Source organism: Paenibacillus sp. FSL K6-1122, from assembly GCF_037977015.1.
GTDB lineage: Bacteria > Bacillota > Bacilli > Paenibacillales > Paenibacillaceae > Paenibacillus > Paenibacillus amylolyticus.
Window position 1 is genome coordinate 4778093 of the sequence record NZ_CP150272.1, and the last position, 57671, is coordinate 4835763.

Consider the following 57671-nt stretch of genomic DNA (forward strand, 5'->3'; position numbering starts at 1 on the left):
CCGGGTTCGACTAGTTCAAGCTTGATCATCGAATCGTAATCGTCGCCTGTGGGTTCTTTTCCTACATTAAAGAAGACTGCTTCTTCACCATGGTCCATTAAGGCCAGAATAAGGGTAAATACTTTGGAGATACTTTGCATCGTAAATGGGACACCGCAATCCCCTGCCGACACATGGTTCCCTTCGGCGTCCATGATATGTATACCGAGCTCATCCTGAGAGGCTTTGACAAGCTCCGGGATATAAGAAGCCACCTTACCTTGCCCGGTGTGCAAACGACTGGTCTCCAGCCACTCCGGCAACAATGCATTCAGACGTTCCATGGTTGAATTGCTCATATCTCATCTCCTCCACATCTCTATATAAGCAAGCATCTTGCATGAAATGTACATGGGTGAACCCATGTACCATAATGATAATGAGCTCCATCTGTATCCATGCAAGATGCCCTATATTATCTGATTACCCTCAGAACAGTTCCTTTACCGCTTCGTTTGAAGATTTAACTCCAAAATCTCACCAGGAAGGCCATCGTAATCACCTGTCCAGGTGGATACAAAGTTCTGTCTGGTCAAGATCCGGCGGGAAGCAGCGTTACCCGGATCGATAACTGCATAGAGTGATCCAATCCCTGCGGCTTGTGCCTGAATAATCAACCGTGACGCTATGGATGTGCCTTGACCTTTGCCCCAATGTTCAGGCAGGATCATGTAACCTATCTCAGCCTTGGTCGGGTCCTCCTGATCCGGAATCAATTTGGCATACGCCACACCGGCACCATCTTCACTATATACTCGGTAATGTCCGCAAGTGGAACGCTCATTAAACTCCAGCATGGACTCAAATTGCGTTCTCGCCTCTTGCTCCGGTATTGCACGTTCTGTAATCTGTTTCATTACTTCCATATTGGAAACCAACGCATAATAATCATCAAAATCAGGTTGTGTGTATTTAATGAACTTCATGATATGCCTCCTCTGGGTACATAACTTATCTTGGTCTTGTTGAATTCACCTAGAGTATAACAGATGCGAATGATGGAATGCACACAAGGCACCACGCTTACAGGCAGCCAGATGATCCGATAGGCCAACAAGTCAGCAATCTGACAACTGTAGATACCAAAAAGCGGCCTCAACTGGAGACCGCTTTGTTTACTTTGTTTTTAATTTGCTTTTTAAGATGGATAAATATCCTCAGTTCCGTACTTCCAGTACATGTTGTTAGCTTGCCCGTGATGAAGGGTTAAGGTTCATCTGTTTTTCACGTTGACGTGCACGACGACCTTCACCTGGAGGGGTAATGATCAGTGCGAGCAACAGCGAGACAGCGCAGAGTACAGCAATCACGATGAAGGTTAGATGGAATCCGCCCAGCAGGGCGCTGATGAATGATCCAGCCAAAGCACCAAATCCAAATCCCTGATAGATGACGCCATAGTTTTTGCTCTGATTTTTCAATCCGAAGTAATCGGCCACAATCGCTGGGAATACCGTAATGTTACCGCCAAAGCAGAATGCAACGGCCGCCACACAGGCGAAGAAGATCCCGAAGGTCAGTGGAACCAGACTAAGTGTCATGACAGCTACGGCTGTAACCAGCAGCGCACCAGCGATGACTTTCATTCGTCCTACTTTATCCGACAGCGCACCGAGAATAATACGTCCTGCCGTGTTAAAGATTGCAACCATGGCCACTGCGTTCGCAGCGGTAGCTACATCAAGACCTGCAAGCTGTACACCGATATCTTTGACAATACCGATCAGGTACAGACCGCTCATACACGCCGTGAAGAAAATAACAAACAGCATGTACGCTTCTTTTGTACGCAGCATCTCTTTCACCGTGTAATCATGACGTGCTACGACTTGTTTGGATCCTTCCTTGCTTGCCGGAGCCTGTTCACGAACAACCGCTTCACGGATCAGGAATGATCCCGCAACGACCAGAACCAGAACGATAATACCCCAGTACATAAATGCCTGAGCAGGACCAACAGCACCAATCAATGCCGAATTCACATATTTGAACAATAAACTACCGGTACCAAAGGCGCCGACCGAGATCCCCGAGATCAGACCTTTACGCTCCGGGAACCATTTGATCAGATTAGACAGCGACGTAATGTACGCCGTACCGTCTGCAAAACCAACGACAAATCCAGCCAAAATGTACAGCAGTGTTAACGAGGTGACTTGGGAACTCAGAATAAGACCCAGCCCAAGCACAACCCCGGCTACACGGATCAGGCGCTGAAGACCCCAACGTTCCTGCAATCTTCCTGCAAACAATGTGGCAAAAGCCAAAGCAAAACTGGTAATTGAAAAAGTTATCGCGACCGAGCTGACGTCCCATCCGAAACGATCAGACAGCGGTTGATTAAATAAACTCCAAGTATAGATGGTTCCAAGACCCATTTGTACAATGATGGTCCCCAACACAATAAGCCAGCGGTTCATTTTTGTAGGTGCAGATGTTGATTCAGGTGTTGATGAAACGGATGAAATTGTTGCTTTCATCGTGATCTCCCCTTTGCCGATGTCATATACATGAATGCGTTCACAAGCTAATCATACATGAAAGGGGATTCATTACACCGTTTTGAGCATGAGTTGCATCAGATGCGGAATGAAATGCTTCTAGATGCGCATGAGTTGCCTGAATTCTTTGACCTTGCCACGACTCACGGGCACTTCAGCTTCCAAATCGCGCAGACGGAGCAGATACGTATTGTTGAACCAAGGTACAATTTCACGGATTTGTGACAGATTTACAACGTACGAACGGTGGCAACGAAAGAACGTATCCTGTGGCAGACGGCTGTGAAAATCCGATATGCTCACTGGCATGGTGAACTCCCCATTTTTGGTATATACCTTCGTCACTTTCTCTTGTGCTTCCGCATAGTAGATGTCTGCCGTATCCGTAACAATAATATTGTCATTCCGCAGCAGATTAATTCTTCTGTCCGTATGGGAATTCGTATCTCGTTCTCGTACCAGTTCACCATGCGCAGCAGATCCGTCCGCCGTAGGGGCTGGTCCATCCTCAACATGTTGCTCCATCGGCGCATGATCACGTTTGAATGCGAGCTCCAGCTTATGGAGCATCGCAGCAATTCGTTTCTCGTCATACGGCTTCAGAATATAATCAAACGCCTCCAACTCAAAGGCTTCAGCTGCATGTTCCTTATACGCCGTAGTAAATACAATGTAGGGTTTCGTTGCAAACTTCCCAATATGATGTGCAAGCATCATACCGTCCAGCGAGGGAATATTGATATCGAGAAAAATAACATCTACTTCTTGTTCCTGCAAAAATTTCAGTACATCCAGCCCGTCTTCAAGGCGGTCAACCACCTCAATCTGACTATGTTCCTGGATTAAATAATTCAATTCCTCACTTGCCAGAATCTCGTCTTCCACAATAAGAGCTCTCATTGATCCATCATCACCTTGTTACGACATCTCCTTTGGGCACATCAAATAAAATATCGGTTCCTTGTTCCAGCCTTGTAATGGTTACACCTTGTCCGTAGATAAGCTTGACCCGGCGATGCACATTATATAGGCCGATCTGGTTACCAGGCATACGGTCGTGGTAGACCCGTTCAATAATATCTGCACTGATGCCTGCACCTGTATCACTGACACTGATTCGCACAAACTCCGGATAATCCTGTACCCGAATTCGAACAGTCCCGGGTCCTTTGACCTTGAGAATGCCATGAATAATTGCATTTTCGACGAGCGGTTGGATAACAAGACTCGGAATATGCACCGCGACCTCATCAATGTCATAGATCACGTTAAGTCGGCTGCCAAAGCGAGCTTTCTCAATCTCTACATAATTACGGACCTGCTCCAGTTCCTTATGAATATCGATTAACTCATCCGACAGCTCCAGGTTGTAACGCATGTACCCGGATAGATTCACAATCAGCTCCCGAGCACGATCCGGTTTGGTTCGGATGGACGATGCAATCGCATTTAGCGCATTAAACAAAAAATGAGGATGAATGGTTGTCTGTAATGCACGCAGCTCTGCTTTGTTGGCAGCAGCCTTGATCTCTTCTACCCGCGATACCTCCATCTGGGTCGAGATGATCTGCGACAGACCTACAGCCATCGTTTGTAATGGATACGTAATTTTGTACGCTTTGCGATAATAGATTTTGAGCGCACCTGTAATGTCTCCTCGTTCTTTGAGCGGAATGATTAACAGCGAGTGGATATCGGGTGTTTTTTCATCAATCACATCATTACTGATCGTAATCTCCCCGCTAGATATCGTCTTCTTGGTCATCTCACTAATAATTTCATTACCGATATGATATCGTTCTTCACCAAATCCTACATAAGCCAGTACATTCCGGGTATCCGTAATTGCAACCGCATCAGCCTGAATATCCTCCTGAATAATCCGGCATATCTTGCGCAGAGAATCCTCATCAATCGAACGGAAATACGGCAAGGTTTTGTTTGCAATCTCCAGTGCCAGCTTCGCCTGACGAGCTGCAATCATTTCCTTTTCCCCTTCAACACTCTGCACCAAGAGCACAATTAGCCCAATGTTGACTTCTCCCAGAATCATAGGCAACGCAATCTTCGAAACAATATCGGCACCCAGTGGATCGGGATAGGAAAATAGCAGGATTAATAACATCGTCAGCGCTTCACAGATCATTCCGGCACCAATACCGATAATCCATCGCTTGGGCTTGGGCGTGTACTTATGTATATATCCGGAGACCAGACCCGCCAGGATACTTGTGATCAGACACGGTATAGCTGTGACTCCATCCATATCAATCAAATACCGATGTACCCCTGAAACAATCCCCGTAATAATACCCACAGGCGCTCCGAACAAAATACCACCCGATAACACGGCGATGATCCGTACATTCACCAGTGAACCTTCAACATTAATGCCCGTATATGTCCCGAAAATGGCAAAAGCACAGAATAACAAGGTAACCGCAATAGACTCCTGCCACCTTAATTTCCCCTTTTGCAGAATCTGCCTAAACCTCGGCACCCTCGACAGAAAGAATAAAAATATAATCAACAGCGCCGCCCGTTCAAATAAACCCAGCAGCATCGTAAACATTTCCAATCGTACTTCCTCCACATCTGTTTGAAAATAAAATGAATACCAACACAGCCACGCCTTTTTTGACGTAAAATCCAGGACATTAATCCATAAGGCTCGTATGCAACAGTTTACCGCTCCCCCCGGAGGAAAGCAAAGTCCATCCTGTGAAAAAACATCAACTATATTGCACCAAGCACACCATAATTCGTCCCTTAACTTCTATGGAAATGTCCGACTCCAGAAAAACCTATGTTATAATTAGTTGTCATGTTATTCCAATTATTCAGTGAAAATTAATACAGAAAGGTGTTCATTCATGCTTGCCATTCTACTCCTGAGTTCACTTCTGCTTTTTAGTTTTTTATGGTACACCCTATACTTTATCTCCAAACGAAGCCAACATCCCGATCGCTCATCGGCGATTGTCCTGCGAATAATCTTAAGCATCTCAACTCTGGCACTCATCGTTCAAGTCTACAACCTTAAAGGAAACCCATATAACTTTATTTTAATATTCGTATTTATCGCTTCATTAATAGCCACTCGTTCTTTTAACGGTACGAACAAAAACAGATAAATAAAAACAATAGGCATGGCTGGCTCTAAGTTTAATCCTGAAACTAATCCAAAAAGGCCAACCAGACGTACCTGGTTGACCTCAAGTCCAAAATTCATGAAAAATTTCGCCTGATAAAATAACTTGGTGTGCAGCTCCAAGCATGGCAATAACTGTTGACCAAATTGCTACCATAAGGAGAATACGTTTTGTCGTCCGGGTCGTAGAGCTCCCAGAAGGTGTCCGCCCCATCTTTTAGCATGCCGCCCCAATACCTTCGGATCTGCTCCAGTGCCTTCTCCTCTTCCCCGCACATAAGCAATGCATCAACATAATGATGAACCATGTACGGCGTGGTCATGCCAATAGCTTCTTCGTTACTCATTAACCGATCAAGTAATTGCCGGGAAGCTGGAGCATCCATGATCTCAGCCAGTACCATCCATACTTGCGATGCCCAGGATACCTGTTTTTTTTCACCACTGACGAAAAAGCCCTGCTCACCATCCCACAGATATGTGTGGGCTGCTTGCTCAGCGTCTTTGATGTGTGCCTTAATCCATTGCTCATACTCCGGCAACTCTAGTTCTTTGGCAATCGACCTTCCCCTTTTCATACTATAGATGAGAACTGCCTGAGCACCGGCCTGTTTATTTAGTTCTTCATGCCAGTCCAGAAAACAATACCATGTATCGTCATCCCTTACGATGCCCCGCTCATCAAGTCGTTTAAGCCCAATCTCAATCTGTTCTCTAGCCACCGGCCAAAGTTCTTCCAACGTTTCCCTGTCCTTGGTAGCTTCAAAATAGTCCCATAATGTCGCAATAAAGAACAACGCATAGTCATATAGGTAAATGTCGTCCACGTACGGTTCTGGTTTTTCGTACAAACAGGCTCCTACCTGGCCGCCTTCCAATCTCGTTCCGGCAAATAGATAGAGACAGCGCTTGACGAGATCATTACATCCGAATGTTTCATAATTGACGAGGGCCTGAAGGCGAAGATCTCCGATCCATAAACGTCGATCGCGCTTCGGTCCATCTTCGAATACCGTCTGCATGCAATCCCGGAGTGTCTTCACGGACACGCGATCTATTTCCAGCAGCTCCGTGTCGATACCTTCAGGCAATTGAGGTACTGCCCCTATGTCTGCTGAAGTCACCGTCAAGCAATATATATCGTTAATTCGAATATCGTAACGGATCGACGTTTCTACCACCTCGATTTTCAGATACCGAAAGGCATATCGACGGTTCAGTGTTAGCGTGCCAGGTAACACATCCATATTCACGATCTCGTCCTGAAGCCATGAACGGCTAAGCCAACCCGAATATTCTGCAAAATTCTCACCGACCTCACAGGGCATTTCTCCAAATGTGAGCTTCAACCTGAGAGTTGCATCTGCATTGCTGCGTTCGTTAAGAAGCGACAAGGTCAGATAACCGACGAGATGCTCCCCGAAATCCAGCGTAACACTGTCTCCCTTGCACAACACTTGATCAGATAGTTGTTCTGCTAAGCCGAGTGGTTCGATACGCCATCCCTGAAAAGCCGACGCATCCGGAACTGCGCTCACGATATGTTCCGGATAGACCTTTTGCTGGTGAAGCTCCGGCATTAGACGCTGTGCTTTTTCCAGCCAGGCGTTGTTTATCACTTTTTCATTCATTGCAGTGTCCTCCTTAACCTTTGACCGCCCCAACGGTCATACCACCGATAAAATATTTTTGCAGGAACAAGAACGCCAGCAGCAACGGTAGTGCGCACAGAAAGCACGCTGCAAACAGGACATTCCACTGCGTGGGATTTTGCTGATCGCCCAAAAATCCGAGCATGGCCAGTGGTAACGGTGAATCTCCTGCGCTGGAAATAAAGATCATATTGAAGAAATAATCGTTCCAGATCCAGACACCTTGTGTAATAATGACAGAAACCGTTACCGGAATGAGTAAGGGGAACACGACGGTCCAGAACCGTTGGAATAATCCCGCCCCGTCGATGTGCGCCGCTTCTTCTACCTCCTCAGGCACACCGCTTCGAATGAAGCCCGTGTACAGGAAAGTTGAAAACGGCAGACTGCACGTAATGAACATGAAAATAGGCGTATATTGATTCGTTGGGATATGAAGCGCATTAATCATTTGCACGATCGGTATCAATACCATTTGCGCAGGTACCACAAGTCCGGACAAAAAAAACAAATACATGAACTTACTTAGCTTTGTCTTCAAACGGGCCATCGGGTAGGACGCCATTGCCGCAAACAGGACAACAAACACGACCGATACGCCGGTTAACACCACGCTGTTCCATAGCGCTTCCGGAAAGTGCATGCGATCGAAGGCAGTCTTGTAACTTGCAAAAGACATCTCCCGGAACAGGACCAGCGGATTTGTGTTGTTGCTTGGATCGCGGAGTGATGTCGAAAAGGCAATAATTAACGGAATCAGGTTTAACGCCATCACCAACAACACAACAACCTGAACGGACCCTTTCCCCAAAACTTTACGAAGCATCATGCCGACACCTCCCGTTTGTTCATTTTCAGGACAAAAACAGCGGTAATGACGATAATCACGGCAAAGGAAATAACGCCAAGAGCCGAAGCTTTACCAAAGAGTTGTTCGGTAAATGCCATCTTGTAGATGGTATAAATCAGCGTGTTGGTAGCCGTGCCGGGACCGCCATTTGTCATGATAAACGGGAAGTCGAACGCTTTGAGTCCATTGATCAAACTTAACGTCACGTTGATTGTAATCGCTGTTGCCAGTAATGGAATCTTCACATGTCGCAGCAATCTCCATGAGCCGCAGCCATCAATCCGTCCGGCTTCCAAAAGGTCGCTCGGAACAGTCTGTAGTCCTGCAAGGAAGATAATCATTGTCGTTCCGATCGTCTTCCAGATTTCCACGAAGATAATAGAATACAGTGCGGTCGAGTAATCACCCAGGAAATTCAGTTCATTTGCGATACCCAGTTTATCGAGAAAGGAAGAAATCAGCCCGTAATCCGGCATATAGACGTAACTCCACAAAAAGCCGACGACAATCGCACTGAACAAAGTGGGAATATACGCCAGGGAACGGTAAATCCCGGTTCCTCTTATTTTCATGTTTAACAGTAATGCCATTGCCAAACCGATGATATTGCCAGCTATGACGGTGACAAACGTATAGATCAGTGTATTTTTTAAAGAAATGCCTAGGATGTCGCTCCGGAACAATTCCTTATAGTTGTCGAAACCGATATAGTTATAGGCTTGGGCGTACCCGTTATAGTCCGTTATACTGTACTGGAACAACCGCAGGATCGGGAAGATCCAGAAGGTCAGGTAGAAGATCAATGCCGGCAAAGCAAACCAGTACATGGACTTTTTCATTACAGTAGAGCTCATCCTGCTCCATCCTTTCCAAGGGGCCTGCGGCAAGGGAAGAAGGACAATCATTCTCCCCTTTACAGCAGACAGCATCGTTTGGTTCTAGTTTTTCCATAGCTCTCTAAACTTGGTTTCCATGGCGTTTGCCACATCTTCTGGTGTTGTTTTCTGTCCAGCAATAATTTCGGCAAACTTAGCCTGCATGACGTCCGATACTCCGGCTGGCCACATCTGGTTGCTAAAGTAGATGGAATTTCCAGTTTGTTGATAGTTGTCATTCACTTCCTTAAACAATTCATTTTCAAGTTCTACGTCCTTATAGACGCTGATGGAACTGTTGGCTTCCACAAATGCTTTGAACAGATCGGATTCACCATCAAACAGGTAGTTCAGTACTTCCTTGGCTGCATCCAGGTTTGCCGATTTGGCGTTCAAAGCGTATCCGGCAGATGTTGCAGCAGATACAAACACCGGCTGTTCCGGCTCGTTACCTGGTAATGAAGCGAATCCGCGAGTAAATTCGGCAGCGCCTTTGGACGTCATGGAGGCATAATCCCATGTTCCCGTAAAGGTCATTGCTGCTTTCCCGTCGATAAACAACTGCGCAGATTGGGCACTACCAATGCCTAGTGAGTTTTTGACGACGTAGTTGTTATCATAGAGCTCTTTGTATTTGGATATGGTTTGAATCCACTTTGGATCAGTCAGCGATTTTTCACCGTTCTGCAATTTGACATCAAAATCCAGCTCATTCGGATACACGACATTCGCTGCAATCGGATACATTCCGAATTGGATCATCCAAGGGTCCTTGTCTCCCATCGCAATTGGCGTTACGCCCGCTGCCTGCAACTTTTGACACAAATCCAGAAACGAAGGCCAATCCTTCGGAAACTCGGAATATCCCGCTTGTTGTAACAACTCCTTATTGTAGTAAACGCCCAAGAAGTCCAACCCTTCGGCCACGCCGTAAGGTTTACCCTCATAGGACATATCTTCCTTCGCTCCTTGGCTGATGTTGTCCCAGAACTTCAGATCTGACAGATCCGCAGCGAAGCCTGCCTTTGCAAAATCAATGACACCGCCAGCCGCATTTTTCGGGAAAATCCAGAAAATGTCCGGTCCCTGTCCAGCCGCAAGCTTGGTTCGAACAGATGTATTGTATTGATCATCAGGCAACTTTTGTACTTCCAAGTTAATGTTCGGGAACTTCTCTTTGACTAGGCGCGGCAAGGTCTCCAGCTCGAAATCCTCTCCCTCGGATGCCTTGTTTCCCGAAAGCATCATCGTCAACGTAATTGGCTTTCCTGACTCATCTGTACTCCCGTTATTGGTATCCGTACCGCCCCCCTCCTCGCTACTGGAGCTGCATGCGCTCAGAAACATCAAGAGCAGTACCAAAGTTAGGGACCACAGTCGTTTTCTTTTTTTCATCTTGTCATTCCCCCAATTCATGTTTATTCTTGCTTTGTGCACATTCTCATAATACGGTGGGCAAAAGTGCATTTGCTTTGGCTCGTATGGTGCACTATTTTTAGAATTGACAAATGGCGGGAGGAGCACGTATGATTCTGTTCAACATCAAAACTAAACTTTTTCTGGTCCTCGTCCTCGTATCAATCGTGCCAATTATCGTTGTGTCTGTCAGTTCCTATCGCAGTTACACGAAGCTGGTGAGTGAGCAGACCTCTCTCGTGACGTCGACAACCATAGGCAATTCGGTCAAGAGCATGGAGGAAATTTTGCAGAACATCGACCGGATCTCCGTCACACTCCTTCAGCAGTCTTCCAATGCAACCGCTTACAGCACTGTGAGTGATGAACTAATCAAGTTGAACGGTACCAACGATCAATATGACATTTTCATGATCCGCAGCAAATTGAAATTGATCTTTGAAAACATTCTGCTTGGTTACAATTACATCAATGGTTTGTACCTTTTCACACCTGATGGCAAATGGATAAGCTATGGCAGCAGCGGTACAGACCTACGCCTCGATTATGTAGCACTTCGGGATGAGTGGTATCTGGATACGATCCAGCGAAAAGGCGATTTGTATATTGGTGAAGTAGGCGTCAAACCTTACATCATTAACGCCAAGGAATCCATTGGCTTCTCCAGAGCCCTCTACGATCCCAACAACAACGAGTTCCTAGGCGTGTTTATGCTGGATTGCAGTATGAACATTTTTGACGGTCTAAAACGTAATCCGGCACCAAGCTTGTCCAATCTATATCTGGCGAACGACGCTGGCGAGATCCTGTACTCCAGCGACGGAAGTAGAGTTGGCACTCCTCTCTCCGATACTCTGGCTGCGGCAACGCATCAAGTCGGAAACAGTTCACAGTACAAATCAATCCAAGATAACATGATGACGGTAATCCAGAAAGTTCCCGGCCGCAATTGGAACGTGATTGCCAACATCTCTATGGATCGGCTGTATGAGGAGTACAACATCTCACAAAAGTTGCTGTTATACGTGGCCGTAAGCTGTGCCGTCATTTTCCTTCTACTTTCCTTTTTCTTGTCCAACCTGATCACCAAACCCATCATCGAATTGACCAAACTGATGCGCAAAACCAAATCTCATCGTTTTGTGACCATCAAGCCTCAAGTAACGAGGCAAGTCGATGAAATAGGAATCCTTTACCATGAGTTCAACAAAATGATGAAAGATATCGATACACATATCCGAGAGAGTTACCAGAATAAAATCCTCATGCTGGACTCCCAGATGAAGGCATTGGAAGCACAGATCAACTCCCATTTCCTCTACAATACGCTGGAGTCGATTAATAGCATTGCCGAGATCGAAGAAGTTGAGAGTATTGTGGTGATGACCAAGTCACTCGGGGACATGTTCCGCTACAGCATCAAAACGGACAGCGAGCTGGTCGCGGTCAGCGAAGAACTTCAACATGTAGAAAACTACATGGCCATCCAGCAGATTCGGTATGGTGACAAGTTCGCGTTCAACCTGAATGTAGACCCGGAAATTCGGAGTCGTCGCATGCTGAAACTTCTGTTGCAACCACTCGTGGAAAATGCCATCTATCACGGGTTGGAGAACAAACGTGGGAAGGGTTCCGTTACCATTACCGGTTTGTTTCAGGGGGACAGCATCGTGTTCGAGATCTGGGATGATGGCGTGGGCATGTCCTCAACACAAGCGGAGGAACTTCGACAATTGCTCCAGCAGCCACCTGAATTCGTCACCGTTGGTCAAAGGCATAAACAAAGCATCGGCATCAAAAACGTGCATTCACGAATTGCTTTGTATTACGGAGAGGGTTACGGCCTTTCGTTTCATACCGATTTGAATACAGGAACTCGAATTACACTCGAAATTCCGGCCAATTGGGAAAAGAGGTGACCAAGAGATGTACACGTATATCGTTGTGGACGATGAACCCTTGATCCGCAAAGGTTTGTTGAAAAAAATCGGGACTTTTGAGCACTCGCTTGAACTCTTAGGCGAAGCAGATAACGGGGCAGATGCCTTGGCTTTGATTGAATCGTTCAAGCCGGACATTATCTTTACGGACATGCGCATGCCTGAGGTCGACGGCAAGCTGTTGATCAGGACAGTATGCCAGCAATATCCGCGTATCAAGTTAATTGTCATTAGCGGACATACCGATTTTGATTATATGCAGGAGGCCATCTCTGCGAAAGTTGTAAATTACCTGCTGAAGCCTTTTAGCCGGGATGAGATCCACGGTACGCTTCACCAAGCCATCCAAGCCATCGAACAGGAGCGCTCTCTTCAGCGGGAAGTCGTTCTAAGAGAAGTAGAAACGGAGCAGATGAAAAGGGATGCAGACATGCAAGCCTTCCTGAATTATGTGCTGGCTCCCCATTCATCCATCAAAACACCTGTGTTCCGCTCTGCGGAATTTGCCGCCATCATGGCATCTGACCAGTTCATTTTATTGACGATTTATGGTCCTCAACCGCTTACAGCACAGCAACTACCTACCTTTTCGAATGGCCTGTACATTCCTCATCCACAAACGGATCAAGTACTGTTTTTCCTGATGCATGATCTGGATTGCTCAGGCCAGCTTGATTTGCAGAAAATGGCGGAACAAACTGCGAGTATCATTTTGACCAAATCCGAAACTACGGATTGTTGTGTGGGAATCAGCTTGCCTCATACAGGCATTGGTGGGGTCCGAGAAGCTCATCATCAAACGATCCTTGCGTTGGACGAACGAGCCATTACCGATTTTGGCAAATGTTACGTATTTTCACGGGAGCAATTTCCTTTACATCAACTGAAGTGGGCTCGAACTTATGAACTGTTATTTTTTATAGAGAGCGGGAATGTGCCGAAGGTGGAAGAGCTCATCACCGATTTCTTTGCTTTCTACATACGCCAGCCTGACGCTTTGCTTGCCCACCTGAAAGAGCAGTGCAGAGACATTATCACGGAAACCAAACGGCTGCTGAGTAACTATATCCAGAACGGAGGTAACAGTAGCGCCTCTTCCAGCTTGGAGGCTGTCCTGAACGTCTCGTTCGATATGGAGTGCATTAGGCATTACATGGTAAAGGTGCTGACGGGAACAGCTCTTCTGCTTAAGGAAGACAACCCCTACGCATCAGATCAAGTGATCGACAACGTCAGGACATATATCGATAATCACTATACCAAGGATTTAACGCTGGAATGGGTATCGTCCCTGTTCTACCTGAACCCGAGTTACCTCAGTCATTTATTTAAAGAAAAGACATCCGAGAACTTCACTGATTACGTAAACAGACTACGGATTAGGCAAGCCAAGCAGCTCTTAACGAGCACAGACGATAAAATCTATCGGGTTGCCAAACAGCTGGGTTACGACAATCCAAAATATTTTTTTCGGGTGTTTAAAAAATTGACCGGTTGGACTCCAGAGGAATACCGAAAGCAACACAAATCCTTCACCGCAAAAAACAAGGAACCAGGCCATGCATGATGGCCCAGTTCCTTGTTTTCGTTGTTGTGGTTCTTAGCGATCATTCGGCAGGTACTGGCCTTCTTCCATCAGCCCATATTCCTTGAAGCTCGCAAGTACTAAGATGGTCGATTTAACCAACATAACATACTCAATGAAAATTTTGTTTTTGCGGTAACACAAGCAAGGTCATGGGTCATTTCGATAACTACAACCAATATTCAACCGAGTAATTACCACAAGGCTTGTCCCTGGTTATTCAATCAAAAGGGCGTTCCAAAAGTCATCTTCCTGACTTATGGAACGCCCCACCCACTAAAATTACTTCATAAACATTCGATGTAATTGGGTTTTGTAAAATATATCAATTTACACAACAACGGAGAGGACAGAAATAACCTAAAGAAGCGAAGCGTGCGCCTTTATCACCGGATTTTACCCTTGGAAAGGGTCAATCAGAAAATCCGGGGATAACAGCGCTCGGAAGGTTATTCTGTCATCGCAGTGCCCCCGTGTAAACAACGCTCTTTACCCCACCCAACATTACATCGAATCCCTACCTAAACATCCCCCACAGCTTAATCAAATGAAACGTATTGTTCGGATCAATCTTCTGTGCAAGCACAAAAGCAACAAACTGCTCCTCCTGCGCCGGAGAGAAATTCTCATTCATAATGACAGCGGAAGACTTGACCAACCTTCTGACCTTGGCCTTATCTTGCAGATCAGACTTGGTCACGCCATCAATCAACTTTTTGATACGCTCTTTGACAGCGGGATTTTTCATCTTTAATTTGATCCGCTCCACCAGCTGCGGACTAATTCCATATTGTTGATAACCCAAAACGCATAGCACCTCCCAAAAGAATGAACTCACTTCTTATTCATATGTCGGGAGGGCTTGTACACTTGTCTTTTTTTACAAAGGTAATACGAAAAACCCGCTATCAAGGCAAGCTTTAGTCAATCAGATCACCCTTGAATACTTGCTGTTGCTGTAGGAAATCACGCAGAGGTGCATAGTCCATGGAGGTCCAGAAAGTCGCATCCTCAATTAAGTGGGTCACGTCATCTCTGGCCTGTTCCAGCACAGCAAAATCGGCAACCATATCGGCAAGACGGAACTCGGGTAGTCCGCTCTGTTTGGTACCAAAGAAATCACCCGGACCCCGGAGATCCAGGTCACGCCGGGATACCTCGAATCCATCCTCCGTTTCTGTCATGACCTTCATCCGTTCCTGTCCAACCTCCGTCTTGGGATCAGCAATGAGTACACAATAGGAAGCATGCGCACCACGACCGACCCGACCACGAAGCTGATGCAGCTGGGAGAGACCGAAGCGGTCCGCGTCCATAATGACCATCAACGTGGCATTTGGCACATCGACCCCAACCTCGACAACGGTGGTGGAGACAAGCAACTGAATATCATTGCTATAGAAGTCCCGCATCATCTCTTCTTTCTCCGCAGCCGTCATCCGTCCATGCAACAGACCTACACGATATTTAGGAAAGTTCTGCTGCATCTGCACATGCAGATCAATCGCGTTCTGGACATCCAGCTTCTCCGACTCTTCAATAAGTGGACAGATCAGATAGGCCTGACGGCCCTGATCCACTTCTCTGGAGATAAACCCGAGCACCCGCTCCATCATATCGTGCTTAACCCAATACGTGGAGATTGGAATCCGTCCTTTCGGACGTTCCGAGATCGTGGATACTTCAATATCCCCAAAAGCAGTAATCGCAAGTGTCCGTGGAATTGGCGTTGCCGTCATCGTTAACACATCCGGGTTATATCCTTTGCGTCGTAAAACGCTTCGCTGATTCACCCCGAAGCGATGCTGCTCGTCCGTCACCACAAGACCCAGATCACGGAAGAAAACATCTTCCTGAATCAGGGCGTGTGTACCCACCACGATATCAATCATGCCCATTTGCAATGAGGCGATCAGATCTTTGCGTTTGCGTCCATTTACACTGCCCGTTAACAGCCCTACGGTTACCCCAAACGGTTCAAACAGCTTTTGCAGTGAGCGCATATGCTGCTCCGCCAGAATCTCTGTAGGCACCATCAGAGCCCCTTGGAACCCAGATCGAACAGTCGTGTATAGTGCAATTGCCGCAATAACCGTTTTACCCGACCCTACATCACCCTGCAATAACCGATTCATTGCATAGGGCGAACGCATATCATGCAGAATTTCAAGCTCCACCTTTTTCTGAGCATCTGTCAGTTCAAAAGGTAAACTGCGTACAAACTCACGAATCGTCGTATTGTCCGTGGTATGCACTACACCATCCATGCGATTTCGGTTGAGCGCGCGATACGCCTGCATTTTCAACTGGAACAGAAACAGCTCTTCATACACCATCCGCTGTCTGGCCTGCTGACCTTCTCGGTTGTCCTGTGGACGATGAATTCCAGCAATCGCTTGTTTACGAGGCATCAAACTGTATTTCTTCATCAACGATTGGGGCAGAATCTCAGGAATCATATCTCCGAATTGAATTAATCCCTGATTGATCGTTTTCCGCATCCATTGTTGTGTCAGTTTGCCGGTTACCGAATATACAGGTTGCAATGTACCTGAACGCCCATCGCCTTTATCAGGGAACTCCGAGTCAGTCACGGTCATCTGCATGCGTTTTTGTTCCCATTTTCCCGTAATCACAATCTCCCGATTGGGGGTTAGTTGTTCTTTGAGGAAATGGCGATTGAACCAGGTGGCTGTAATCATCCACTCTTCCGTCATGATCTTACAGGTAAGACGGGACTTTTTACCGTATCGTTGTAATACAGGAATACCCATCACCTGTCCCTGGACCGTAATCTTGTCCCCATCCTTCACTTCACTAAGTGAACGCAGACGATAATCCTCGTAACGGAAAGGATAATATTCAAGCAGGTCTTTAACAGTAGAGATGCCAAAGGCGTGAAGCTCTCCCTCTTTGAGAGCACTCACGCCGTTAATTTGCTTAACTGATATTTCTTCCAATTTCATGTCTAATCCCTCATTCCGGAACAGGCCACATAAAGATCGCAATGACACCAGGTCCAACATGACTGCCTATTACGGCTCCAATATTGGTATAGATCACTTCATTCAGTGTAAAATGACCCCGCAGCTGCTCTGCACAAGCGATCGCTGATCCCGGGTCAGCGGTATGACCTACCGCCAGGTTAACCCGTTTGCCTGCAAGATCCTTCTGGAACAGCTCTATAATGCGTGCCATTGCTTTTTTATGACCTCTGACTTTCTCAACTGCGTAGATAACGCCTTCTTCATCAATAGACAGGATCGGCTTAATGTTAAGCAACGTTCCCAAGATGGCTGAAGCTTTGCCAATCCGACCGCCCTTTTGCAGATACTCCAGAGTATCTACAAGAAAGAACAATTTGCGAGATTTTTGCATCCCTTCAATAGCAGCAGCGATTTCGACTGCTGACTTGCCCTGTTCGGCAAGTTCAGCAGCCTGTACCACCATTAGACCATATCCATAAGATGCTGACTTCGAATCCAGCACGGTGATGTCACCCTCACGCTCCAGCAAAGACTTGCCAAGCATGGCCGATTGATAGGTACCACTCATGCCGGATGACAGGTGGATCGATACAATCGGGCGTTCCGGGTTTTCATCAAGAAGTGATTGGTAGACATTCATGAAATCGGTTGGAGATGGCTGTGAAGTTGTAGGCAACACAGATACCTTCTTCAACTTTTCGTAGAACTGTTCCGAAGTCAGATCAACGCCATCTGCATAGGTCTCTTCACCGAACAGAACACGTAGCGGAACAATATGAATCCCGTATTTGCGAATGAGTTCTTCGGGAATATCTGCCGTACTGTCTGTTACTATCGTAACCTTGTGGCTCATGACTCTCCTCCTCTTCGCTAGAGTGCTATTAGGACTCTACGGAGAACAGATAATAATACACCGGCTGTCCTCCAAGATGTACCTCTACCTCAGCATCAGGATACTGTACTTCAAGCCATGTAGCGAGGGCAGCAGTAACCTCAGGGTCAGCTTCTTCCCCTTCAAGGATCGTCACCACTTCATCTCCACTCTCCATCATCTGTTTGAGCAGACCTTCACATGCTTGAAGCATGGTTTCATCCGTCGCTACAATTTTGGAGTTATGAATACCGATATAGTGCCCCGCCTTAATATCCAATTCATCATATTGCGTATCACGAACCGCATGAGTCACTTGACCGGACTGTACCCGGCTGATGGCCTCCAACATTTGGTCACGGTTTGTTTCCGCAGACTCATCTTCCTGGAAAGCAAAAGCAGCAGCCATTCCCTGTGGAATGGTCTTGCTTGGAATAACCGTAATCCGGCGCTCATCTTCAAGCAATTCACGAGCCTGCTCCGCAGCCAGTACAATATTCGAGTTATTCGGGAGTATAAATATCTGCTCCGCAGCAATGGAACGAACGGCTTTTACAAAATCCTCAGTACTCGGATTCATCGTCTGTCCACCGGACAGAACAACATCAACGCCAAGACTTTGGAAAATCTCAGCAATACCGTCACCGGAGGATACCGCAATAAAACCATACGGTGCCATCTCATCTGCAGGAAGCACAGCCTCTTCCATACTGCGCGCTGCCTCAGGTGGAATCTCTGCAAACAATTCAGGTGATGGAGCAATGTCCATGCCTGCTGTCAGGAGATCCCGATGCTGTTCACGCATATTGAGAATATGAATCTGTGTAATCTCACCATAATGCAGCGCCAGGTTTAATACATCGCCTGGTGTCTTGGAATGGACATGAACTTTGATGACTTCATCATCAGCAATAATAATGATCGAATCTCCATTAACTGACAACGCTTTCCGGAATGCTTCGTCATCAAATGCCACTCCTGCGTTCTCTCCAAGCTCACGATTAATGAAGAATTCCATATCATACAGAAATTCAATATCTTCCGTTTCCAGTCTCGCCTGAGCAGACAATGGCATCTCCGGTGCAATCACCTGCTGTGCAGGCTTCTTGATATCCACTTCTGTCGGTGCAGCCGGTTTCAAAGCAGATGCTGCCACGGATGGGGTTACTTCTTTGTTCAGTGAAGTACGACTCCCTCCATCACTTTGCAGCAATACTTCCATAAAGCCCTCGTAGATATATACAAGCCCCTGACCACCTGAATCCACAACACCAACCTGTTTCAGTACAGGCAGTAATTCCGGAGTCATTGCCAGTGCTTCTTTTGCTTTTAACAAAACTTCATTCATTAATTCAGTAATATCATTCGTCCGTCTTGCGTAGTAGTTGGCATGTTTCGCCGCTTCCTTGGCTACGGTAAGAATGGTCCCTTCAACGGGCTTTACGACTGCTTTGTAAGCTGCGTCAACACCGTTCTGCAGGGCTGCTGCAAATTGGAGCGTATTCAGTTCCTCATAGGGAGCAGCTGAACGACTAAAACCACGGAACAATTGCGACAGAATAACTCCTGAATTCCCCCGTGCGCCCATAAGCAGGCCTTTCGATAGAATACCGGCAGCTTCGCCGATGGAGGCAGAACTTTTTCTTTTAATCTCTGCGACTCCTGCACTCATTGTCAAATTCATGTTCGTTCCCGTGTCACCATCCGGCACAGGGAAAACATTCAGGGAATTGACGTGCTCTGCATGCTGTCCAAGTTGTTCCGCTCCGGCAAGTACCATTGCGGTGAAATCTGTTCCATTTAAAGAACGTATACTCAAGTGAGAATTCCCCTTCCTAGCTTGATACACGAACACCTTGCACCAAGATGTGTCTGGTCTGTTCATGCGCTAACGCGGACTGCGTTATTCTTCGTCCATACCTTGTCCGGCACAGGCATACAATACAACATGTCAGCCGGATTAACGGTCTGGGCGGCCGGGCTACCAATATCCTGCACTCTCTGCACCCCTAACTTCGGGGCATACGGATATGCACCGGTATCAAGAGCCGGCATGAATGCCGCATGGAGACTGGTGCCAATGATGGAATGCCGCAGCTCACAGCGTTGCCAAAAAAGCAGACCACCGACCTCTAAGTACGGTTTATTCTCCGACTTCCTCGCGGCAACAGCCTGTTCACCACTGTATTATGGACTACTCAACATTGTACTATATTAGACAGGAGAAATAAATAAAGTTTTTGGATCAGTTGACGAAGCTTTTTTAATTATGATATTATATTCAAGTATTGTTTTATGCAGGTTAAGTAATGGAAATGATCCGGTTCATGCCGGCTTAAACAACGCCATTAGCTACTGAAACCTGATCTTTATGATCAGGAAGAACAATTTAGTCCTTATGGAATGACTTTTCGTTTCTGAAGGCAACTGGTTATTTTAGGATAGGAGGTGTAATCTATGTCTCGCAAATGTTATGTGACAGGTAAGAAACCGGGCACCGGTAACCACGTATCCCACGCTAACAACCGTAACCGTCGTACTTGGGGCGTAAACGTTCAGAAGGTCCGCATTCTCGTTGACGGCAAACCAAAACGTGTATACGTAAGCACCCGTGCACTGAAAGCCGGTAAAGTGACTCGCGTATAATCACGCAAAGCTACTATAAATCGGGTAAGCAAAAAGCACCTTGTTCCTTGCAGGTGCTTTTTTGGTATTCAAAAAAGGGATTCTTGAATACGCTCATTAACATGTGAATGGCCGCCGCATGGCGCTTCGCAGGTACGAATTCCAGATAAGCCTGAGCCAAAGCGGCGGTATTCCCTGTTACCTTATCAATCGGATCAGTGCTTTTGAAACGTATTAAGAATCGCCTTTACAAACCCTCCCAAAAACTTCGGCAGTTTGAATGTGTAAAATTTCATAATTCACCCTCCCCATCATGCTCATGCGTCCGCCGTATCCTATGCTTCAGGCCTTCTTTACCTCAAACACGACAAAAAAGGCTACATGAGAAACCTGCTCATGTAACCATATTTATGCGGAACCTTCGATCCCTATTCCACAATGACAAGCCCGAAGATCAGGTCATTTACGTTTGGGCAGGAATATATTGATAGGCAGCGATCATGAAAACACTCAGTAAATAATACAGTATGCCGAAAATGACAAAAGTAACCCGATGTCCCGTACGATCAAATTTGCGGAAATACATAATAACAACGCCTACCCCAATTAATGACGTAATAGCATTAAACGGGGATTGAATAACCGCAAACAAAGCAAGCACAAGTCCCGTCACGAGACTCGCAGCCATCGTCCACAGTGTCTCCTTGAGGGTCATAGATCAGCCTCCGTAGCTACGGCGAATTTCAGTAATCGCGGCAGCACGATCCTCACGTCCAAATACGGCACTCCCGGCAACGAGCACATCTGCTCCAGCTTCCACCACAAGTGGAGCTGTATCGGCAGCAATTCCGCCATCTACTTCGATATGTACATCATGGCGTCCCTTTTCGTTCAACCAGGTACGAATCTGCTTGATTTTGTTCATGGTACCCGAGATAAATGCCTGTCCGCCAAAGCCAGGATTGACCGTCATGACAAGAACCATGTCCACATCATCCAGAACTTCGAGAATGGCAGACGCTGGCGTTCCCGGATTAAGGGCAACTCCTGCCTTCACTCCTTGCTCCTTAATTAAATGAATAACGCGGTGCAAATGCACACAAGCCTCAGCATGAACGGTAATTACCGCTGCACCCGCTTTGGCAAATTCCTCAACATAACGCTCCGGATTCTCAATCATCAAATGCACATCGAGCGGCAAGCTTGTATGTGGAGCGATTGCTTTCACAATCGCAGGTCCAAGCGTAATATTAGGGACGAAATGACCGTCCATAACGTCAACATGAATCCAGTCTCCTCCTGCAGCTTGGGCTTCTGCAACTTCCGCACCAAGGCGGGCAAAATCAGCTGATAATATCGATGGGGCAATTTTAATCATGTTAATACCTCCGCTTCTTATCTTTCATTTCGTTCAGGAACAGCACATAGTGCTGATATCGGCTTTCGGAGATCAGACCTTCCTCCTTGGCCGCAAGCACACGACAGCCTGGTTCATGTGTATGGGTACAACCTCGGAATTTGCACTGATCTGCAAACTGGGCGAATTCGCGGAAACAAGTGGAGAGTTCCTCCACACCGATCTCCAGAAAGTCCAGTTGGCTGAATCCTGGCGTATCTGCAACAAACCCACCATTATCCAACGGAATAAGCTCCACGTGCCTGGTGGTGTGTTTCCCTCGTCCTAGACGCATGCTGATCGCATTTGTCTCCAGCGTCAGGCCCGGCATCAATGCATTTAACATCGAAGACTTGCCTACACCCGATTGTCCGGAGAATACGCTGATCTTACCAGCCAGACGATCTCTGAGCAATTCACTGCCTTCACCGGTACGTGAACTTGTGGAGATCACTTCATAACCAACCTGTTCATACAATGCTTTCACTTCAGCAATAGTGTCTTTGGCTGGATCTGCCAAATCCAGTTTGGTCAACACAATGAGTGCATCCAGCCCCGCCTGCTCGATGTGAACAAGGAACTTGTCCAACAGGTTCAGGTTCATATCCGGTTCCTTCACAGAGAACACGAGAACAGCCAAACTTACATTGGCTACAGGAGGACGGATAAGTTCCGTCTCACGCTTCCGAATTTCATCAACCGTTCCTTCTCCGTTCTCAGTCAACATGTAGCTGACGCGATCACCTACAAGCGGTGATGTTCCCCGCTTTCTGAAGATACCTCTGGCTCGACATTGAACGGCGGAACCTTCAACCGAAGGAACCCCGTTGTCTTCCACTGGCATGACATAATAGTAACCGCTTAGCGCTTTAACGATGATACCTTCTGGCATAGCTCCGACGCCCTCCTTTAGATGGTGGTACATTTACTCCAGACGCCAGCATAAGCCGCCCTTATGGACGGCTTGATGCGTTAATGACTTCCTTTTTCTTCTCTTTTTCCTTGCCGTGCCCCTTACCATTATTCATGGCAGAAGTGTCCTCATCTACGCTTTCACCCTCACCGTCTGCCGGTGTGGACTCAGGTTCACCTTCCTGATTGGAATCAACACTTCCCTCATCAACGCTACCTTCACCTGGATCAGGCTCATTTTCTGGCGGCGTCTCAGTGCTTTGTTCCGGGTCAATGGAAGGTACGTTTACTGTTCCGTTTTTGGCTTCACTGTAGGAGACAAGATACGTATCCAGGAACTGTCCATCACGATAGACGGACACAGCCCCATTTTCATTTGGAGCGAGTACAAGTGGAATGGTCAAGATCTGGGTTGAGTTCACGGTGCGAGTTCCCCATTCCTGATTCTTGCCACGTGCATCTTCATATGTGATACGGATTTTACTGTTTTTGCCCTCTTCTTTGGGTGATACATTGATATCAAAAGGATATTGCAGCGCTTCAGGTGGATACCCTGTGCTGATAAAGATTGTAATCTTATCGCCAGGACTCACATCTGCGCCCGCTTCCACAGGCCATTGCTGCGTCACTTTGCCCTTTTCTACCGTATAACTTTGTTCTTCCTGTACCTGAGCAAGCTCAAGTCCAGCAGATTTAAGTTTTTCTTCGGCTTCACTGCGGGTAAGATTTTTCAGATCAGGCATTTTGACCGTTTCAGTGCCTTTACTTACGGTTAACTCAATCTGAACTGTCTCTGGATCAAATTCCTCATTGACACCCGGTGTCTGGGAAATAACAGAACCTGAAGCCACATCATTGGAGAACTCGTCTTTCCGCTGAATCTGATCTTCCTTAATGCCAAGCGCAGTCAACTTCTTGACAGCCTCATCATAAGTTACTTGTTTGACATCAATCATCTTTAAAAGTTCTTTTTCTGCACCAACACTGATCTGGACCTCGGAACCTTCTTTGACAACATCGCCTTCTTTTCTGCTCTGTTCATAGACGATACCGGGTTCGACACCTTCCTGATACAAACGGATGACCTCATCACTGACGACGAGTCCTTTCTCCTCAAGCATTTCCCGAGCTTTTTCTTCCGTCTGGGTGATCACGTTAGGCACGGTTACTTCAGGTACAACCAGCATACCCTTGACATACCATACAACGCCCACCATGGCGATTAGAATAAGAACGGTTAATGAGATGAGTAGAGCTGGCTTCTTCCAACTCTTCGATTTCGCTTTACCCTTGCCAGTTTCTTCGTTAGACTCCATCACTGGCACCGCACCCGTCGATGTAACTCCGCGCGGTTCAGGCTTGATGGCTGGCATAACGCGAGTCTGATCTATATCATCCTCATCCGGAAAATCAATCTTCGTTTCATTACGTCTCTCCGGCATCAGGCAAGTTTCCAGATCGGTCTGCATTTCTTTGGCCGACTGATAACGTTCCTGCGGATTTTTACGCATGGATTTTAAGATGACATTTTCTACACTTTGCGGAATCAATGGATTGAATTTGCGTGGTTCATCGAACTCTTCCTGCAAATGCTTCAATGCCACACTGATTGGACTTTCACCCAGAAACGGAAGTTGCCCGGTAAGCATCTGGTAAAGTACGATCCCAAGAGAATATAAGTCCGATTTTTCACCAGTAACGATGCCTTTGGCATGCTCCGGTGAGAAATAATGTACAGAACCAACTACAGAACCCGTCTGCGTAATCGTTGTAGATGTAACGGCACGGGCAATCCCGAAATCCGTTACTTTCACGCGGCCATTCCGGCCAATTAATATATTGTGGGGTTTGATATCCCGATGAATGATTTGATTATGATGTGCATGATCAAGAGCATCTGCAATCTGGGAAGCGATTCGCACCGATTCGTCCACCTGCAGAGGGGCGCGTTCTTTAATAATTTCATTCAAGTTTTTGCCTTCCACGTACTCCATGACAATATAATGAACGTCATCTTCCTGCCCCACGTCATAAATGCTAACTACATTCGGATGAGACAGCGATGCTGCCGACTGTGCTTCCCTGCGGAAACGGCGAATAAACTCTTCGTCATGCACAAACTGTTGTCTAAGGACTTTGATCGCTACATTCCGGTTCAACAGAAGATCCTGGGCTTTGTACACAAGAGCCATGCCGCCACCGCCGACACGCTCAATCACTTCATAGCGTCCGCCTAGTTGGTGCCCAATCATGACTCACACCCCGTTTCCGTATCCACGGAACCTTCCCTCTGCAACTCGAACAAAGCAAGCGTGATGTTGTCGTCTCCCCCAGCAAGTAAAGCCAACTGAAGCAGTCGGTCTGCACGATCTTCCAATGCCAGTTCCAGATTGCCGGCAACCTGAATAATCTGCTCATTGCTGACCAGGTTACTGAGACCATCACTGCACAGTAGAAGAACTTCGCCTTCCTCCAGCTTGACGGTATCCAGATCTACCTTCACCTCGGCATCTGTTCCAAGCGCACGAGTTAGTACGTTGCGACGTGGATGATGGGACACATCCTCTTTGCTAATCTGACCATTTTTGAACAATTCATTCACCAGTGTATGGTCCTCGGTTAGCTGGATCACAGCTTTGTTCGCAATTTTGTAGGCTCTGCTATCACCGATGTGTCCAATAACACCTTCCGTATCGTTCAATAAAGCCGCAACCACCGTTGTTCCCATGTTGTGATACTTGTCATCTGTTGATGCCGTGCGGAAGATAACTTCGTTGGCATGCAAAATAGCATCGCTGAGAGCCGCAGACAGAGACGCATGTGACAGACCTGGTTCCAGTGTTCCCAGATCTTTCACCAACGTCTCTACTGCCAAGCGGCTTGCCGTATCCCCTGCAAGATGTCCACCCATGCCATCGGCAACAATACCCAGAATATATCCTGTATCGAGATTACGAATCCAGGCTGAATCTTCATTCACCGAACGCACTCGTCCGATATGGCTCACATGAACTGTTTTGATCAAAACGTTCTCACCTCAACTCCATATGCTTTGCACGAAGCTGACCGCAAGCGGCAGCAATATCATGTCCCTGTTCACGACGAATGGTTACATTAACACCCTGTTCCGAGAGAATCTTCTGAAAATTGAAAATGTCGCTTCTCGATGTTCTTACATATTTGCGTTCAGGTACATGGTTAACCGGAATCAGATTCACGTGGCACAACATGTTCTTAAGCACACTTGCCAGTTCTGCTGCATGCTCTGGCTGATCGTTTACCCCACCAATAAGTGCATACTCGAACGTAATTCTCCGACCTGTTTTGGCCAGATAATAACGAAGGGACTCCATCACGTCTTCAAAAGGAAAACGACGGTTAACCGGCATCAATTTCGAACGCAGTGCATCATTTGGTGCATGGATCGAAATGGCAAGGTTAATCTGTGTATCTTCATCTGCAAACTTGTAGATGTTCGGAACGATTCCGCTCGTGGATACCGTGATGTGACGCTGACCGATGTTCAGCCCTTTTTCATGAATCATAATGCGCAGGAAAGTCATCGTAGCTTCATAGTTTTCGAAAGGTTCACCCGAACCCATGATTACGATGCTGCTGACACGCTCGTTGCGTTCATCCAGAATTTTCTGAGCCTGCACAACCTGGGCAACAATCTCCCCAGCCGTAAGGTTACGCTTGAGACCACCCAATGTGGATGCACAGAACGTACAACCAATACGACAACCAACCTGTGTGGTTACACAGATGCTGTTCCCGTAGTTATGCTTCATGATTACTGTCTCAATGGCATGATCATCATGAAGACCAAAGAGGAATTTAACCGTTCCATCCTTGGATTCAAACTTGGTAATTTCCTTAAGCGTTACAAATTCAAATTGCTCTGTCAGTTTTTCACGCAATGGCTTGGACAGATTGGTCATTTCACTGAAATCATTCACGCGTTTTACATAAATCCAGTCAAAGATTTGGCCACCGCGAAACGCCGGCTCCCCATTCTCCACAGCCCATTGCTGCAGTTGTTCCAGAGAATAATCATATATAAAAGGTTTCATTTTGTTGTCAACACCTATTCCTTCTTTTCTTTTCGTTGGCTTCCTTCTTTTCGTTCCATTCGTCCTATTCTATCACAAAGACCACGTTACATCCATGTATACCCTTGATATCTGTACTTCATGCATTATAACATCTCAATGCCGCCATCGCACCCTGTCACCACATTCTCTGACAATTATATCGAAGTCCCATCACAAAGAAATCCGCCGAAGTTCCCCTCGGCGGTCATACTTCCGTGCTCTATTAAACTGTTATTCCGCTGTTTTTGTCAACCGTGCGATGAAAAATCCGTCGCTGTGAGCGTATTGTGGCAAAATCTGAATACCACCGTTCACAACCTTCAAGTTCGCTGTCTCCGATTCAGACCAGACGGATGCTTCTGCTGGGCTGTATTCCGGATGTCGATTCAAGAAGTCTGCAACCATATCCTCATTCTCAGCAGGCTCAATCGTACACGTGCTATACACCAGAATACCACCTGGTTTTAACAACGGCGCAACCTGATCAAGCAATTCACGTTGCAAGCCTGCGATATCTTCGATATCTTTTACGGTTTTGGTCCATTTCACATCAGGCTTGCGGCGAATAACACCCAGACCTGAACATGGTGCATCCAGCAAAATGCGGTCAAACGACGCTTCCGGGTACCGTTCATTCAGGTCTAGCGCATCTCCAGTTACAGCATCGATACAAGTCAGACCGAGACGCTCCGCCTGATCCAAGATCAGCTGGCGCTTGTGAGCATGTACATCATTCGCGACAATACGACCGCGATCCTGCATTTTCTCAGCCATGTGAGCTGTTTTACCACCTGGAGCTGCGCAGCAATCCAATACAAGTTGGTCTACTTCTGGCGCAACTGCTTCAGCGACAAGCATGGAACTTTCGTCCTGTACAGAGAACAACCCGTCCCGATACCAGGTCGTTAGAGCCATGTTTCCGCCACTACGTACAAGAATTCCATCGGAACTCAGCTGAGAAGCTTCAACGACTGCACCTGTACTGGTCATCTCATGCATCAGTTTCTCCCGTGTGGTCATTGTTGTGTTGACCCGGACACTCACCGCTGGCGGCTCATTATTCGCACGACAGATCGCTTCCGCTGTCTCTTCGCCGTACTGGGCAATCCAGCGTTCAACCATCCATAACGGGTGGGAATGCTCCAGTGAAATACGTTCTGCAGCGGGCAGATGTTCTGGAATACGAAGTTCATCCCGATTGCGGATCATATTGCGGAGCACTCCATTCACCATACCCGAGATTCCCTGATGGCCCAGTTTCTTCGCCAGATTAACCGCTTCGCTCACCACGGCATGCTCCGGAATACGATCCAGGTATATCATCTGATAGACGCTGATTCGCAGCAGGCTACGAACCCATGGTTGCAGTTTGGATACTCCTTTGGCGACGTAACGTTCCAGAAAATAATCAAGTGTATTCAATCTGGCGATTGTTCCATACACCAATTCGGTAGCTAGTCCAGCATCTGCGGGGCTTAAATCCGCCTCTTTCAGACGGCGGTTCAACTCCAGATTACTGTATGCTCCATCTTGCTCAACAGCACTCAGAACCTTGACTGCCAATGTACGAGCAGATGTTTTGGGTTGCTGGGAGCGCGATGCACCACCCGATTTACCCGAATTCGGACGACGGTTTCCTTCACGTCCGGATGAATTCCCATTAGCTTGCTGGCCTTTTCCTGACGAACGACCTGGTATATTACCGCTCATCGCAGCACCGTTCCAGGTTTCAGTGTACCACCACGAGCAAAGTCAGCGGCCTGCATCACCTTTTTACCTGCTGGCTGCACTTCAGTCAACCAGAGAGACCCATTACCTGTGCGGACTTCAATCCCTGCCTTATTCAATTGCAGCACCGTTCCCGGCTCTGCTTGTCCAGCATCCGAAGAAGTTTCCAGGTCCACGTGATTGGGGTTAGACGCAGCCCAAATTTTAAAGACTTGATCATCCCACATCGTAAATGCACCGGAGAACGGCACAAGACCACGAATCTGATTGAACAGTTCACGTGAAGTACGACTCCAGTCCATTTTCTCGTCATCCCGAGTCAGATTGCGAGCATATGAAGCCTCGGCATCATCCTGAGGGACCGCTGTTGTCTCGCCTGCAATCAATCGTGGCATTTCTGCCTGAAGCAGTTTGGAACCAGCCTCACTTAATTTATCAAACATCGATCCTGATGTATCTTCATCCGTAATTGGCAGTTCCACACGCGAGATCATATCTCCGGTGTCCAAGCCTTCAGCCATATACATCAATGTGACTCCTGTCACGGATTCCCCGTTAATAATGGAACGTTGAATCGGTGCTCCTCCCCGATATTTCGGTAAAAGAGAGCCATGCACGTTCACACAACCACGAACAGGCATATCCAGCACGGCTTTGGGCAGAATCTGTCCAAAGGCCGCGGTTACAATCAGATCCGGCTTCCATTCAGCCAAGCGGGCTACCGCTTCCGGATCACGCAATTTAACAGGTTGAAACACCGGCAGACCGTGGCGTTCTGCCGCGGCCTTAACCGGTGTTGGCGTAAGTACTTTTTTGCGTCCCTGTGGTTTATCAGGTTGAGTCACCACACCCACCACATTGTACCCCTCTGCCATCAGCATATCGAGAGAAGGAACTGCAAATTCAGGTGTTCCCATAAAAACAATATTCAAATCGATCACTCCTTAATTACGACGCGGTCCCGTTTGATCGGCTGCAATTTCGTACACTTTCTCGGCGACATCCGTAAAGAGTACACCATCCAGATGATCAATCTCATGCTGGAATGCACGGGACAGCAAGCCACTACCCGTAATAATCAGCTCTTTACCTTCACGATCCAGACCTTTAACTGTAACGGTCTCGAAACGGCGAACATCACCATTAATTCCAGGGATACTCAGACAACCTTCAGGTCCAAATTGTTCTCCCTCACTTGCAATGATCTCCGGGTTAATCATCTTGATCAGCCCTTGCTCATCACCTGCGTCGATAACAATCAGACGTTTCAAAATACCGACCTGTGGCGCAGCAAGACCCACACCTTCCGCATCGTACATGGTATCAGCCATATCATCCAGCAATTTTTGTACATTTGGTGTAATTTTGGTTACTTCTTTGGCTCTCTTGTGGAGCACCTCATCTGGTTCTTGCACGATAATGCGAATCGACATGTTGTAAGCACCTTCCTAATCCTCATCATAATTTCAGGACGATATCTGTATTTTTGGGGTATTCATTTTAATCTATGTTTATACCGCTTGTTTACATCCGCATTGCTGCAAAATGCTTACATTAACATTTGCGGGTCTACATCCAGACTAATAAGCAATTTTTGCGCCTGAACATCATCGTCCATGCGCCGGGCCGTAGCCAGAGCGAGTCCTATGGCGTCTACATCCCCCCGCCATTTTATCATACATTGGAATCTGTATCTATTCTTGATCCGAGGAATCGGAGACGCTACCGGCCCCAGTACATCAAAGGCATCATTGCTGAATCGATCCAGACTGCCGAGCCATCCAGCCGCATTAGCCTTCTCTTTCAGTATTCGCGTATAGTTCTCGGCAAGACGAATCAATACTGGAAGTTGCTCATGCGAAAAGGTCACCAGAATCAGGCGACAGTATGGCGGATATTGCAAATTGCGACGGTGCAGCAATTCCTCACGTACAAACGACACATAGTCATGCTGACTCGCATGACCAATGGAGTAGTGTTCCGGCGTATAGGACTGAACAAACACCTCACCAGGCAATTGGTGCCGACCCGCTCGGCCAGCTACCTGTGTTAGCAACTGAAACGTTTTTTCCGCAGCACGGAAATCAGGTAAATTCAACGCTGAGTCCGCTGTTATCACGCCAACTAGGGTTACATCCGGGAAATCAAGACCCTTCGCAACCATCTGGGTGCCCAGCAATACATCCGCCTTTTTCTCACGAAACTGTTTCAGTAGCTTCTCGTGAGCCCCTTTTTCCGTTGTTGTATCCACATCCATCCGAATGACCCGAATACCCGGGAAGAGCTTGGCAAGCTCTTCCTCGACTCGCTGTGTACCTGTACCAAAGTATCGAATATGCTCACTTCCACAGTCCGGACACACTTCCGGAGCCGCTTCCGCATACCCGCAGTAATGACAACGGAGATTATTCGAGCGCTGATGATACGTCAATGAAATATCACATTCAGGACAACCTGCCACATATCCACAACTTCGGCACATAACAAAGGTCGAATATCCACGGCGATTCAGCAGAAGCACCGTCTGTTCACCACGTTCCAAGCGTTCCTCCAGCCCTTTGTGCAAAGCCCTGCTGAACATGGAGCGGTTGCCATCCTTCAACTCTTCACGCATATCAACGATCCGCACTTCAGGCAGCTTGTTACCCAGTGCCCGCGTTGGCATCTCCAGTAAGAGTGGTGCAAAATCATCATTACTCTGCGAGCGTGCAGCGTAATAACTTTCCAGCGAAGGTGTCGCTGAACCCAGAACAACCACCGCCTGATGCTGCTGTGCTCTTTTTACCGCTACATCACGAGCATGATATTTCGGAGTTTCCTCCTGTTTGTAGGAAGTCTCGTGTTCTTCATCCATAATGATCAACCCAAGCCGACTGAATGGAGCAAATACAGCTGAACGCGCCCCAATTGCAACCTTCACCTGACCCTCACGAATCTTGCGCCATTCATCATAACGTTCACCGCCAGACAGACGACTGTGCATAACAGCAACTTGGTCTCCAAATCGCCCTTTAAAACGTTCTACCATCTGTGGTGTGAGCGCAATCTCGGGCACCAGTACGATAGCCTGCCGATCCTGTTCGATGCATTGTTGAATGGTTTGAAGATAGACTTCCGTCTTGCCACTTCCCGTAACACCATGTAACAAAAACACCCCATGGCGTTGTTCCTGCAATCGGCCATTGATATTGTCGTAGACAAGTTTTTGCTCATCGGTCAGAACCAGCGGTTCAGTCGCTTTGAACGTCCTGCCCTGATACGGGTCACGGAAGACCTCAACGTCCTCGGTGACGATCAGTCCCTTTTCCTCAAGCCCTTTAATCGTCGCGGCCGATACCTGTAGTGTAGATAACACTTCTTTCATCGGCATGGGCAGCAGTTCTTTCATTTCCAGCAAAAAAGCCAGAATCTCCTTCTGCCGCTGTGCTTTCGCCGGGAATGAAGCAAGTGCTTCCTGAGCAGCAGCAATATCTACAGCCAGATCAACGGACTTCATCGTTTTTTTATTTAACTTGTCCTTGATGGCCTGACTTTCCAGCAGTACACCACCAAGCAATAATTTCTTAATTAGTGCAGCATGATTGGGATATTTCCGACTCAGTTGTTGCAGCGGTACCTGACCCCGACTTTTGACAAAACGGATGATATCCTGCTGTACTTTCTCGGTCGTAGACTCTTCTCCCCAAACAAATAACACCTCATCATCCGGTTGTGCTCCCGCCATCTGTCCATCAAGTGCATCTCCCAGCGAGATGTATCGCTCTGCTTTACCTTTCAATGCCGTCGGCACCATGACCTGCAATGACAAAATCCGGTTACTGGCATAACGTCCACTCATCCATTCGGCCAACTCAACCAAATCCTTTGACAACGGGGGAACAATGTCCAGTAACTCCTGAATCTGCTTAAGCTTGAATGTTTCCTCTCCGGTACGCGGCACAAGATCAATCACGAATCCCTGCACCGTCCGATGACCAAAAGGTACACCCACCCGGCTGCCAATCTCGATCCATTCCCTCATCGATTCAGGTACCAGGTAATCAAACGGCCGGTCTGTTTCCTTCACGGGAACATCGACTATGACCTTGGCAATCTCCATTTCCTAATTCCTCCCGGCAATGCGCTCCGCCGCAATCCGGAGCAACCGATGAGCCACATCGTCCTTGGCTATCACTGGAAGCTCCTCCACCAAACCTTCCCGGTCATAGATATGTACCGCGTTGGTGTCTGTTCCAAATCCTGCACCCGTGCGGGTTACATCATTGGCTACGATCAGATCACAGTTTTTCCGTTCCAATTTCTCACGTGCATACATCTCAACTGACTGAGTCTCCGCAGCAAAACCAATCAAAAATTGATGGGTCTTCTGTTTGCCCAGCGTTTCAAGAATATCTATATTTTTAATAAGTTCGAGCGACAGCGTGTCGCCTTTCTTCTTGATCTTCTCGGTATAAACTTCCTTTGGACGATAATCGGCAACTGCCGCCGCCTTAACCACGATATCAGCATCGTCCCACTCGCGTGTTACCGCTTCATACATATCCTGTGCAGACTGTACAGGGATCAACTCAACGTTCTCCGGTGGCTTGGCTTGGGTACTGCCCATAACCAATTTCACATCTGCCCCCAGATCACGCGCAGCTGCGGCTATGGCAAATCCCATTTTGCCAGATGAATCGTTCGTAATGTATCGTACTGGATCAATGCGCTCAATCGTACCTCCAGCCGTAACAACAACCTTCTTGCCTTGTAACAATGAAGCTTGTCCCTGCCGACTAATGTCTGCAGATTCTTTCTGTTCAAAGAAACGTTCTACCACATCCACAATGCTCTCCGGTTCTTCCAGACGTCCCTTACCCACATATCCACACGCAAGCAGACCTTCACCCGGTTCAATCATCATGGCGCCCCGTTCAACAAGCAGGTTCATATTATGCTTTACAGCTGGATGATCATACATATGTACATTCATCGCTGGTGCAATCATGACAGGGGCTGTCGTCGCAAGAAGAGTTGTTGAGAGCATATCATCTGCCATGCCATGCGCCATCTTGGCAATCACATTGGCTGTTGCCGGAGCAACCAGAACAAGATCCGCCAGATCGGCCAGATGAATATGAGATACGACTGCTGGCTCACGCTCATCAAATGTATCGGTATATACGGTGTTTCGGGTCAACGTTTGCAGCGTCAATTCGGTAATAAACTGTGTAGCGGAAGCTGTCATAATCACATGAACATCCGCTCCCTTTTGCACCAGTCTGCTGCATAATGTTGCCGCTTTGTAAGCGGCTATGCCGCCAGTCACACCAAGCACGATTTTTTTACCGTTCAACATGTTTATTTCCCCCGATATTTATACGACGTCTAGGGCGCGTCTGAAAACTCCGAAGGAAGCAGATTTTCCCGAATTTTCGTTCCAAGCAAGGAAGTTTTCCGCAGGCGTGCCGGGGCACGTCAAGGGAAAGTGACGCAACAGGGGGCGAAAAGGCGGTAAAAGATGCACTTCAGCGAGTTTTGAGACACGTCCTAAGTAAGATTCCGTTAAAATATGCTTATTCGTAAAAAAATAACAACCTCGCGGTTGTCAATTAATCCGGCTTGCGCCGTATGCAGTTGAAGAGCAGCCGCAGGCGGCTTACTCTTCTTCTTCGTCCTGTCCTTTGATGACAACGAGCAGGTCTCCATAGATTTCTTCCAGTGCAACGCCAACTTGTTTATGGGATCTCGCACCTCTTAAATCCGTTTTTTCACCTTCACGTAGCTGTCTAGCCCGGCGGGAAGCAGCAACAACAAGGGAATACTTGCTGTCGACTTTGTTCATCATTTCATCAATAGAAGGATACAGCATATTAACAAACACCTCTTCGCATTAGTATAATCGCAAGTTGCCGCCTGACAGAACTGATGTAGCATGTCTTCACACCCGGGCATTCCGAGAAGGAGTGCTTCAGTATATGATATGACAACTGCCCCACTTATATCGCATTCTGCAGCGGCAAAAGGGATTATTTATTGATCTTACAATGTTCGGCGATTATGATGCTTTCTATTCTCTTGCACGCCAAATCAATTTCATCATTAACAACAGCGTAATCATACTGCTCCAGCAGACTGATCTCATCAACCGCCACGGACATCCGGTGATCAATGGTCGCTTGGCTTTCGGTACCACGGCCCTGAATGCGATCTTTCAGCTCGTCCAATGAAGGAGGAAGCAGGAAAACAAAGATCCCTTCCGGGAATTTCTCTTTCACTTTTAACGCGCCTTGAACCTCAATCTCCAGAATGATGTCGCGGCCTTCGTTAATCGTTTTCTCTACAAAATCACGCGGTGTTCCGTAATAATTACCAACATACTCCGCATGTTCCAACAATTGATCTTCAGCAATCATGTTCTGGAACTCTTCATGACTTCTGAAGAAATAGTTAACACCATGTTCTTCACCAAGACGAGGCTGACGGGTTGTTGCCGATACGGAATAGATCAATTCCGGCACCCGTTTGCGCAAAGCGCTGCATACAGTACCCTTCCCGACCCCAGATGGGCCGGACAACACTACCAGTAATCCCTTAGACATATTACACTCCATTTTATTCGTCGTTATCATCATCTTTCGAAGAAAGACGATGGGCGACCGTCTCAGGCTGAACTGCAGACAAAATGACATGATCGCTATCCGTAATAATTACGGCACGAGTACGTCTTCCGTACGTTGCATCAATCAGCATGTGACGATCTCTTGCCTCTTGTATAATTCTCTTGATCGGCGCCGATTCCGGACTCACGATGGATATAATCCGGTTCGCCGATACGATGTTACCGAATCCAATGTTAATGAGTTTGATTGCCATAATCAGGTTCTTCCCCCTATACATGCGACTCTTTTGCCGAAATGTGGCCGTTCACTCGATATTCGCAGCTTGCTCACGAATCTTCTCCAGCTCCGCCTTCATCTCGACAACACGATTCACCAGAGCCAAATGGTTGGCTTTTGATCCAATCGTATTGACTTCCCGATTCATCTCTTGAATTAGAAAGTCCAACTTACGACCTACGGGCTCATCACTCTTCAGCAGTTCCCTGCTCTGTCCAAAGTGACTCTGTAGACGCGTAAGCTCCTCTTCTATGTTAGAACGATCGGCAAACATTGCAATTTCCATACCCAATTTATGCTCATCAAAAGGGAAAGAGCCTTCTTCCTGCATTTCCGTAAGCCTTTGTCTTAGCTTGTTGCGATAATCACTTACCACAGTCGGTGCAAGATCAAGCATTTCGGTATGCAGTGACTCCAGACGGGTAATCCGCCGTTCCAGATCACTGGCCAGATGAAGACCCTCGCGAGCGCGCATCTGTTCAAGGCTGGACAGAGCCTCTTTCAATCCTTCCTGCAGAACTCGCTCCCATTCGTCCTTCTGCTCTTCCGGAATGGAACTTGTCCCATCCGAATGAACCATGACGTCCGGCAGCCCAAGCATATCCACAATACTTGGTTTGCCCTGCAATCCATATTGGGTCTCCAGTTGCTCTGCAGCCTGCAGATAGGCCCTGACCGTCTGTTCATTCAGAACAGCGGGAAGAGCCTGGTCTTCCTCTTTTTCTTTCATTACATAAACATCAATCCGCCCACGTTTCAAACGACTCTGTACGATCTTCCTCAAACCGTCTTCATAATACGTCCACTCTCTTGGCAGACGCATCATCACTTCGCAATAACGATGATTAACAGATTTGATCTCTAATTGTACCTTATAGCCGCCAAAATGAAAGGCGGATTGACCGTATCCGGTCATACTGAATGACATCGGCATCACATCCGTTTTACTATTGTAATTGATTATTAGGGTTGAAACAAGTAGGACATTGATGCTCCGACTTCTCCCATACGTATTGCGTCAGTTCGGCCGTCATGCCGTAGAACATAAACGGTGTCATGAGATAGATGCCTTTGAAATGCGCTGTTGCTACGTCCAGCAGTTCTTTGGCAATTTTTACTCCCATCGCACGGCCTTCTTCGCCTTCCAGACCTGCCATACGGGAACGCACTTCATCCGAAAGCTGAATCCCGGGAACCTCGTTGTGTAGATACTCTGCATTCCGTCCACTCGCTAGCGGCATTACACCTACAAAAATGGGCACATCCAGATGTTTGGTCGCTTCGTGCATTGCTACAATCAACTCAGGATCATAGATCGGTTGTGTCATGATGTAATCAGCGCCAGAGGCAATTTTCTTCTCCAGACGTTGTACAGCTTTCTCCAAATATTTCACATTAGGATTAAATGCCGCTCCGATGACAAAACCAGCTTTTTGCTTCAGCGGTTTACCTGAGAAAGCCACTCCATCGTTCAACTGTTTGATCATGCGTATGATTTCAAAAGAAGTCAGATCGTATACCGAGCTCGAACCAGGCAGATCGCCAAATCTTGCAGGATCTCCTGTTACAGCCAGTACATGATTAATACTCAAAGCATCAAACCCCATCATGTGGGACTGCGTTCCAATCAGATTCCGGTCACGGCAGGCAATATGCACCAGTGGACGAAGGCCCGTGCGATCCTGAACGAGGTGACCCAGCGCCATGTTGCTCATGCGTGTAACCGCGAGTGAATTATCGGCCAGTGTCAGGGCATCGGCTCCGGCTGCTTTCAGTGTCTCGGCACCTTTCATGAACTTGGCAATGTCCAAGTCACGTGGCGGGTCAAGTTCAACGATAACGGTGTGACGATGCTTGACCAGATCAACGATCGTAGGCTGTCCGCCACGTCCGGAACGCTCATCCACATTTTCATGCAACACAATACGCGGTTTAGATTCTGACGGATCAGGCTCCAGAATAGGCGAAGGCACATAGTCAGCAAGCGCCTCTTTCATAGCGGTAATATGATCAGGTGTCGTACCACAGCAACCACCGATAATACGAGCGCCCAGTTCAGCAAATTGCACTGCCGTCTGACCAAAGTACTCCGGAGTCGCACCATAACGGAACTCACCATCTACATAATCTGCTGCACCCGCATTCGGGTAGACGGACATTGGAATACCAATTCGTCCCGAGACGGTTTCCATGGCACGCATAATCCCGTTTGGACCTGAGCGACAGTTAAAACCAATGACATCCGCGCCCTGCTCCCGCATAATCCGGAAGGCTTCAGGCATTGTATATCCGTCCAGTGTGTGTCCTACATCCTCAACCGCGAACTGTCCAATCACGGGCAGATCACTTAGCTTGCGTGCTTGCAAAAGGGCAATATCCATTTCCTCGATATCATAGAAGGTCTCAAGCAAAATGCCATCCACGCCTTCATCTAGCAGTGCAGAGATCTGTTGTTGATAAAAGCGTTTCAGTTCACTCGTTGACACGTTTGTCCGCTTGCCACCTCGAATGGAACCAACTGCACCAAGCACATAACCGGTATCTCCAGCTACCTCTTTGGCGATGCGTACGCCGGCACGGTTCACGTCCTCCACCTTGGACTCCAGACCGAACTTGGACAACTTGTCGTAATTGGCAGAATACGTATTTGTTTCAAATATTTCTGTACCTGCATCCCGATAACGGCGATGTACATCCGCCACTACTTCAGGTGAAATCAAGTTTAATTCTTCATATGAAATCCCCACCGGGAACCCCATTTGGTACAGAAATGTTCCCATGGCCCCATCTCCAACGAGAACCCGTTCCTGCATAACTTTGCGCAAATCCGCCTTCATCCCATTTCCCCCCGCCTAGCTGTGATCATTTACATACTAATGTAACACAAAAAACGCTAAAAAACGAAGAAAAACACAGGTTTTTAATGAGTATCCAGCTCATATGGACTTTCTTGCCATACAGCCCCCAATATGTCTCTGTACAGGAGACACGACCTGTCCTTTTTGATAAAAAAAGAGGCCCGCAGGCCCCTTTGGTTAAACCTTTCACTTTTTATGAAGTGATTCCCTTAAAAACAACTTCAGCAGGTCCAGTCATGTACACATGATTGTCAGCTTCATTCCACTCAATATGGAGATCCCCACCCTTGAGGCTGATGACTGCTGTACGATCTGTATGTCCATTCAGGACAGAGGATACCAGTGTCGCACAAGCTCCGGTTCCACAAGCTAGTGTTGGACCCGCTCCGCGTTCCCATACACGCATGTCCACATATCCACGGTCACGAACTGTGGCGAATTCCACATTGATTTTTTTTGGAAACATCGGATGCACTTCAAGAAGTGGTCCCCAAGTCGTGAGGTCAAAATTCACAGCGTCATCTACATAGATAACCGCATGCGGGTTACCCATGGATACGGCAGTGAATTTGAACGCATGTCCATTTGCTTCAATGTAGTGATCAACCACTGGGTTGGCATCCACCGTTGTAGGCACTTGAAGACCGTTCAGGATCGGCTCACCCATGTCGACACGTACCGTTTCCACTTTACCATCACGAATGTTGAGACTCACAGGTTGTACCCCTGCACCAATCGTTTCAATGGTGATCTGCTCCTGGCTCACGTGACCATGATCGTATACGTATTTGGATACACAGCGAATGGCATTACCGCACTGTTCTGCTTCCGAACCGTCCGAATTCATGATACGCATCTGAAAGTCCGCCTTCTCCGAAGGCAGTATATAAACCAGGCCGTCCGCACCGATGCCAAAGAAACGGTTGCACCATTTCACAGCCAACTCTGCCGCATCTGCCGGAAGCTCCTTTTCACCAAATACAACGATAAAATCGTTACCAAGTCCATGCATTTTCGTAAATTCCATAATCTTGCCCACTCCTTTTGGCAGTCTGCTGCCAAAGCTATATTCTTGCTCTTCTACAGGATTACCATAGAAATTCATATTCAGCATTTACACAAAAAAGCTATCCTGCAAAATGCCAAAGCTTCCGCTTTGAATCATTTTGAGGATAGCATACCGAAATAGGTAGGGAAAAGGTATTGATTTTATGCCGAAAACTTTGTACTTTTCGGTACGAAGCGGCCAGAACCACCCATACGGCGGCGGTTACGACGACCACCCCAGACGCTGCCTGCGCCCATAAGAAACGTGGGAATGCCCGCAGCTACGATACAGATCGCCCATTCACGCAATCCCAGAGGTACGGTTTTGAAGATCGGCTGCAGCGGTTCAACGTACATGACAACCAGCATCAGTACAACCGATGAAATAACGGCAAGAACCAGATATTTGTTCTGTAGTGGATTGCGGTGGAAGATGGACCGTGAACTACGGCAATCAAAAACATGGATAAGTTGCGCCAAAACGAGTGTAGCAAAAGCTACAGACTGTGCCTTGATCAGTTGACCCGGATTATCCGGCGCAGCCTGAAGGGTAAGCCAGAACGCTCCGAGTGTGCATAACCCAATCAACACACCCCGGCTGACGATTTTCCACCCCAGTCTGCGGGCAAAAATGTTTTCCTTGGCGCCACGGGGTTTGTGTTCCATCAGATCTTTCTCAGGCTGATCTACCCCCAGCGCCATTGCAGGCAAACCATCCGTTACGAGGTTAACCCACAGAATCTGAATAGGTACGAGTGGTAGCGGCAGGCCCATCATCATTGCAAAGAACATCGTCAATATTTCGCCCACGTTTGATGCCAGCAAATAACGGATAAACTTGCGAATGTTCTCATAAATATTACGGCCTTCTTCAATGGCAGCCACAATGGTTGAGAAGTTATCATCACTCAGAATGAGCGCCGAAGCTTCCTTCGTGACATCCGTTCCTGTAATGCCCATCGCTATGCCGATATCTGCAGCTTTGATCGCCGGAGCATCATTGACTCCATCACCCGTCATCGCGACGACATGCCCTTTGCGCTGTAACGATTTCACGATGCGAAGCTTGTGTTCCGGAGATACCCTTGAGAACACGTAGATGCCCTCTACCTGTTTATCCAGTTGCTCGTCTGTCATGCCTGCCAGTTGCTGACCACTTAACGAAGCCCCTCCGCGGGGAAGAATCCCCAACTGATGAGCAATGGCTTCTGCCGTTGTTCCATGATCACCTGTGATCATGACAGTTCGTATCCCCGCCTTGCGGCATGTTGCAATCGCATCTCGCACTTCACGACGTGGTGGATCTATCATACCTGCAAGTCCTACGAAGACAAGCTGACTCTCGGCGGCATGTTCATCAGCCACTTTTTCTTCCGGCCGCACTTCACGATAGGCCATTCCAAGGACACGTAGTGCCGCTCCGGCCATGCTCTCGTTAGCTGCCATCACTTTCTGGCGCAGTGTCCCAGTGAAAGGCACGACCTTGCCTTCCCACAAAATATAACTGCAGTGTCCAATCAACACATCCGGTGCACCTTTGGTATAGATCATTCGGCCCCCCTGATGATGAACCAGGACCGACATGCGTTTTCGCTCCGAATCAAACGGGAATTCCTGCTGGCGGGCATACAACTCTTTGAGTCCGGCAGGAGTAAGCCCCATTTTGGAGGCCAGTGTGACGAGTGCCCCTTCCGTCGGATCGCCTTTCAGCTCCCAGAATACATTATCTCGTTGAACGGTTTCTTCTTGGAGTTCACCTTTTTTCGTGTTTTTCTTGCTTTCCTTTTTGGTATCCTTGCCCTTTTTCTTGCTCCCCACCTCGCTTGAAGCACTTTCCACAATACTCGCATTGTTGCAAAGCGCGCTGATCTGAAGCATTCTGCGTAGCGACTGGTCACTCTTCAGTTCCACCGTACGACCGTTCTCTAGCATCTGCCCTTCAGGTGCATAACCATCCCCGGTAACCTTGATGTTACGTCCCTCCAGCCACACATCCGTTACCGTCATCTTGTTCTGAGTGAGCGTGCCAGTCTTATCCGAACAGATTACGGATGCACAGCCCAGAGTTTCGACAGAAGGCAGTTTGCGTACAATGGCTTTACGTTTGATCATACGCTGCACGCCTAGTGCGAGTGCAATGGTTACAATGGCCGGCAGACCCTCCGGTATGGCAGCCACCGCGAGGCTGACCCCTGCCAGAAACATGCCAACGGCTGGTTGTCCGTGCAATATCCCTGCGACGACAACCATAATGGTTAATCCCAATGCGACAAAAATCAGAATTTTGCCCAGTTGTTCCAGCCTGTGCTGTAACGGTGTTTCCTGCTCCTCCGTATTCTGGATCAGATCGGCGATTTTGCCCATCTCCGTCTCCATCCCCGTACGGATAACCACACCTTTGGCTGTACCACGAGTGACCATGGTACCCATAAAACCAATATTCTTCTGATCACCCAGCGGAACGTCCTCGTCCGCAATCGGAAGGCAATGTTTGCTTACAGGAACCGATTCCCCGGTAAGGGCCGACTCCTCGACATCCAGACTGTTCGTTTGCAGCCAGCGCACATCAGCGGGTATGCGGTCCCCACTCTCCACCATAATAATATCCCCGGGGACAAGTTGTTTGGCGGCAAGGTGTACTTCCTGGCCTGAACGAAGCACTTTGGCAAGAGGTGCAGACAACTGTTTCAATGCACGAAGAGATCGTTCAGCCCGGAATTCCTGTACAAACCCCAGAATCGCATTCAGTACGATAATAGCCACAATCGTTACCGCATCCAGATACTCACCCAGTAATCCGGATACCAACGTTGCTCCCATCAACACCAGCACCATAAAATCCTTGAACTGATTCAAGAGCAATGTAATTGGAGAAATGCGTTTCCCCTCGCTCAGCTCATTCGAACCGACCACTTTCCTCTTCTCTGCTACAGCTTCATCCGTCAATCCTTCCTGCGGGCTGACGCCAAGAGTGTTACGAAGCTCTTCATCACTAAGTTGATGCCACTTGGTATGTTCCATGCTTCAAGTTTCCCTCCCAGTCTGTATTTCATCTGCAAAATAAACTCACATGACTCACCGGCGCGCTGGTCGACAGGCTGTACACTATGCCGGACAAACTACCTGCTCTATATGTATTCGGACAGGTCTGTGATTAGCACCCGGAAGGTGAATCCTTTCCCTGATGGACAGAATAGGCTAAAATAAAAGTCTGCGATGTTCTGCGCAGTACCAATTCCAGCGTTCAACAGGCAAGCAACGAAGAATCTGTAGCCAGTCCTTGTTTTTTTACATACCTGGTTGCACGTTTCAGTTATATAGATGAAGCATTTGGCATGATAAATGCAGATGCTCGATAGAGAGAGGAAGTGGAAAAAATGGCATTGGACGGCATTGTAACACGGGCCATTGTTCATGAACTGCAAGGCTGCATTGGTGGACGTATCAGCAAAATCCATCAGCCGAATGGCCATGATGTAGTTCTCACCCTGCGTGCTCAGCGCGGAAATAGTAAATTGCTTGTTTCGGCAAGCCCAACCTATCCCCGTGTGCATTATACGGAAAAGACATTCCTTAACCCTACCGAAGCACCCATGTTCTGCATGTTGCTCCGTAAGCACTGTGAAGGTGCAATCATTGAGGAGATCCGTCAGATTGGCATGGAGCGTATTATCCACATCAATGTGCGCCAGCGCGACGAACTGGGGGATGTTTCGGTTAAACGGATCATCATTGAATTGATGGGACGTCACAGTAATATTATTTTGCTTGATCCCGTTACAGGAACGATTCTGGATGGCATTCATCATGTGACTCCGTCCATCAGTAGCTACCGGGTAATCATGCCTGGATTCGCGTATACTGCCCCACCCGAGCAACATAAAAGTAATCCGCTCGAAGTGAGTCGTACAGCTTTCGAGGACAGCTATCATGCCGCTGAAGAAGATGCATCACGCTGGCTTGTGAACTCCTTTAGCGGTCTTAGCCCGTTAATTGCGGGAGAGATTGCTGCTCGTGGAATTGCTGCTGAAGGCACCGTGAGCACTCCAGCTGTGGTTGAGGGTGAAAGCCGCGTTGAGGCTGGTGCACTCTGGAACGCTTTTGAAGCCGTGATGGGACCTGTCAGAGATCATATCTACACACCTGTAACCGGAATGAACGCCAAAGGCAAAATGATTTTCTCAGCCGTTCATCTTCAGAGCATTCAGGATTTGGAGAAAACCTATGACACGATGAGCAAGTGCATGGAAGATTATTACGGAGATAAGGCTGAACGAGACACGGTTAAACAGAGAGTAAGTGATCTGCTCCGTTTTCTGCAGAATGAGCGAAGCAAAAACATCAAAAAGCTGGACAACCTGAACAAGGATCTACTGGAAGCGGATGATGCGGACAAGTTCAGACTATGGGGTGAGTTGCTGTTTGCCTCCCTGCATCTGGTTCACAAAGGGGACAAGAGCGTGGAGCTTGTGAACTTCTACGATGAAGACCAAGCCAACATTACCATTCAGCTTGATCCACTGCTTACACCATCTGACAACGCACAACGTTATTTCAAGCGGTATAACAAATACAAGAACAGTCTGGCTGTCATTCATGAGCAGCTTGGCAAAACCAAAGACGAGATTGACTACCTCGATAACCTGTTACAGCAGCTCTCCATTGCATCGATGAACGATATTGAGGAAATACGGGACGAGCTTGTACAGCAAGGATACCTGCGTGACCGTAATAAAAAGGGTAAAAAGAAGAAGAAAAGTGACCGTCCAACCGTACACCAGTTCACCTCCTCGGAGGGAATTGATATTCTTGTGGGCAAAAACAACCTGCAGAATGAGTACGTGACCAACCGTCTCGCTTCTTCCAACGACACCTGGTTGCATACCAAAGACATTCCAGGTTCACATGTCGTTATTCGCAGTACGGACTTTGGTGAAGCTACATTGGAAGAAGCAGCACAGCTTGCTGCCTATTTCAGCCAGGCCAAGGAGTCCAGCAGTGTGCCTGTGGATTACACGTTTATCCGTCATGTGCGCAAACCAAGTGGTGCGAAGCCTGGTTTTGTGATCTATGATCATCAGAAGACCTTGTTTGTCACGCCAAATGATGAATTGATCAAAAGTCTGCCATCCACCATTAAAAATGGATAGTATGCTTAGCTCATAAGGTGCGATGTAACAGTAACAATAGAAAAATCCCCTGACCATTAACGGCTCAGGGGATTTTTGTTATTGCATTAGTTGTTTGAGTGATAGGTGAAGCTCAGCTTATTTATCATTTTATTGAATATTAATTCATTTATATGTATAATAATTCAATTCTAAGAAATATAAATACTGTTAAGGAAGTGTACCGTGACCATACATATCAGAGAAACTCAACCTGATGATCTGAAACCCCTGATGGCATTAATGCATGACTATGTGGTGGGATTCTACAACAACCCCTGGCCTGGTGATCAATCCATCCAGCTTTTGATCAACAACCTGCTTAATCAGAAGATCGGTGCTCAATTTGTGGCAGTAGAGGACGGGAAGCTTATCGGATTTTCCACCCTGTTCTTTACCTACAGCACGATGAAAGCAGAGCGTGTCGCCATTATGAACGACCTATTTGTTACGGAAACATTTAGAGAGGGCGAAGCAGAAGCCAAATTATTTGCACACTGTCAGCAATATACGCGTGACCATGGATGTGCATATATGTCTTGGATCACAGCAGTGACCAATGAGCGAGCACAGCAATTATTCGAACGTCTCGGGGCTACACGTGGCGCTTGGGTAAACTATTCCATTACATAGACTCTTTTTAACACAAAAAAGGACATGGAAACATGAAGGTTCAGCCCTATCATGCTTGCATGTCCTTTACTCCTTCGATCTTAAATGTATCCAGTAATACAGAATTTATTATAGTCAGATAGAGCGTTGCGACGTCTCGCTTACTCTCCCTTTTGCTGTGAAGCAGCTGCCTTCAGCCTTTCCAACACATCAACCGTTACGGTCTTGCTACCAAGATCCCCGTGGAAAACAACACCTTGCCGTTTGCCATGATAATCCGATCCACCAGTCTCAATAAGATCATACTCCCTGGCCATCTCAGCATACCTGCGTTCCTCTTCCGGGCCATGGTCCGAATGAAACACCTCAATGCCATCTGGACGAGAGTCTTCGATGATACGTCGCACCAATTCATCATCGTTATAGAGACCCGGATGGGCAATCACAGCGGCTCCACCTGCGGCTCTGATCCACTCACACGCATCCTCTGGTGCAACGCGGGGTACAGATACAAAGCCTGGCTTGCCTTCAGCAAGATACTGATCAAATGCATCCCGCATGTCAACAGCGTAGCCTTTTTTCACCAGCACATCGGCCATATGAGGTCTGCCAATACTCTCATCCGGCTCTAACGGTCGTCCCAGCTCATCCAGTACCTCCTGCCAGCTTATATCAAGCCCGAGTTCTTGCAGCTTGGCGATAATCAGATGATTCCGCTCATCTCGCGCTTCTCGTAATCCGGCCAACCGTTGCAGGAATATCTCATCCTCCGTATTAACGTAATAGCCCAGTACATGAATATCTTTGCCGCCAGCCCGGGTGCTGATCTCCACTCCGGCAACAACATCAATATCGTACTCTTTTCCCGCTTGCTGTGCTTCCGCTACACCAGCTACTGTATCATGGTCCGTCAGGGCAACCGCAGATAGCCCTTTTTGTTTGGCAAGCTTCACATTATCAGCAGGTGGCTGCATTCCATCGGAAGCCTGACTATGCGTATGAAGATCACAGCGTCCTTGGCGCTGATCCATGATCAACAGCTCCTTTGTGTAAATTGATTATGATTTAATCTTATCTACCATTGATGTTGCCAACGATTATGCCTTCCCCGTCTTATGTACCGACTGAGGCTGCTCCTGCTGACGCAGATAATTCAGGAAAGCGACTGCTGACAGGGGCAACAAGGACGATTTTAGATGGATGGCATAGAACTGCCTTTTGAATTCGAGTCCGCGGATATCCACAATATGAACAAGTCCCAGAGCCAGTTCATGCTGCACCGAAGAAGGAGATAACATCGTAATACCTACCCCTGCCTCCACGGCCGATTTTACCGCTCCTGTACTGCCAAGTTCCATCACTACATTCATATCTTGTGGATCAATCTTTTTCTTTTGCAATTGGTCTTCCATCACCTGACGAGTACCCGAGCCCTTCTCACGCAGCACAAAAGGATAATTCATTACATCCTCAATATTCACTTTGCTACGCTTAGCCAAATCATGTCCGGCAGGTACAATCAGTTTCAGCTCGTCCTGCATGACAGGCTCCACAATCATGTCCGGGTGGTGCACTGGCGCTTCAATCAGACCAAAATTAAGCTGGTGCTTCAATATATCATCCATAATTTGCGTTGTATTCATCACTTTCATGACAATTGAAATATCCGGATATTGAAGTGCAAATGGTCCGAGCATGCGTGGAAGCACATATTCCCCGATCGTTAAGCTGGCTCCCAGCTGGAGTCTGCCCTGTAACATCTGAGTAAACGCCGACATCGCTTCGTCCGTCTGTCTGACCAACTCTACACTCCGTTTCGCATGAGGTAATAAAGTTCGGCCAGCCTCGGATAATTCTATTTTTTTGGTGGAACGATGCAATAACTTGGTGCCAAAATAGTCCTCCAATGATTGAATCTGCATCGTTACTGCCGGTTGAGTCATATGTAATGCTTGTGCAGCCGCCGAGAAACTCCCCTTCTCTGCTACCGTATAAAAAATATGCAATTGGTGAAAATTCATATCTTCGCCCCTCTTCGATTACACTCTCTACATTGTAGCCGATTTCCCGCTTGGCAACAAAAAAAGCATGCAGCTTGTCTGCATGCGATAATCCTTGAATCTATGATTTCAACATATTGAATCTACCCAGGCTTACTTATGCTTGCGACTATTTTTGACCAGCGTCATTCTTCTTGAATGTCTTAACCATGAATAATATGACTTCAGGTCCCTTAATTCAATGGTCTCCGACATACGTCCCAGAAACGTAACTACAATCATTTTGTGTAGCGGGTTGCCCGCAATATCATATTCTCCTTCAAGTTCGGAAAATTCGGCGACCACCACCAGATCCTCATCAATCAGGTAGACGTCCTGTTCATTACGGTAGTATGGTGTTACACGGTCCTGCTTCAGACACTCCCATAACCACGCCGCAATATGGTCATCATCACTACGTGCAGGCTCAATACGGTCTGCATACCGCATCTTGGCATGATGGGTAATGACGATGTCGGCCACTTTCTTGTCTCCAAGAGCCACGAAAAACGGCTCGTAGGTGCTCCAACGTTGCATCACCTTATCACGCATGGGAATCACTCTCCACCAGATAGGACTTTCTATCTATTTATTACCAAATATATTACAACATTAGTCCCGCAACCTCAAGGCGTAAGTTTAACTTTTTTTCACAATAGCCAATTTGTGTATAATTCAAGAAAAGAGCGACCCCAAAGGGTCCCTCTAGTTTCTCTTCTATATTCCGTAAAAGCTCGTTTTGTCCATCGTTTTGCTGGCATACTCGGTTTTGATCTCATTACGATACGAGCGTTCGATCTTGCGCACATAGGAAAGCCGCTTCACATTTTTCATCGTATCATCTGCCCGTTCTGCATTAACATACATGACTACATAATGCATACGGCGGGAGATATAATGCACGGTGCCATATTTTTCGAGATTACGGGCAGCTTTCAAATCACTGACCCAAATAATGAATCCTGTCCTTTCCGCAAACATCATCGTTCCCCGCCCTTCTATAATGATTACTTAACTGCAACCACATTTGCCGCCACTACCGCAGCCGCCCTTCGGATTCGGATCATTGCTCGGTACCTTAATGGTCGTTGACACTGCAAATGCAATGGTCTCTGACATCTGAAATAACATATCATCCAGGGACTTCTCTGCCTGTTTGAAGCGGATTACCGCCTCGAAATTTTCCAACTCCTGTTCCAGAGCCTTCACCTGGTCTTTTGCTGCATGATAATCCGGGTGAAAATGACCGAAACGCTGTGTTTCTTCAAACAATTCCTTCTTGGCATTCAGCTTCCGAATCCCCATCTGAATCTCAGGAGTAGTCTCGACTTGCTGCTTCCAATATAAATAATCCGATACTTCGGCAGATTGGTTAATCATGTCGCCCAGTTCATATGCGCCCGTTAACACTTGGGCCATATCGACCGTGTTCATTTCCGCTACGCTCATGAAATATTCATCCTATCTATATATAAAGTTCTACTTAACGTAGACTACCTCATCATAGCATATCCATGAATAGTTAAGAAGAGTTTTTCCTGCAATTAGAAATAGGGGGAACTCGAAAATTCGCCTTTCAACCTGATATTCACGTAAAATAGTCAGGTTATGACATCATCTGGCAGGATAAGACGCATTGTATCCCACTCTGACGGGGAGAATGTACGCCATTCCGTCTCTGATGTATTTTCACTTGAATCCAACATGCACCAACCGCTTAAAGTCCATTGTTCATGACCCTCTACCTGATGTGGAATGAGGTATTGCGTACGATTTTCCTGTTGTATCCCCAGCTTGGTCTGCCACTCAATGGCTTTGGCAGCAATCTGTCGGGCGGTTGAACTATGATATCGACGCCACTCCTTGTACCAGGTCTCCGGTATCTCCTCAAATCCCAACAGAGAGAACTTCTTCTCAATGACAGAATGATCACGCTCCAACCCATGCAGAGATGCAGGGACATCAACCAGACCTTGATTATCGGGTGTGTAGAAAGAAGAATATACACCGCTCAACATATCTTTTTCTAATAACTTCGGATCATCTGCGGAGCCTGTATTTGCCTCCATTACCTTCATACTCCGATTTACAGTCAACGGTGCAGCATCCGTCTCCTTGCCCCAATCTGCTAACGCAATACGTACATTCTCTGGTATGCCTGTCAGCGCATATTGATCCAGAAACTCCATCACTTCATGTAATGCATACCCTCTGGCTATGGCCGAAATGAATCGTTCTTTTGTCATACGGTAGATGGACATTCGATCACGCGTCACCCGTTCTGCGTATTGCTCCAGCATCCAGATTACATCAGGCCCCGCTTCCGGCGGTACCAACACTTCGAAGTCAGGCTGCATGTAAAATCCACACGGCTCCGCCTCACTTACCATCTCTTGTTCTCGATATAACAGGCTATGCGGTTCGATCAGCCAACGGAATGCCAGCGCTCCCGACTGATCTTCTCCTACTTCACCATAACCCCAGCCAGCCAGTGCGTATAGCCAGCCCCTGATCCGTGGTTTCAATTCCAAATTCTCTATATGGCACCATATGTTTTTTTCTGGAGCCAACACTGCCAATTGATAACGGAAATGCTGCAACGCGGGTTCAGCTTCTCCGTATCTTTCCATACACGCTTGATATATTTCCCGATGCATCTGTCTCCACGAGAGCTGCAACCATTTTTGTAATCGATGATCTACAATCTGAATTTGGCCATCTGACTTCTGAACAAGATTCAGACTGAGCAGTAGATCGAGAAGGATAGCTACGTGGGTCGGATACAAATCCGAATGTTCATATCGGATGCCCAGACCTTCAAAGTCTGTCGAAGATAATACCGTGATCACACTTAATTTTTGAACACTTTTCTTATGTATGGTGCCCTTCCCTGTCAAAGGAAGTCCTTCTCTTTCAATCCACGCGATCAGATGAAGCAGCTCCGCAGCAGTATCCGGCTTTCCTTCCTGTATTACATGAGCATGCTGTACCATCTGTTTAACGATCATACCCACTCTTTGTGCGTAAGCAATCGTCAATGTCTCCAACAGCGAAGCAGGAATATAGAATAATCGCTCCCCCCAACTTTTATATACAGATTCAATCCATCTTTGCTGCCTAAGGTTGGCGAATGAAGAATTGGCTTCTGCGACACTTAGTCCTTCGATGGCCCACTGTTCTCGCGGCAGGAGGGAGGAAAAAGACTGACCGGCATATTTGTGAAAAATTGCACCAAGCACTTTTTGTTCCACCAAAGCAAGCTTTGACCATGAATCAAGGTTCAGTACCATAGGCTCATCTATTGGTTCAAATGAAGACATATCCCAATCCCTCCTCTTTTCACGAGTATAAATGGACTATTCGTTCTCGTGCACAATGGCATATTCATATCCCTGCTCCACCAAGAACATCTGACGGTTTAATGCAAACTCCTGTTCCTTACTATCCTCTGATACCAACGCATAGAAATATGCTTTGTTTTCTCCAGCTTTTGGTCTCAGAATTCTCCCCAAACGTTGTGCCTCTTCCTGCCTAGACCCGAAACTCCCGGATATCTCAAGCGCAACAGCAGCATCGGGCAGATCCACAGCAAAATTAGCAACCTTGGATACCACAATTGTTTTAATCTCTCCACATCGAAAAGCGGCAAACCACTTGATTCGCTCTTGCTGTGACATGGTACCCGAGATCAAAGGTGCTTCAATTTCCCGGGCAATCAACTCAAGTTGATCCAGATATTGTCCAATCACTAGCGCAGGCAAATCCCGATGACGTTCCAGCAAACGCTTAACTACATGTACCTTCGCCGGATTCTCGGCAGCCAATCGAAATTGATGTTTAACCTCGGCTTGCAGATAATTTGATCTTAGTTCCGGGGAAAACGGGATACGTATCTCCTGACATTGTACATCAGCAATCCACCCTTGCTGCTCCAGTTGTTTCCACGGCATATCATAGAGCTTTGGACCAATCAACGAAAACACATCCTGTTCACAGCCATCCTCTCGAACCAAGGTGGCCGTCAATCCCAGCCTTCGCGTAGCTTGAATATCCGCAGTTGCACGAAACACTGGTGCTGGCAGCAAATGTACTTCATCATATATGATCAGCCCCCATTGCCGCTCACTGAGCAGTTTGATGTGGGTAAAATCAGCATCCTTTGATTTCCGGTGTGTAAGAATCTGATATGTAGCTACAGTCACAGGTTTCACCTGTTTTTTCTGACCGGAATACTCACCGATCTGTTCGCTGGTAATCGTGGTTTTGTCTTGAATTTCCTGAATCCACTGTCGCACAGACGTTGTATTGGACGTCAAAATAAGGCATTCACATTGAAGCCGCTCCAGCACGGCCATGCCAATGACCGTTTTTCCTGCCCCGCAAGGAAGTACGAGTAAACCGCTTCCTCCCATGCCCTCACTGCCTTCGAATGCATCCACAGCCTCTCTCTGGTAAGAACGCAGCGCAAACCGCTCAGAGTGGTCCCCCGGATCATTAGACCGCCAATCAAATGAAAGCTTGGTTCCCTCCCGATATCCTACGTAATCAAGTACGGGGTAACCCAATCGTGTTAATTCCCTTTTTAATAACCCTCGCTGTTCTCCTGGGAGCAGAAGTTCATGAGCGTCCTTACGTTCCATGCGAAAGGCAGCTATCGATTTCAATCCACTTAATTCATCCAGCAACCGCTCATCCTCACTGTAAAGACGCATTCTGGTGTGATCTGCTTCGGAATGCAGCTTTAATTTGCCATACTGATCCATGATTCTCCGAACATCCTGTATCAGTGCAGCAGGCACGTTCCAGCGGGATACCAGCTCCAAACTTGCGATGACCTGATCTGCATTCCATCCCAGCGCAGCCGCATTCCAGAGCGATAACGGAGTGATTCGGTAGGTATGAAACGCTGCTGGTGTCTTAACCAGTTCTGAATACATCCCAAGCTGCTCTCTTGCTCTTTCGAATCCGGGGTGACCAACTTCCAGCAAAACTGTAAAATCTCGCTGAACGATACAAGCATCTGTCCTTACCGTATGTTCTGTTTCTTCCATTTGGTGCCTTCCTCCTATCACAAAAAAGTCCAGTTCCGGCAGCTTCCGAAAATGAACCACTTTAAGTGCACGTTCCAAAAGTCTAGTTTTCAGTACCGAAAAGTGGACTTTTGGACAACATCTATAAAATCCACAAAAAAACATCCTGCCCATACCTCGGTATGAACAGGATGCCCAACTGCATCTAAAGTCATTCGGCTGTGTAACCCTTAGCCATAGCTATGAACAATCTAACGGCCGTCTGCATTGCGTCTTCATCAAAATCAAACATCGGATGATGATGCGGATAGATCGCATTTTTATCCGGGTTGCCTGCTCCAACAAACATAAAGCACCCTGGAACCTTCTGCAGATAATACGCAAAATCTTCCGCTGGCATCAGCATCGGGGAAGCTTGCACTCGTTCTGCCCCAAATAATTCTGTAGCTTCTCTGAAGAAACGTTCTGTCTCCTGTTCATCGTTCACCACAGGCGGATATCCCATAATATATTTCACTTGCGTCTCTGCGCCATAAGCTGCCCCTGTCTGGGCTACCATGGTAAGCACACGCTCTTTCATCCCGTTTCGGGTCTCTTCATCAAACGTTCTTACCGTACCGCTCATTTTGCATTGCTCTGCAATTACATTCTGAGCCGAGCCCGCCTGTATTGTACCAATGGTCAGCACCGCGGGTTGCAATGGATCAACCGAACGACTGACAACGGTCTGAAGCTGCATCACAAGCGCAGAACCCGCTATAAGACTATCTATCGTGGATTGTGGCATCCCGCCATGTCCACCTTTGCCTTTGATCTCAATGTAAAAATCGTCCGCCGCCGCCATCATCGGTCCTGCCTTACTGGCAACAACACCTACAGGCAGCGGGGTCCACAGATGAATGCCATATATGACATCCACGCCTTCAAGCGCACCATCCGCAATGACCTGGACTGCACCACCCGGAAGCAGTTCTTCTGCTGGCTGGAACAAAAAGCGAATCTCTCCTTGGATCTCCTTCTTGTGACGACTGAAATACAATGCCGTACCGAGCAAGATGGAGATATGACCATCGTGGCCGCATGCATGCATCGCTCCTGCTTGTTGTGATGCATACTCGATATTCTTTTCATCCTGAATTGGAAGTGCGTCCATATCAGCTCGCAGCATGACGACAGGACCCGGCTTGTCCCCACGAATGGTACCGATGACCCCGTGACCACCAACATGACGCCTCACTTCCACGCCAAAGCTCTCCAACATATCCGCTACAAAAGAGGATGTCTTCTCCTCATGAAAGGAAACCTCGGGATTGCGATGAAGATGACGCCGCCATTCCACCATGTGGATCTGCAGATCTTCCCACCATATATTATTAGTCATGTCTCTCCACCCTTTCAATCTTGAACGGGACTTGGATCAAGCCCGAACCTTCCTCTTCAAACCTATTGCTGTATATTGTAGCAGAATTGGAAGAAAACCGATACGAAACGCCTTCGGAAAGCTTGCACGGGAAGGGGAAACATACTATCATGAACTAGAGAAATACTCGAGAAATTATACTCGGAAGCTTATGAGGAGGATCAAACGCTTATGATTTTTGAGAATACAGGCTTGGATGGCTTGAAGAGCGACTTGGCATACCTGGATGAGAGCGCCGAGAAAGTCGGATTTGTCCGGTGGCAATGGGAATATTACCGTGCTACATATGACTACAAAATTGAAGATGAACAAACCAACTCAGAATACTTTGTACGCATTAATACCCGCGCTGTGGAAGGCAAATTGGAAAAACCGGATACCGTTCTTGCTGTGGAAGCAGTATACCTCGGCAAAGCCACTTTCCCTCACGGCCTGGATTATGACTCTTCCGTTCCGCAACCAGTCGTGAAGCTGGCAGCCGAAAAATTACAGCAGCTTAAAGAACTGCTGGAAGCATAGGCTGGGCCAAACGATGAAACAACAAACGGCCCAAACGAAAACGAAGAGAGGCACGCCGGATTTTCAACTGCTAATCCTCACTTTATTGTTGGTGGGCTTTGGACTGGTGATGGTATTCAGCTCCAGTTCCAGCATTGCAATCGCAAGCGATAAATTTAACAATGATGCCCTTTACTTCACGAAAAAACAACTTATGTGGGCGATTATCGGTCTATTTGGCATGTTTTTTGCCATGAATATCCGCTTCAACAAGTACAAAAAGCTCTATGCACCCTTTTTCCTGCTCACTACGGTCATGCTGGTGATTGTTTTGATCTCAGGTGCAGTATTGAACGGTGCACGAAGCTGGATTCACATTTTTGGTTTCAGTCTTCAGCCTGCAGAGTTCGCGAAAATTGCTATCATTCTCTATCTCTCTGCTCTTATTACCAAAAAAGGTGAGAAATTCAGGGTTTTCAAGACAGGGTACGTTCCCGTCTTGTTCATCGTTGGATTCATCGCAGGGCTGATTATGCTGCAACCAGACTTCGGTACCACCTTCATTCTGGTGTCCACCTGTGGTCTCTTGATCTATGCCGGTGGAGCCAGTATGAAACATATCCTGGGTTCGATTCTCCTGGTTGTACTCGGTGGGGCACTGGCGTTTGGAGCGAATTCCTTGTTTTCTTCCATGTCTCCTTCCGACACAACGACTGCTACAACAGCAGTCACTGCGGAGCAGAACTACAAGATCGGACGTATTCAGGCTTTCCTTGATCCAATGTCCGATATTAATGGCGGAAGTCTTAACCTCTACCGTTCTCTTGTTGCCATTGGTGATGGCGGCATGACAGGTTCGGGAATTGGACAAGGTACGATGAAGCTGCACTATTTGCCAAATGCGTATAATGACTTTATTTTCTCCGTAATCGGGGAAGAACTCGGATTCATCGGAAGTGCCTTATTCCTGCTTGTTTACCTGTACTTCATCTGGCGCGGAATTATTGTCTCTCTCCGCTGTCCCGATCCATTCGGAACATTGGTCGGCATAGGTATCATGGGACTAATCGCGATTCAGGCATTTATCAACATCGGTGGTGTAACTCAAACCATTCCGGTGACGGGGGTCACGCTTCCATTTATCAGTTATGGGGGTACCTCACTCTTTGTAATGATGGTTGCCATGGGCATTCTGCTCAGTATCTCACGTACTAACAATCTGGACGTGATCAAGGAAGAGAAAACGAAGTCCGTGACTGTACAGACACAGACTCGTACCTCTCCTGCTCTTCGTTCACGGGAGTCCATTCGTCGGATTCGATAAAAAAGCAACACAAAAAAGGCTGTGCACCCAATGGATGCGCAGCCTTTTTCTGTGTACTGAATAAACTCTGTCTATCAAGATGAAGAACAGGTCAATATCGCTCTGTCCTCCATTGCGGATTGCGATTTCTACAGATCGTCGCCTTTGAAAGATACGCCTTCTACCTTTACATTGACTTCAACCACGCGTAATCCGGTCATGGTCTCTACCGCTTCTCTTACATTCTGCTGAAGCATACGGGAAACTTCATGAATCGGGGTTTCGTACAGGACGATGATGCGCAGGTCAATGGCTGCTTCCAGCTGGCCGACCTCAACGCTCACGCCTTTCTGTACGTTTTTACCGCTGAGTCGCTTCGCCCAGCCCTCTGACAATCCTCCAGACATTGCGGCAATTCCGGGTGTTTCCATTGCAGCCATTCCGGCAATTTTTGCAACCACGTCATCGGCAATCCGGATGTTTCCGCTCTCCAGTTGAAGTTGTTCTGCCATGCCACATCCTCCTTCACTTCGTTACTCGTATTTTAAATCCTTTCCACCCCAAAAAGCAAATTAAACTCAAAAAGATGCGTTTACAACCTACCACCATTTGGTTATATTGAAATATGAAAATAATCTCATAAGCGATTTACAGTGTAATTCAAAAACAAAATAATTTATAACCGAGGTGTTTGTTGTGAGAAACCGGATTTCATCCATTTTGCTGATTGCGTTCTTTGCACTCAGTGCCATCGCCCACTACTTGAAATGGGATTCGATTCTACAGTTCGTGATATCAGCCATTTCGGTTATTTTTGTGGCCGGTTTTTTAGGCAAAGCCACCGAAAATGTAGCCCACTACGCCGGACAGCGGCTGGGAGGATTCTTGAATGCCACCTTCGGCAATGCTGCCGAATTGATCATCGCCATTTTCCTCGTCAAAGAGGGACTCTTCGACATGGTCAAAGCTAGTCTGACAGGTTCCATCATTGGAAATCTGCTGTTAGTGCTCGGGTTAAGTATTTTTGCCGGAGGACTCAAGTTCAAAATTCAGAATTATAATGTTTCACTCGCAGGTCTGAATGGTTCCCTGATGATTGTTGCCATCATTGCCCTGTTTATTCCGGCAGTCTTTCTCAATACACATTCCATTACACAGAAAGACACCAATACACTTAGTCTCATCGTGGCCGGATTGCTCATCCTCGCGTATATTGCGTGGTTGCTATTCTCCATGGTGACGCATAAGAACTACCTCGCAGACGTCACTGAGGATCGCGATGAAGAGCTACCTCATGAGCATGCTCCGGCATGGTCCAAGAAAAAATCAATCCTCTATCTGGTGCTCGCAACAGTCATGGTTGCCTTCGTCAGTGAATGGCTGGTCGGCACGCTTGAAGTCTTCACTTCGGAATTTGGACTTAGCGAACTGTTTGTCGGTGCATTCCTTGTGGCCATCATCGGTAATGCGGCCGAACACAGTGCAGCCATCATGCTTGCCATGAAAAATAAAATTGGAGCCGCCGTTGAAATTGCGGTTGGCAGCAGCTTGCAGATCGCACTATTCGTTGCTCCTGTGCTGATTTTTGTCAGCTACTTCACAGGCAGAACCATGGATATCGTATTCACAACGATTGAACTGGTCGCCATCGGCGTATCCGTATTTATTGCGAAGTCCATTACCCAAGATGGTTCAACGAATTGGTACGAAGGTTTACTCCTGCTCGTCGTATATATCATACTCGGTGTATCCTTCTTCCTGGTGTAACCAGGCCCTCACGTAGCCATGATTAAAATAAACAAGCCACAAGAGGCAGCCCCAATATACATTTGGAGCTGTCTCTTTATTTGTATACGCCTTCCGGCTGGCTTTCATCCCAGTCCCGTTCAGGCGCACAAAAAAAGCATGCATAAACGCCTGCATGCCTTCTATTCTGACCCGCGCATTTGCAGGCTATTGCTCATTCTTCTTGTTCAAGGCTTCATATAAAATTGCCAAATTCCGCTCAAGCGCGCTAACCAGCTGCTTACCTGCACCTTCTGGAAGGAGCCCTGCACGAACAGCAAAATCAACTTCTTTGGAGAACCCATACATCTGTGTATCCAATACTTCCTCATAGAGAGGGCAGTAGCGGGTAGCCAGATTCTCCATCTGTACTTCAATAAGCTTCTGTATTTTATCTGCATCTTCTTGAAG

General features: G+C 47.3%; 51 protein-coding genes (2 of these 51 running past the window's edge). 8 read left to right on the forward strand and 43 right to left on the reverse strand.

Translation table 11 applies throughout. The features are described from left to right. The 10 genes from glsA to NSQ20_RS21535 all read right to left on the reverse strand — a co-directional run. On the reverse strand, positions 1–338 hold the beginning of the coding sequence (gene glsA, locus NSQ20_RS21490) for a glutaminase A (RefSeq protein WP_017687474.1). It extends 604 nt beyond the left edge of the window; only the first 338 of its 942 coding nucleotides appear in the window; its start codon is at positions 336–338; its stop codon lies beyond the left edge, outside the window. A gap of 144 nt (positions 339–482) precedes the next feature. Further along, positions 483–965: a GNAT family N-acetyltransferase gene (locus NSQ20_RS21495; protein ID WP_253501737.1), complete on the reverse strand. Its 483-nt coding sequence runs from the start codon at positions 963–965 to the stop codon at positions 483–485. A gap of 258 nt (positions 966–1223) precedes the next feature. Then, complete coding sequence (locus NSQ20_RS21500) at positions 1224–2459, reverse strand: OFA family MFS transporter (RefSeq protein ID WP_074096973.1); 1236 nt, start codon at positions 2457–2459, stop codon at positions 1224–1226. Positions 2460–2639: 180 nt separating this feature from the next. Then, a complete protein-coding gene (locus tag NSQ20_RS21505; RefSeq protein WP_340030850.1) occupies positions 2640–3440 on the reverse strand; it encodes a LytTR family DNA-binding domain-containing protein in 801 nt (266 codons plus the stop codon). Between the two features lie 10 nt (positions 3441–3450). Further along, positions 3451–5112, reverse strand: coding sequence for a sensor histidine kinase (locus NSQ20_RS21510; RefSeq protein ID WP_235193990.1), 1662 nt, complete (start codon positions 5110–5112; stop codon positions 3451–3453). A 459-nt stretch (positions 5113–5571) separates the two neighbouring features. Continuing rightward, the gene (locus NSQ20_RS21515) at positions 5572–5772 is read right to left on the reverse strand and encodes a hypothetical protein (protein WP_340030851.1); all 201 of its coding nucleotides are present in this window, start codon (positions 5770–5772) and stop codon (positions 5572–5574) included. Beyond that, positions 5769–7322: a sugar hydrolase gene (locus tag NSQ20_RS21520; RefSeq protein WP_340030852.1), complete on the reverse strand. Its 1554-nt coding sequence runs from the start codon at positions 7320–7322 to the stop codon at positions 5769–5771. The genes NSQ20_RS21515 and NSQ20_RS21520 overlap by 4 nt, the downstream gene beginning before the upstream one ends. Positions 7323–7335: 13 nt before the next feature. Next, positions 7336–8172: a carbohydrate ABC transporter permease gene (locus tag NSQ20_RS21525; protein WP_340030853.1), complete on the reverse strand. Its 837-nt coding sequence runs from the start codon at positions 8170–8172 to the stop codon at positions 7336–7338. Continuing rightward, positions 8169–9047, reverse strand: a complete 879-nt coding sequence (locus tag NSQ20_RS21530) for a sugar ABC transporter permease (RefSeq protein ID WP_036614579.1) — start codon at positions 9045–9047, stop codon at positions 8169–8171. The genes NSQ20_RS21525 and NSQ20_RS21530 overlap by 4 nt, the downstream gene beginning before the upstream one ends. An 84-nt stretch (positions 9048–9131) precedes the next feature. Continuing rightward, positions 9132–10463 (reverse strand): extracellular solute-binding protein, encoded by a 1332-nt coding sequence (locus NSQ20_RS21535; protein ID WP_036614581.1) that lies wholly within the window; start codon positions 10461–10463, stop codon positions 9132–9134. A gap of 131 nt (positions 10464–10594) precedes the next feature. Here NSQ20_RS21535 and NSQ20_RS21540 point away from each other — a divergent pair, with 131 nt between their 5' ends. Both NSQ20_RS21540 and NSQ20_RS21545 read left to right on the forward strand, forming a co-directional pair. Then, the gene (locus NSQ20_RS21540; RefSeq protein WP_340030854.1) at positions 10595–12403 is read left to right on the forward strand and encodes a sensor histidine kinase; all 1809 of its coding nucleotides are present in this window, start codon (positions 10595–10597) and stop codon (positions 12401–12403) included. A 7-nt stretch (positions 12404–12410) separates the two neighbouring features. Further along, on the forward strand, positions 12411–13991 hold the full coding sequence (locus NSQ20_RS21545) for a response regulator (RefSeq protein ID WP_076328021.1): 1581 nt from the start codon (positions 12411–12413) through the stop codon (positions 13989–13991). A 535-nt stretch (positions 13992–14526) separates the two neighbouring features. Here NSQ20_RS21545 and NSQ20_RS21550 read toward each other — a convergent pair. The 4 genes from NSQ20_RS21550 to NSQ20_RS21565 all read right to left on the reverse strand — a co-directional run bounded on the left by NSQ20_RS21550 (position 14527) and on the right by NSQ20_RS21565 (position 19686). Continuing rightward, positions 14527–14814 (reverse strand): stage VI sporulation protein F, encoded by a 288-nt coding sequence (locus NSQ20_RS21550; RefSeq protein ID WP_036614589.1) that lies wholly within the window; start codon positions 14812–14814, stop codon positions 14527–14529. A 115-nt stretch (positions 14815–14929) separates the two neighbouring features. Continuing rightward, positions 14930–16975: an ATP-dependent DNA helicase RecG gene (recG, locus tag NSQ20_RS21555; RefSeq protein ID WP_076250891.1), complete on the reverse strand. Its 2046-nt coding sequence runs from the start codon at positions 16973–16975 to the stop codon at positions 14930–14932. 10 nt (positions 16976–16985) lie between these two features. Next, entirely contained in the window at positions 16986–17849 is an 864-nt protein-coding gene (locus NSQ20_RS21560) for a DegV family protein (RefSeq protein WP_047843678.1), read from the reverse strand. A 28-nt stretch (positions 17850–17877) separates the two neighbouring features. Continuing rightward, on the reverse strand, positions 17878–19686 hold the full coding sequence (locus NSQ20_RS21565) for a DAK2 domain-containing protein (protein ID WP_340030855.1): 1809 nt from the start codon (positions 19684–19686) through the stop codon (positions 17878–17880). A gap of 638 nt (positions 19687–20324) precedes the next feature. Between NSQ20_RS21565 and rpmB the strand changes: the two genes are divergently transcribed. Beyond that, on the forward strand, positions 20325–20513 hold the full coding sequence (gene rpmB / locus NSQ20_RS21570) for a 50S ribosomal protein L28 (protein ID WP_017687459.1): 189 nt from the start codon (positions 20325–20327) through the stop codon (positions 20511–20513). A gap of 194 nt (positions 20514–20707) precedes the next feature. Here rpmB and spoVM read toward each other — a convergent pair whose 3' ends face one another. The 19 genes from spoVM to NSQ20_RS21665 form a co-directional block, all read right to left on the reverse strand. Further along, positions 20708–20788 (reverse strand): stage V sporulation protein SpoVM, encoded by an 81-nt coding sequence (spoVM, locus tag NSQ20_RS21575; RefSeq protein WP_017687458.1) that lies wholly within the window; start codon positions 20786–20788, stop codon positions 20708–20710. Between the two features lie 167 nt (positions 20789–20955). Continuing rightward, complete coding sequence (locus NSQ20_RS21580; RefSeq protein WP_047843680.1) at positions 20956–21207, reverse strand: hypothetical protein; 252 nt, start codon at positions 21205–21207, stop codon at positions 20956–20958. 3 nt (positions 21208–21210) lie between these two features. After that, positions 21211–21870: a ribulose-phosphate 3-epimerase gene (gene rpe / locus NSQ20_RS21585; protein WP_017687456.1), complete on the reverse strand. Its 660-nt coding sequence runs from the start codon at positions 21868–21870 to the stop codon at positions 21211–21213. Between the two features lies 1 nt (position 21871). Continuing rightward, positions 21872–22780 carry a ribosome small subunit-dependent GTPase A gene (gene rsgA, locus NSQ20_RS21590; RefSeq protein ID WP_340030856.1) on the reverse strand — a complete coding sequence of 303 codons (909 nt, stop codon included), beginning with the start codon at positions 22778–22780 and terminating at the stop codon, positions 21872–21874. Between the two features lie 61 nt (positions 22781–22841). Continuing rightward, positions 22842–25052 (reverse strand): Stk1 family PASTA domain-containing Ser/Thr kinase, encoded by a 2211-nt coding sequence (gene pknB, locus NSQ20_RS21595; RefSeq protein WP_036674900.1) that lies wholly within the window; start codon positions 25050–25052, stop codon positions 22842–22844. Continuing rightward, positions 25049–25825 carry a Stp1/IreP family PP2C-type Ser/Thr phosphatase gene (locus tag NSQ20_RS21600; protein WP_017687453.1) on the reverse strand — a complete coding sequence of 259 codons (777 nt, stop codon included), beginning with the start codon at positions 25823–25825 and terminating at the stop codon, positions 25049–25051. The genes pknB and NSQ20_RS21600 overlap by 4 nt, the downstream gene beginning before the upstream one ends. A 7-nt stretch (positions 25826–25832) precedes the next feature. Beyond that, positions 25833–26873, reverse strand: coding sequence for a 23S rRNA (adenine(2503)-C(2))-methyltransferase RlmN (gene rlmN, locus NSQ20_RS21605; RefSeq protein ID WP_017687452.1), 1041 nt, complete (start codon positions 26871–26873; stop codon positions 25833–25835). Positions 26874–27125: 252 nt separating this feature from the next. Next, entirely contained in the window at positions 27126–28604 is a 1479-nt protein-coding gene (gene rsmB / locus NSQ20_RS21610; RefSeq protein WP_340030857.1) for a 16S rRNA (cytosine(967)-C(5))-methyltransferase RsmB, read from the reverse strand. Continuing rightward, positions 28601–29554, reverse strand: coding sequence for a methionyl-tRNA formyltransferase (gene fmt, locus NSQ20_RS21615; protein WP_338706541.1), 954 nt, complete (start codon positions 29552–29554; stop codon positions 28601–28603). Before fmt ends, rsmB begins: the two co-directional genes overlap by 4 nt. Before the next feature lie 12 nt (positions 29555–29566). Further along, on the reverse strand, positions 29567–30055 hold the full coding sequence (gene def / locus NSQ20_RS21620; protein WP_017687449.1) for a peptide deformylase: 489 nt from the start codon (positions 30053–30055) through the stop codon (positions 29567–29569). 116 nt (positions 30056–30171) lie between these two features. Continuing rightward, entirely contained in the window at positions 30172–32721 is a 2550-nt protein-coding gene (priA, locus tag NSQ20_RS21625) for a primosomal protein N' (RefSeq protein ID WP_105599619.1), read from the reverse strand. A gap of 3 nt (positions 32722–32724) precedes the next feature. After that, complete coding sequence (coaBC, locus tag NSQ20_RS21630; RefSeq protein WP_340030858.1) at positions 32725–33960, reverse strand: bifunctional phosphopantothenoylcysteine decarboxylase/phosphopantothenate--cysteine ligase CoaBC; 1236 nt, start codon at positions 33958–33960, stop codon at positions 32725–32727. Positions 33961–34260: 300 nt separating this feature from the next. Then, complete coding sequence (gene rpoZ, locus NSQ20_RS21635) at positions 34261–34473, reverse strand: DNA-directed RNA polymerase subunit omega (protein ID WP_036614619.1); 213 nt, start codon at positions 34471–34473, stop codon at positions 34261–34263. Between the two features lie 157 nt (positions 34474–34630). Next, positions 34631–35203 (reverse strand): guanylate kinase, encoded by a 573-nt coding sequence (gene gmk / locus NSQ20_RS21640; protein WP_017687445.1) that lies wholly within the window; start codon positions 35201–35203, stop codon positions 34631–34633. Positions 35204–35216: 13 nt separating this feature from the next. After that, a complete protein-coding gene (locus NSQ20_RS21645; RefSeq protein ID WP_006209218.1) occupies positions 35217–35477 on the reverse strand; it encodes a DUF370 domain-containing protein in 261 nt (86 codons plus the stop codon). 51 nt (positions 35478–35528) lie between these two features. Next, a complete protein-coding gene (locus NSQ20_RS21650; RefSeq protein ID WP_036614623.1) occupies positions 35529–36428 on the reverse strand; it encodes a YicC/YloC family endoribonuclease in 900 nt (299 codons plus the stop codon). 19 nt (positions 36429–36447) lie between these two features. After that, the gene (locus NSQ20_RS21655; RefSeq protein ID WP_339186538.1) at positions 36448–38337 is read right to left on the reverse strand and encodes a bifunctional homocysteine S-methyltransferase/methylenetetrahydrofolate reductase; all 1890 of its coding nucleotides are present in this window, start codon (positions 38335–38337) and stop codon (positions 36448–36450) included. A gap of 214 nt (positions 38338–38551) precedes the next feature. Next, the gene (gene dapF, locus NSQ20_RS21660; protein WP_076251213.1) at positions 38552–39385 is read right to left on the reverse strand and encodes a diaminopimelate epimerase; all 834 of its coding nucleotides are present in this window, start codon (positions 39383–39385) and stop codon (positions 38552–38554) included. A gap of 182 nt (positions 39386–39567) precedes the next feature. Further along, entirely contained in the window at positions 39568–42426 is a 2859-nt protein-coding gene (locus NSQ20_RS21665) for a calcium-translocating P-type ATPase, SERCA-type (RefSeq protein WP_340030859.1), read from the reverse strand. A 356-nt stretch (positions 42427–42782) separates the two neighbouring features. Between NSQ20_RS21665 and NSQ20_RS21670 the strand changes: the two genes are divergently transcribed. After that, complete coding sequence (locus NSQ20_RS21670) at positions 42783–44555, forward strand: NFACT RNA binding domain-containing protein (protein WP_340030860.1); 1773 nt, start codon at positions 42783–42785, stop codon at positions 44553–44555. A gap of 204 nt (positions 44556–44759) precedes the next feature. Next, the gene (locus NSQ20_RS21675) at positions 44760–45206 is read left to right on the forward strand and encodes a GNAT family N-acetyltransferase (protein ID WP_076328033.1); all 447 of its coding nucleotides are present in this window, start codon (positions 44760–44762) and stop codon (positions 45204–45206) included. Between the two features lie 140 nt (positions 45207–45346). Here the strand turns inward: NSQ20_RS21675 and NSQ20_RS21680 are convergent, their stop codons facing one another. The 8 genes from NSQ20_RS21680 to NSQ20_RS21715 form a co-directional block, all read right to left on the reverse strand. Further along, complete coding sequence (locus NSQ20_RS21680; RefSeq protein ID WP_340030861.1) at positions 45347–46216, reverse strand: PHP domain-containing protein; 870 nt, start codon at positions 46214–46216, stop codon at positions 45347–45349. 66 nt (positions 46217–46282) lie between these two features. After that, a complete protein-coding gene (locus tag NSQ20_RS21685) occupies positions 46283–47206 on the reverse strand; it encodes a selenium metabolism-associated LysR family transcriptional regulator (protein ID WP_036674887.1) in 924 nt (307 codons plus the stop codon). Between the two features lie 132 nt (positions 47207–47338). Beyond that, on the reverse strand, positions 47339–47776 hold the full coding sequence (locus NSQ20_RS21690; RefSeq protein ID WP_340030862.1) for a hypothetical protein: 438 nt from the start codon (positions 47774–47776) through the stop codon (positions 47339–47341). Positions 47777–47941: 165 nt separating this feature from the next. Beyond that, entirely contained in the window at positions 47942–48205 is a 264-nt protein-coding gene (locus NSQ20_RS21695; RefSeq protein ID WP_026080981.1) for a YlbG family protein, read from the reverse strand. Positions 48206–48235: 30 nt separating this feature from the next. Then, a complete protein-coding gene (locus tag NSQ20_RS21700) occupies positions 48236–48673 on the reverse strand; it encodes a YlbF family regulator (protein ID WP_036614642.1) in 438 nt (145 codons plus the stop codon). 152 nt (positions 48674–48825) lie between these two features. Continuing rightward, positions 48826–50544, reverse strand: a complete 1719-nt coding sequence (locus tag NSQ20_RS21705) for a helicase-associated domain-containing protein (protein WP_340030863.1) — start codon at positions 50542–50544, stop codon at positions 48826–48828. A 36-nt stretch (positions 50545–50580) separates the two neighbouring features. Continuing rightward, positions 50581–52275 (reverse strand): DNA repair helicase XPB, encoded by a 1695-nt coding sequence (locus tag NSQ20_RS21710; RefSeq protein WP_338706547.1) that lies wholly within the window; start codon positions 52273–52275, stop codon positions 50581–50583. Positions 52276–52465: 190 nt separating this feature from the next. Further along, a complete protein-coding gene (locus NSQ20_RS21715; protein WP_340030864.1) occupies positions 52466–53635 on the reverse strand; it encodes a M20 family metallopeptidase in 1170 nt (389 codons plus the stop codon). A 210-nt stretch (positions 53636–53845) separates the two neighbouring features. Between NSQ20_RS21715 and NSQ20_RS21720 the strand changes: the two genes are divergently transcribed. Further along, positions 53846–54193 carry a YugN family protein gene (locus tag NSQ20_RS21720; protein ID WP_074095774.1) on the forward strand — a complete coding sequence of 116 codons (348 nt, stop codon included), beginning with the start codon at positions 53846–53848 and terminating at the stop codon, positions 54191–54193. Between the two features lie 13 nt (positions 54194–54206). After that, positions 54207–55496 (forward strand): putative lipid II flippase FtsW, encoded by a 1290-nt coding sequence (gene ftsW / locus NSQ20_RS21725; RefSeq protein ID WP_036614653.1) that lies wholly within the window; start codon positions 54207–54209, stop codon positions 55494–55496. 128 nt (positions 55497–55624) lie between these two features. On the opposite strand, the gene NSQ20_RS21730 is transcribed toward ftsW, so the two are convergent. Further along, entirely contained in the window at positions 55625–55987 is a 363-nt protein-coding gene (locus NSQ20_RS21730; protein WP_017687428.1) for an Asp23/Gls24 family envelope stress response protein, read from the reverse strand. A 184-nt stretch (positions 55988–56171) separates the two neighbouring features. Here NSQ20_RS21730 and cax point away from each other — a divergent pair, with 184 nt between their 5' ends. Continuing rightward, positions 56172–57242: a calcium/proton exchanger gene (cax, locus tag NSQ20_RS21735; RefSeq protein WP_036674882.1), complete on the forward strand. Its 1071-nt coding sequence runs from the start codon at positions 56172–56174 to the stop codon at positions 57240–57242. A gap of 186 nt (positions 57243–57428) precedes the next feature. Here the strand turns inward: cax and NSQ20_RS21740 are convergent, their stop codons facing one another. Next, a protein-coding gene (locus tag NSQ20_RS21740) for a YlaN family protein (RefSeq protein ID WP_036614657.1) crosses the window boundary here: on the reverse strand, positions 57429–57671 show its 3' portion. It continues 51 nt past the right edge of the window; 243 of the gene's 294 nt are visible here — the last part of the coding sequence; its start codon lies off the right edge, out of view; its stop codon occupies positions 57429–57431.

Excerpts from the sequence above, each read along its gene's own strand:
- NSQ20_RS21495 (WP_253501737.1), bottom strand. The coding sequence starts at position 965 with ATGAAGTTCATTAAATACACACAACCTGATTTTGATGATTATTATGCG.
- NSQ20_RS21500 (WP_074096973.1), bottom strand. The coding sequence starts at position 2,459 with ATGAACCGCTGGCTTATTGTGTTGGGGACCATCATTGTACAAATGGGT.
- NSQ20_RS21505 (WP_340030850.1), bottom strand. The coding sequence starts at position 3,440 with ATGAGAGCTCTTATTGTGGAAGACGAGATTCTGGCAAGTGAGGAATTG.
- NSQ20_RS21510 (WP_235193990.1), bottom strand. The coding sequence starts at position 5,112 with ATGTTTACGATGCTGCTGGGTTTATTTGAACGGGCGGCGCTGTTGATT.
- NSQ20_RS21515 (WP_340030851.1), bottom strand. The coding sequence starts at position 5,772 with ATGAATTTTGGACTTGAGGTCAACCAGGTACGTCTGGTTGGCCTTTTT.
- NSQ20_RS21520 (WP_340030852.1), bottom strand. The coding sequence starts at position 7,322 with ATGAATGAAAAAGTGATAAACAACGCCTGGCTGGAAAAAGCACAGCGT.
- NSQ20_RS21525 (WP_340030853.1), bottom strand. The coding sequence starts at position 8,172 with ATGATGCTTCGTAAAGTTTTGGGGAAAGGGTCCGTTCAGGTTGTTGTG.
- NSQ20_RS21530 (WP_036614579.1), bottom strand. The coding sequence starts at position 9,047 with ATGAGCTCTACTGTAATGAAAAAGTCCATGTACTGGTTTGCTTTGCCG.
- NSQ20_RS21535 (WP_036614581.1), bottom strand. The coding sequence starts at position 10,463 with ATGAAAAAAAGAAAACGACTGTGGTCCCTAACTTTGGTACTGCTCTTG.
- NSQ20_RS21540 (WP_340030854.1), top strand. The coding sequence starts at position 10,595 with ATGATTCTGTTCAACATCAAAACTAAACTTTTTCTGGTCCTCGTCCTC.
- NSQ20_RS21545 (WP_076328021.1), top strand. The coding sequence starts at position 12,411 with ATGTACACGTATATCGTTGTGGACGATGAACCCTTGATCCGCAAAGGT.
- recG (WP_076250891.1), bottom strand. The coding sequence starts at position 16,975 with ATGAAATTGGAAGAAATATCAGTTAAGCAAATTAACGGCGTGAGTGCT.
- NSQ20_RS21560 (WP_047843678.1), bottom strand. The coding sequence starts at position 17,849 with ATGAGCCACAAGGTTACGATAGTAACAGACAGTACGGCAGATATTCCC.
- rpmB (WP_017687459.1), top strand. The coding sequence starts at position 20,325 with ATGTCTCGCAAATGTTATGTGACAGGTAAGAAACCGGGCACCGGTAAC.
- spoVM (WP_017687458.1), bottom strand. The coding sequence starts at position 20,788 with ATGAAATTTTACACATTCAAACTGCCGAAGTTTTTGGGAGGGTTTGTA.
- NSQ20_RS21580 (WP_047843680.1), bottom strand. The coding sequence starts at position 21,207 with ATGACCCTCAAGGAGACACTGTGGACGATGGCTGCGAGTCTCGTGACG.
- rpe (WP_017687456.1), bottom strand. The coding sequence starts at position 21,870 with ATGATTAAAATTGCCCCATCGATATTATCAGCTGATTTTGCCCGCCTT.
- rsgA (WP_340030856.1), bottom strand. The coding sequence starts at position 22,780 with ATGCCAGAAGGTATCATCGTTAAAGCGCTAAGCGGTTACTATTATGTC.
- pknB (WP_036674900.1), bottom strand. The coding sequence starts at position 25,052 with ATGATTGGGCACCAACTAGGCGGACGCTATGAAGTGATTGAGCGTGTC.
- rlmN (WP_017687452.1), bottom strand. The coding sequence starts at position 26,873 with ATGAAACCTTTTATATATGATTATTCTCTGGAACAACTGCAGCAATGG.
- rsmB (WP_340030857.1), bottom strand. The coding sequence starts at position 28,604 with ATGAGCGGTAATATACCAGGTCGTTCGTCAGGAAAAGGCCAGCAAGCT.
- def (WP_017687449.1), bottom strand. The coding sequence starts at position 30,055 with ATGTCGATTCGCATTATCGTGCAAGAACCAGATGAGGTGCTCCACAAG.
- priA (WP_105599619.1), bottom strand. The coding sequence starts at position 32,721 with ATGGAGATTGCCAAGGTCATAGTCGATGTTCCCGTGAAGGAAACAGAC.
- coaBC (WP_340030858.1), bottom strand. The coding sequence starts at position 33,960 with ATGTTGAACGGTAAAAAAATCGTGCTTGGTGTGACTGGCGGCATAGCC.
- rpoZ (WP_036614619.1), bottom strand. The coding sequence starts at position 34,473 with ATGCTGTATCCTTCTATTGATGAAATGATGAACAAAGTCGACAGCAAG.
- gmk (WP_017687445.1), bottom strand. The coding sequence starts at position 35,203 with ATGTCTAAGGGATTACTGGTAGTGTTGTCCGGCCCATCTGGGGTCGGG.
- NSQ20_RS21645 (WP_006209218.1), bottom strand. The coding sequence starts at position 35,477 with ATGGCAATCAAACTCATTAACATTGGATTCGGTAACATCGTATCGGCG.
- NSQ20_RS21650 (WP_036614623.1), bottom strand. The coding sequence starts at position 36,428 with ATGTCATTCAGTATGACCGGATACGGTCAATCCGCCTTTCATTTTGGC.
- NSQ20_RS21655 (WP_339186538.1), bottom strand. The coding sequence starts at position 38,337 with ATGAAGGCGGATTTGCGCAAAGTTATGCAGGAACGGGTTCTCGTTGGA.
- dapF (WP_076251213.1), bottom strand. The coding sequence starts at position 39,385 with ATGGAATTTACGAAAATGCATGGACTTGGTAACGATTTTATCGTTGTA.
- NSQ20_RS21665 (WP_340030859.1), bottom strand. The coding sequence starts at position 42,426 with ATGGAACATACCAAGTGGCATCAACTTAGTGATGAAGAGCTTCGTAAC.
- NSQ20_RS21670 (WP_340030860.1), top strand. The coding sequence starts at position 42,783 with ATGGCATTGGACGGCATTGTAACACGGGCCATTGTTCATGAACTGCAA.
- NSQ20_RS21680 (WP_340030861.1), bottom strand. The coding sequence starts at position 46,216 with ATGGATCAGCGCCAAGGACGCTGTGATCTTCATACGCATAGTCAGGCT.
- NSQ20_RS21685 (WP_036674887.1), bottom strand. The coding sequence starts at position 47,206 with ATGAATTTTCACCAATTGCATATTTTTTATACGGTAGCAGAGAAGGGG.
- NSQ20_RS21690 (WP_340030862.1), bottom strand. The coding sequence starts at position 47,776 with ATGCGTGATAAGGTGATGCAACGTTGGAGCACCTACGAGCCGTTTTTC.
- NSQ20_RS21695 (WP_026080981.1), bottom strand. The coding sequence starts at position 48,205 with ATGTTTGCGGAAAGGACAGGATTCATTATTTGGGTCAGTGATTTGAAA.
- NSQ20_RS21700 (WP_036614642.1), bottom strand. The coding sequence starts at position 48,673 with ATGAGCGTAGCGGAAATGAACACGGTCGATATGGCCCAAGTGTTAACG.
- NSQ20_RS21705 (WP_340030863.1), bottom strand. The coding sequence starts at position 50,544 with ATGTCTTCATTTGAACCAATAGATGAGCCTATGGTACTGAACCTTGAT.
- NSQ20_RS21710 (WP_338706547.1), bottom strand. The coding sequence starts at position 52,275 with ATGGAAGAAACAGAACATACGGTAAGGACAGATGCTTGTATCGTTCAG.
- NSQ20_RS21715 (WP_340030864.1), bottom strand. The coding sequence starts at position 53,635 with ATGACTAATAATATATGGTGGGAAGATCTGCAGATCCACATGGTGGAA.
- NSQ20_RS21720 (WP_074095774.1), top strand. The coding sequence starts at position 53,846 with ATGATTTTTGAGAATACAGGCTTGGATGGCTTGAAGAGCGACTTGGCA.
- ftsW (WP_036614653.1), top strand. The coding sequence starts at position 54,207 with ATGAAACAACAAACGGCCCAAACGAAAACGAAGAGAGGCACGCCGGAT.
- NSQ20_RS21730 (WP_017687428.1), bottom strand. The coding sequence starts at position 55,987 with ATGGCAGAACAACTTCAACTGGAGAGCGGAAACATCCGGATTGCCGAT.